The sequence below is a fragment of the Clostridium sp. AM27-28 genome (assembly GCF_003480955.1).
Taxonomy (GTDB): Bacteria; Bacillota; Clostridia; order Lachnospirales; family Lachnospiraceae; genus Otoolea; species Otoolea fessa.
In genome coordinates this window covers 115,344-173,014 of record NZ_QUJT01000002.1, presented here as the reverse complement: position 1 = coordinate 173,014, position 57,671 = coordinate 115,344, and the positions used below count along the sequence as shown (strand labels likewise).

The following is a 57,671-nucleotide window of genomic DNA, read 5'->3' as shown; positions in this document are numbered from 1 at the left end:
GCGATCTTGGTTGCCTGTTCGATATCATTCGAAGCCCCAGTCGTGATAGAATGGAAGATCAGCTCCTCCGCCGCACGGCCGCCGGTCAGTGTCACGATCTTGTTGAACGCCTCTTCCCTGCTCATCAGGAAGCGCTGATCCGCCTCCACCTGCATCGTATATCCGAGTGCCCCGGAGGTTCGCGGCACAATCGTGATCTTGTGGACCGGAGCCGAGTGCGTCTGCAGCGCCGCTACCAGCGCATGACCGATCTCATGGTAGGAGACAATCTTCTTCTCATCCCCGGAAACACCGGCATCCTTCTTCTGATATCCGGCAATAACCGTTTCGACACTCTCTTCCAGATCCTGCTGGGACACGGTCTTTCGTCCCATCCGGACTGCCCGCAGCGCCGCCTCATTGACAATGTTTGCCAGCTCCGCGCCGCTCGCACCGTTGGTGGCACGGGCGATCTCATTGTAATCCACACTCTCATCCACTTTAACCTTTTTGCCATGGACTTTCAGAATTGCCTCACGGCCTTTCAGATCCGGCAGCTCTACCGGAATCCGGCGGTCAAAACGTCCCGGACGAAGCAGCGCCGGATCGAGGGATTCCGGACGGTTGGTCGCCGCCAGAATGACAACACCCTTCTTGCCGTCAAAACCATCCATCTCAGTCAGAAGCTGGTTCAGCGTCTGCTCGCGCTCGTCATTGCCGCCCATGCCGGCGCCGTCACGCTTCTTACCAATCGTATCGATCTCGTCGATAAATACGATACACGGCGCTTTTTCATTGGCCTGTTTAAATAAATCACGCACCTTTGCCGCACCCATGCCGACAAACATCTCAACAAATTCCGAACCGGAGATCGAGAAGAACGGAACGTGTGCTTCCCCGGCAACGGCCTTCGCCAGCATCGTTTTACCGGTTCCTGGAGGTCCGACTAACAGGGCGCCCTTCGGCAGCACCGCACCGATCTCCGAGTATTTTTCCGGCTTATGCAGGAAATCGACAATCTCTTTTAACGCATCCTTCGCCTCTTCCTCGCCAGCCACATCTGCAAATGTGATACCCGTCTCGGATTCTGCATAAATCTTCGCATTCGACTTTCCAAACGTCATTGCGTTGCCGGGTCCGCCGCCCATCCGTTTCATCAGTGAACGTCCCATGAGCTGTCCGATTCCCACAAAGAGAATCAGCGGCAGGATCCAGGTCAGCAGGAAATTCAGCAGCGGTGACGCCTGTGTGTTGATCTCCGCACTGTATTTCACGTCCTTACCATCCAGCAGATCATATAGGTTGACACCCGGAATCTCGCCGGTTTTGTAGGTGACATTCCACGCTGTGTTTTTATTGTCATTTTTCAGCGTATAAACGATCTCATTGTTCGTCGTCACATACACTTCATCGACATTGTCTTCCTTCAACTGATCGCTGAACTGGTCAAACCGCACCTGCTGCGTCCGATCCATCATAGATGGAAAGAGGAAAATATTTAACAGCATGACAATCAGCATAACCAATCCATAATAATATAAAAATGATTTTCTGGGCGGCTGCTTTCCGCCGCCGTTCGTGTTCTCTACCATAGATTGTTCTCCTTATTGTGAGTCTGTGACAGATGGTTTCTGTGTTTCCGTCACATCGTTTCGTGATACATTAACATATACCGCATTCTTTGTTATTTGTCAATCCACAATAGTAAATATTTATTTACTTTTTATATTTGTTGACCTTTTTGTCTGGATGTGCTAGAGTACAAGTAAATTGATGTTTCCTTGTTTGCAATTTATGTTTGTGAAATGGACCGCATTTTATTACTTTGATATTTAAATTTGGAGGTTTTCCTATGAATCCAGGCAAAAAAAATTCAAATCTTTTAAAAAACACCGGTATCCACTTCCTGGAGTTTGCACTCGGCTTTCTCTCCCTGGCAAAATGCCACTACCAGCCAAGCCATGATATGAAAGTCAACTCGCTTCCATTTTTCGCCCTGATCGCGCTCGACAGCTGGGCGGACCAGGACTATACCATGTCTGAGCTGGCAGACAAGCTGAGTATCACAAAGCAGCAGCTCTCCCATATGATCAAGGTTCTTGAGGAACGCGGTCTGGTCGAGCGGATCCATGATACAGCCAACCGCCGCCGCGTCTACATCCGCATCTGCGATTCCGGCCGTGAGATGATGAACCAGATGAAGCAGGAAATGCTGTCTTCCACCCTGTTTGGGCTGCGCGCTTACACCCCGGAAGAACTGGCATCGATGGACGAGTGCCTGTGCCGCCTGATGGAATTAATGAAGAAATTCAACTGTGAAACCGATGAACCTGTAAAGAATGTATCCGTATGATAAAGACACCGGAGACACTTTTTTCTCCGCTTTCTTTTAAATCCTGTATAATTGACTTTTGTAACGTCCAGCAGCATTCCGGATTGATTTCTCTGCCATTTCATCCTTTCATCCGTTCCGGTGTGTTCCACGCCTCGGCAGAGTTTTCTTTCTGTGCCAATGGACGTTTCTCAATGATACAGAAAGAAGGTTCCTACATATTATGCCACAAATGATAGAAAATCATATTTTTCCACACGCTGCTCATAGCAAACACACTCTCCCCCTCTCATCCAGGCAAACTTCTGCTGCCATTCCACGCCTTTCCGGTCAAACGCGTGCTGCCGCACCTGCAAGAGCCCAAAAGGCCGCGGACGAATTTGCCCGCTACCTGCTCACGCGCAACCTTGCCGATGAGACACTCCGCGCTTACACTTATGCTGTACGGCAGTATTTTACCTATTACCGTGACATTACTTACCCCAATTTAAAGCTATACAAAATCTTTCTGCTCGAGCACTACAAGCCGCAGACCATCAACCAGCGGATCCGGGCTTTGAATGCCTACCTGGATTTTAAAAAGCTCTATCCCGGGCATCTTCCCATGGTAAAAATCCAGCAGAAAACATATCTGGATCACATGATCAGCGAGGCGGATTATGAATACCTGAAACGCTGCCTGCTTCGGGATGAACGGTACACTTACTATTTTCTCATCCGTTTCATGGCGGCAACCGGCGTCCGGGTCAGCGAGGTGATTCAGTTCCAGGCAGAAGATATTTTCTCCGGCTATAAGGACATCTATTCCAAAGGAAATAAAGTCCGGCGCATCTACATCCCACAGTCACTCCGAACCGATACCCTCAAATGGCTTTCCTTTCTCCACAAATCCCACGGTCCCATCTTCCTCAACCGCTTCGATTCCCCCATCTCTCCAGGCGGCATCCGCAGCCAGCTCAAAACCATCGCCCTCTCCTACCACATGACACCGGAAATGGTACATCCGCATGCATTCCGCCACCGGTTTGCCAAGAGTTTTATCGAAAAATGCGGCGATATTTCCCTGCTCTCCGATCTGCTTGGACACAAAAATCTCGAAACAACCCGGATTTACCTGCGTCGTTCCAGCAGCGAGCAGTATGAGATTGTCAACCGGGTAGTCACCTGGTAGAGAGGAGGAAATGAAGCACATATGAATTTTGAAACACTTATTTCCGACTTTGGCATTTACCTTGAAAAACAGGGGCACGCCGCCATCACCATCCGGGTCTACAGCTGTTCCGTCCGGCTGTTTTTTTCGCATTATAACAGCCTTTCAGTCGAGCACCTGCAGTCGTACCGGCGCTGGCTGCTGGAATGTTATAAGCCATCGACAGTGAATACGCGGATTCTGGGGATGAACCGGTTTCTGGATTTTATGCAAAACAGAGGATTGTTGGATAATGAAAAGGCGAATTTTCAATCCCCCATATCCGCCCCCACAGATTCACTCCGCATCACTCCCACGGGTCACTACCGCCTGCGCCCCATCCGGGAGCAGAAGCACACCTACCTTGATACAGTGATCTCCCAGAAAGATTATGACCGGCTCAAACGGCGGCTAAAAAAGGATGAAAATTACTTCTGGTATTTCATCGTGCGTTTTCTCGCCTCCACCGGCGCGCGCGTCAGTGAACTGCGCCAGATCAAAATGGAGGATCTGCAGCTTGGCTATCTCGATCTCTACTCCAAAGGCGGCAAGATACGGCGATTGTTCTTCCCCCGCTCCCTCTGCGGGGAAGCAATCCCCTACTTTGCCTCCCGCGGCATCGACAGCGGCTTTCTCTTCCTGACCCGCCGCCGCACCTGCATCTCCGCACGCGCCATCGAGATGCAGTTAAAAAACATCGCAAAGCGCTACCGGATTAATCCGGCTACGATGTACCCGCATTCTTTCCGGCACCGCTACGCCATCAATTTTTTGAAACGCTTCAATGACATTTCCCTGCTGGCGGATCTGTTAGGACACGACAGCATCGAAACAACCCGGATTTACCTGATGAAATCGAGTCAGGAACAGCAGACGGTGATTGACCGGGTGGTGACGTGGTAGGCACAGGTGTGTGAAAACCATAAAAGGGGAAAGAACTGCCATTTTCCACAATTCTTTCCCCTTTATTATAGATTTATTTTTTCTCTGCTTCCACAATCACGAGCTCATATGGAAGTGCTTCCTCAGCGCTATCGGTTCTAATGTTTTCACCCGACCGTTCTACCGCATTCTCTTTTTTCTTCTGCTTCCCACTGTCCAGCTTTGTCTCAACCTTCTGTTCCACCTTCTTTTCAGAATCTTCCTCCTTTTCTGCTGTTCTACTAATAAGACGATGGGAGATTTCATTTGGTTTTATATATTTGCAATTTTTTTAACAACTTTTCTTTCCAAATAAACATTTTTCAAAACGGAAGTTAGAAGAACCAGATGGATAATAGAAAACGCATAAAGATATTACAGGCATAAAAAAAGCCCGGCAGAAAGAAAATGTGCTATGACATTCTCTCCCTACCGGACTTTTCCTAATATTAAATTTCCTTACAGCACCTTACTCAAAAATGCCTTCAATCTTTCGCTCTTTGGATGCTCGAAAAACTCCTTCGGCTCGTTTTCTTCGATGAAGTTGCCGCCCTCCATGAACATGACGCGGTTTGCCACCTCGCGGGCAAAGCCCATCTCATGGGTAACCACGACCATCGTCATGTGCTCCTCGGCAAGCTGACGCATTACGTTTAATACCTCGCCTACCATCTCCGGGTCAAGCGCAGAGGTTGGCTCGTCAAAGAGCATCACATCCGGATGCATTGCCAGTGCGCGTACGATCGCCACACGCTGTTTCTGACCGCCGGAGAGCTGTCCCGGATAGGCGGATGCCTTTTCCTTTAATCCGACACGCTCCAGAAGTTTCAATGCCTCCGTCTCCGCCTCGTCCTTCGGGCGTCCGAGCAGTTTCATCGGTGCCAGCGTCATATTATCAAGAATCGTCATATGCGGGAACAGGTTGAACTGCTGGAATACCATTCCCATTTTCTGACGGAGTTTGTCAATGTTTGTCTTCGGATCCGTGATATCCGTTCCCTCAAAATAGATGTGTCCGCCGGTCGGTGTTTCCAGCAGGTTCATGCAGCGCAGAAATGTGGATTTACCGGAACCGGATGGTCCGATCACGCAGACAACATCCCCCTTGCGTATCTGGGTGGAAATATTGGTCAGGACCTTTAAATCACCGAACGCCTTGGAAAGGTCATTGATGTCAATTATCACTTCTCCATTTTGTACGTTATCGTTCATTCTTTCTCAGGCTCCTTTCCAGATTCTGTGCAAAGTGGTTGAAGATCATCGTCAGCGCCAGATAAACAGCAGCCACGATCAGAAGCGGTGTCCACGCGTCATACGTTCTGGAACGGATGATATCACCGCCCTTTGTCAGATCCTGCACCGCCACGTAACCGGCTACCGAAGTCTCTTTCAGAAGAACAACAAACTCATTGCAAAGCGCCGGAAGTACGTTTTTAAACGCCTGCGGCATAATAATATAACGCATCGTCTGGACATAGTTAAAACCAAGGCTTCGACCTGCCTCCATCTGTCCCTCGTCGATCGACATGATACCGGAACGGAAGATCTCCGCTACATATGCCGCCGAGTTAAGACCAAACGCGATCACACCGACAAAGACGCCGGCAAATACACGCGATACAAAAATACAGTAATAGAAAATCATCAACTGGATGACAACCGGCGTTCCCCGGATGACTGTCAGATATACCTGGCAGACACCATTTAAAAATTTCATTTTACCGGTTTTGTCGTGAGTCGCACGGACAATCGCAATCAGCAGACCAAGGGCAATGCCGATCAGGGTTGCAAATAACGTGATGATCAGGGTATTTTTCAGGCCCCCTGTCAAATACTGCCACCTGTCATCCTTGATCAGGTTTAAATATAAGGCCTGCTTGAGTTTCTCCAATCCGTTTTCCTCCTTGTAAGATGATATAGACCCGAAAAAGGGCTGCTGCCGAATTTCATCTTTTTCATTCTGCAGCAACCTTTTTCTTAATCAAACAGATGTAGCTTTTTCTGTCAAATTATTCAGCGGTAATGTATTTTGCAACGATCTCGTCCAGTTTTCCAGACTCTTTCAGGTTTGCGATGGATGCGTTGATAGCGTCCAGAAGCTCTGTATTGCCTTTCTTAACTGCGATTGCGTACTCTTCTTCTGCGTACGGTGTTTCCAGAAGCTTTAAGCCGTCATTCTCGTCTACAAATACCTGTGCCGGTTTGTTGTCAATGATAACTGCATCGATCTTGCCAGTGGACAGTGCCTGTACTGCATCTGCGCCCTTGGAAAATCTCTGTACACTCTCCTCGCCGAAATCATCGGTGGAGTAAAGGTCACCGGTGGTACCCTGCTGAACACCGATCTGTTTGCCCTTTAAATCATCCAGGGATTTGATGTCGCTGTCCTCGGTTACGATAACAGACTGAACGCCGGTTGCGTAAGTGTCAGAGAAATCCACCTGGGTCTGACGATCCTCGGTAACAGTCATGCCTGCTGCTGCGAAATCAGCTTTGCCAGACTGAACCTCCGGGATGATAGAATCGAATGCTACGTCGGTGATTTCCAGAGATGCTCCCATATCCTCGCAGATAGCGTTTGCAATATCTACGTCGATACCTACGATATCATTTCCATCGTGGTACTCATACGGTGCGAACTCAGCGTTGGTAGACATAACCAGAGTCTTTCCTGCAAATGCGCTGTCGCCAGCCTCTGCTGCCTCGCTGCCCTCTGCTGCCTCTGCGGTTGTCTCCTCATTCTCCTCTGCGGCTGCGGTTGTCTCTGCCGGTTTGGAAGAGCATGCTGCTAACGATGCTGCCATAGCAGTTGCCATAGCGATTGCTGCTAATTTCTTTTTCATAATAAATTCCTCCTCATTTCTATTCGCTGCTTTTGTATTTTTATGCAGTAAATACGAATATTCTTACTTTTATTACTGTATCTAGGAATACATTATACCGCATTTTTATAAATAATCAAGCCTGAATTCCTGTTTTTTACAGGGTTTTGTATGATTATGCATTCTTTTCCAATTTGTACGGTTCCAGTTTCGGACAGATCTGGTTGTTAATTCTTGGCACGGGAGTTTAATAGTTGCATAATCAGGTTAGTGAAATTTTGAAAGTAAATGAAAGCAGATGACAGCTCGAAGAATGTTTCCGGTTTCCGAACGGATTATCAATTCATAACGAACAGTAAAATGAGAACAATTCCAAAAATGGACAAGGAAGAAAAAAATACTATAGTCTGCAACAGCAACAAAAATCGCTGCACCCCAGCAAATACAAGGGTTACAGCGATTTTATTTTCACTCAACTGCCAAAGACTGGATATATATTTTTTTCAATAATCCAAATTTTTGTTTTTTCTGTGTTTCCTGTTTTCAAACTTCACGTTCTCTCCACAGGCAATATCATTTACTTAGAGAATTTCTTTGAAAAAAATTTTCTTTTTTCTACCAATAACTCAACAAGCACTTGACAACACCTTGATAGTTCAGCGCCTCAGCTAAAAAAACGCATAAAAGCAATCCATTCGTTATAATAGCGTTGACTAGAAACTATAAAACAAGCCCGGCAACCAGGTTGATACGACAGGAACAAACGATACCAGCAGCAAAATAGGTAATGCACCAAAAAGCAAAAATGGAAGAATAGGTTTAATAAGTTTATGAATCGGAACATCACAAACTCTGGAACATGCCATCAGACAAGTAGCCATTGGCGGTGTAATTGAGCCAATACCGATCGAAACAAAAACGATTACTGCTAACTGAATTGTATCAATCCCACATGCAGTAGCAATCGGTGTAAGAAGCGGCACCAGCGTCAAAATAATAACATTTCCATCCAAGAAAAAACCTATAAAAAACAGCAGAAGATCTATTAACAGGATAAGACCAATACGATTATTGGTAATTCCCAACATTAACTCTGCCACCAACTCAGGAATATGGTTAAGTGTCATCAAGCGACTGAAAATCAAAGTCATTGGAAACATTATAACCAATGCCGAAACATCCTTGACTCCCTTAGAAAAAACGCCCATCAATTGAACCAGAGAAAGCTTTTTATAAACTACCACTCCCATGATCGCTCCATATAAACAGGTAATTGCACCTGCTTCTGTCGCTGTAAAAATGCCGCCATAGATACCCCCTAACACAATTACCGGCATTAAAACTGCTACAACAAGCTCTAAAAAAAATCTATTCCGGCTTATAGTCTCACGCGCATTTTTTTCTGATTCTTCTTTAGGCTCATTATCTTCAGTACATGCAGAAACGGATGCAACTGTTTTACCCGCATATTCTGGATGATAATATTTTATATAAATAATCCGATTAATGATCAAATAGAGCCCTGCCCATATTAATCCCGGCACAATCGTAGCCATAAATAAAGCACCAACCGATGCCGAGGACACGGATGCAAAAATAATAGCATTTACATTTGGTGGAATCATAAAGCCAAAAGGACTGGAAGCTGCAATTAATGCCGCTAAATATGCTTTATCATATCCTTTCTTTTCCAATTCTGGCACCATAGCTGTTGACAGTGTATTAGCCGTTGCCAATGCTGAACCGCAAAGGGCTCCAAAAAAGCAGGAAACTACTGGAATTGTGGCCGTCAATCCTCCCTTTACATTATGTAGCATCTTATCCGCTACCCGAATCAGCACATTTGCAATTCCGCTTCGCTCAATCAAAGAACCTCCTACTATAAAAAGCGGAATCGCCAACATAGAAATAGAGTTCAAAATGTAAAACGCATTCGTTGCAAACGTTCCTGTACTTCCAAGCCCCATATATGCCACAAAAAAGGAGCCGCCCAAAAATGCTAACGGAACTGCAACGCCGGAAAAAATCATGAGTAAAATTAATACTGCAGCTATTCCAAATATCATAATGTGCGTAACCTCCTTATAGATTTACAAACATTCACCACATAATAAACCATCATCCCCAAAGCTCCTAAAAATACAGAAGCATATACCCACCACATGCTAAATCCAACAGCCGGAGACACCGTATTACGTTCAATGTGTGTCATCATTAAATTAAATGTTAATGGCATAAATAATCCACATATTATAGTAGAAATAATCAAACTAAACAAATGAAGTGCTTCTTTTGACTTTTCCGTCTTACACAGATTCAAGAAGAAATCGACTTTTAGCATATTGTCATCACGCACAACCAGTATTACTCCAAGCCATACAAATACAATAAATAGAATTGTTGGCAATTCCTCATAGCCGTGCATATTAATATTAAATACCCAACGACTGAAGATTGTCAGATTAACCATAATCATCATCACAATCAACAAAATACCCGCTAAATTTCCAACCACAAATTCAACTATATGATCTAATTTTTTTAAAAATTTCACCACGTTCCTCCTCTCTTTAACGGTAAATAAAAAAGCAGGGGATACTACAAACATAGATATCAATCCACTTGCAGCATCCCCCATACCATTAATAATTAAACAGCTCAGATACCTGATTGTATAATTCTTCTCCAATCAGTTCTCTCCACTTATCCGACAGAGAAGCCGCATACTCTTTCCATTGATTCAATTCCTCATCTGTTGGCTGATAATATGTAATTCCTTTTTCATCAAAAAATTTTTCTGCGTCTGCTTTCATATCTTTATAAGATTCATATTCAGCCTCTGAACACGCCCAGGCAGCATCTACAAATATCTTTTGATCCTCTTCGCTATACTGATTAAACTTATCTAAATTCATCATCAAACTATACGAAGTCCACTGAGCTCCAACATATGAATAAAATGGTGCTACTTCATAATAATTTTCAATAATATATGAAGGTATCTGCTGATCCGTAGCCGTAATCAAACCATTCTGCAGCGATGTATATAACTCTCCGTATGGCATAATTGCGATATTTCCCAAACCGCCATAAAATTCGTTAACAATAGCATCTTCATATGTTCGAAACGTTTCATTCGCCAGATCCTTCGGCACTTTAATCAATTTATCTGTCGAAAAGATGTGGCGCTGTAAGCCACTGTTTTGTGCCAAAAGTTTAATTCCATTTTCTTCATAAAGCTTTGTATTAATAGCAAATCCTTCTGCATTCGGATTAGCAAGCTTTTCCCTCACTGTGTCTAAATCAGGTAATAAAAATGGAATTCTTTGCCATGCAAATCTCTTATCTACATTAGACATTCCGGCACCAAAGTTAAAATCCGTCTCCCCATCCTGAATCATCTGAAAGGATTCCGCATCGCTGGCATAACTGGAATACCAATAAATATCTACTACATAACGGCCATTACTATTTTTCTCCACCTCTTCTTTAAATTTCAGTAGTCCATCAGCCCAGGGATTATAATCCGGGGCAACCTCTGGATCTAACGCTGATGTTGTCAAAACAAGATGAGTTGCATCTGAATCTGCTTTCGTAGTTTCTTCCGCTTTATCGCTCTGCAGTGCAACTGTATTATTACCTCCACATCCAACTATAGTTAATGCCATCATTGCTGCCATTGTCGTTGCAATTAATTTTTTCATTGTACTCCTCCTTTTTCAACATCCACCATATTCTTTTTCTGCTCGTTCCTGGCTGATCAAGCCATCTTTCACATCACACTTTAATGCTTTTTTATCTCTCTCAAGCGGATTACCCCAACCTCCGCCGCCACTTGTCTGAATATAGAGTCTATCTTTCTTATAAAAACGCACCCTTGCTTTCGAAGGCAAATGTTCTTCCGTTCCATCAGCTCTATTTACTGTAAAACGAGCTCCTAATGCTGCTTTTCCACCATTCAATCCCCACGGTGCCGTATTAACACGATCAGAGGCAATAAAGCAGTCCACCTCATCTGTCTGGAATTCCAGGACTCGCTCAATTCCAAATCCACCCCTGTGCTTACCAGGTCCTTCAGAATTTGGAGCTAAACCATATCGTATTACCTTAACCGGCATGATTCTTTCAAGAACTTCTACTGGTGTATTTCTGGTATTAGTCATATGCGTATTAACTCCACTGGTTCCATCTTGATCGCACATTCCACCATATCCTCCTCCAACAGTTTCACCATTAGCAAAGAACGAATGTGTTTCTGGATTATAACCACCCAGCTGAATTCCATTCATAGATCCACAAGCAGCCGCACATACTTTTTCTGGAACCACTTGAGCCAGTGCACCAAGCAGTACATCTACCAAACGCTGACACGTAATAGAATTTCCAGAACCGGTAGCTGCTGGATATACCGCATTTACCAAGGAACCTTCCGGTGTTATAACCTCAAAGCGGCGATATGTTCCAGAATTCGGTGGAATCGTGGGATCCGTCACTGCTCGAACAACATAATAAATGCAAGCCAACGCCATCGGACGAACACAATTCAAAGGTCCTCTTACCTGAGGGCATGTTCCCGTAAAATCAATTTTAATATGTGGACCTCCTGTAGTAATTGTTACCTTGATTTTTAATGGCTCTGTTGTAGTAATTCCATCTCCCTCTAAGAAATCCTCAAATTCAAATGTCCCTTTCGGAAGTTTTTCTAACTCTGCTCCCATTCGCCGGTCACAGTAGTTCTCTAACTCTGCAATTGCCTCAAGAACTACTTCTACGCCCATCTCATCACATAATTCCTCAAACCGCTTTTCTCCTACATTATTTGCTGCAATCTGAGCCATCAAATCTCCACTACTTTCGTATTTTGTTCGGATATTAGAGCGAAACATAGCAAAAATCTCAGGATCTACTTTTCCTTCTTTTTTTATCTTTACTGGTGGGAAGCAAATCCCTTCATGGAAAATTTCCGTTGCATCTGGTGTTAACGAACCCGGAACCTTTCCTCCCACATCTACATGATGCGCCAGATTTCCTACAAAAGCTACTAGCTCTCCTTTAAAAAAGATCGGAGAAAAGATAATAATATCTGGCAAATGAGTTCCACCAATGAATGGATCATTGTGCATGATAGCATCTCCAGGTTTCAGTTCTTTTTTGTTAATATGCTTTAAAGCTCCCTTTACTCCCCAAGGCAACACTCCTGAATGAACAGGTATATGCTCTGCCTGTGCAATCGTCTCTCCATTTACATCAAATAACGCACACGAACAATCTCTTCTATCTTTAATATTTGTGGAATAGGCTGTCCGAATTAATGCTGCTCCCATCTCTTCTGTAATTGCAAAAAAGCGATTTCGCATAACTTCCAATGTGATTGCATCCATCTTTTCATTCCTCCTTTTAGTTCTCTTCTAATGCTTCCATCTTCCCAGTCTCATGATTTGCAATCTTCACAACCAAATTCATTCTCTCATCTACTGTCACCTTATCGCCAGGCCCTACTACGGACGTAGCTCCTGTTTCCTCTATGATTGCCGGACCGATAAAGCTGTTACCTGCTTTTAAAGCATCTCGCTTATATACGGCTGTATCCAGCCACTCTCCCATAAAATAAGCTTTTCGAATTTCTTCTGGTTTTGGAAGTTCCTTGCTAATTTCTCCTTTTGAATACAAGTTACTTTTGTCCATTTCCCCAACTACAGAAAGACGCAAACTAACCAACTCCATGGGATCATTCTTCTTAAATCCATAAGAACGCTCATGTGCATCACTGAAATCATTCACAAGCTTATCCCAAACCAGCTGATTCACCGGGCTATTGGGTACCGAAATCGTTAATTCGTAGGCCTGACCAAAATAACGGATATCTATTTTTCTCTCAAAACTTACGCTACTCTCTGATACGCCATCTCGAGCCATTTCTTTTCTTGCTTCAGCCTCTAATTTTTCAAATTTTTCTTCCATATGGTCGAAAGAAACATCTTTTTCATGTTTATGATACGTGCATACTTCATCATATCTAATTGGTGCAACTAATAATCCAAAAGCAGAAAAGTTTCCAGGTGCGATAGGAATAACAACTGTTCCTATATCCAGAGTTCTTGCCAGTTCAACCGCATGAAGTGCTCCCGCTCCTCCATATGGCAGAAGCACAAACTTTCTCGGATCGATTCCTCTTTCTACCGTCATAACTCTAATTGCTCTGACCATGTTGGAATTCGCTACACGAAGAATTCCCTCTGCTACTTCCTCCACTGTCATATTTAATTTTACGGCCAATTTTTCTTCTATCGCTTTCCGTGCAGCCGCCACATCCAGGTGCATTTTTCCACCTAGCAATTTTTCACCCACACGACCTAACACAGCATGAGCATCTGTTACTGTTGGTTCTGTTCCTCCTTTGCTATAACAAACCGGTCCCGGTACTGCTCCTGCACTGCGAGGACCAACCCGAAGCGCTCCGCCAGCATCCAGCCATGCTATAGAGCCTCCTCCTGCTCCAATCGTAGTAATATCTATATGTGGGAATTTTACCGGAAATCCCTCAATCACTCCTTCACCTGTGATACCAATAGAACCATTCTGCACAATTCCTACATCAAATGACGTTCCTCCAAGATCTCCAGTAATAATATTATGATAATCCGTAATCTTGGAAAGAAATTCGGCAGCCAAAACACCTCCAGCCGGACCAGATAATAACGTATTCACACTCTTCTGAGCTGCAATCTGATCGGTCATCATACCTCCAGAAGATTGCATAATAGTCAATGGAGAATTAATCCCATTTTCATCTAATCGTCTACGCAACTGGGATACATATTTCTGCATTCTTGGCTGAACATATGCATTCATAACGGTTGTATTCATTCGTTCAAATTCACGAAACTCCGGCAAAATTTCACTAGATACAGACACTGGAAAATCTGGTGCGATTTCACGAATAACTTCCAACGCTTTTTTCTCATTTTCATCATTCGCATAAGAATGAAGAAAACAGATTGCAATGGATTCCGCTCCCTCTTCCATTAATTCATGAATCGTTTTCTTTAATTCCTCCATATCCAACTGCACCAATACAGTTCCCGTATAATCCATTCTTTCGTCTGCCTCCCGACGAAGATATCGGGGAATTAATGAAGCTGGTTTTCTAGCATGTAAATCATAAAGTTCTGGTCTGCTCTGGCGACCAATATCTAAAACATCTCTAAATCCTTTTGTTGTTATTAATGCTGTTACAGCGCCGTTTCGTTCCAAAAGTGTATTTGTAGCCACTGTCGTTCCATGTGCAACACCCGTCACACAATCTGGTGCTACTCCCAACTCTTCTAAAAGTGCTCTAATTCCGTTCAGAACACCTATACTTTGATCTTCAGGTGTAGAAGGCGTTTTTGCAAAATACACCTTACCATCTTCATTTATTCCGACTACATCGGTAAACGTTCCTCCTACATCTACACCTAATTTCAATTTAGCCATTTTTCATCCTCCTTTATCTCTATCCCTGGTAATAATTTACTTTCGGCATATATTTACTTCCTAGCATCTTATGAAATTCTGGGTATCTTGATTGTTCCGGGTGACGTCCTTTCTTTTCTGTTACATCATTAGCCAGCCATTGTAATGGAATAATGTAAAATAATGGAGTTAAAATTTCATCCATTCCTCCTGGAAGCGAGATAAAACGACCTTTTATTTCAATCTCTTTTTCAAAGCCCTCGTAACCAATAACTGTCACGTGATCCGAATGCTCCTGAGCAAATTGAATCATTCTCTTTATTCGCTCTACTCCAGGTCCCTCGTTTACCAAAAAAATCAAATATGACCACTTTTCAAGACAATGATACGGACCATGCATGTACTCTTCCACATCATATACCTCTACCGGGATTCGCACTCCTTCTAATACCTTAAGAGCCCCTTCTTTAGCTGCAGCTGTTAAAGTACCACCTCCGATAATTGTCACAGATGGAGCAGATTTATACTCCTCCGCAAAATCTTCAATTTCTTCAGATGTACATCTCAAACTTTGCTCCATCCATTTTGGAACTAACGAAATGTCTAATTCCTTACCAGCTAATCCCGCAGCATATAAATACAACATTGCTATAGTCGAAGTAAATCCCTTCGTTTTGGCCCCTACCAGTTCTTCTCCTGTACATGTATCCAAAATCGCCTCAGCACTTTTTCCGCCAGGATTATCAGGCTCGGCTGTTACCATAACGGTTCTAGCCCCATACTCTCTTCCTTTTTCCAAACAATGTATCGTCCCAATACTACGTGCCGTCTGTGAAATTCCTAAAATCAGCGTTTTCTCATCTAGTCGATAATGTGGATAGTAATACAAAAAATCAAATGGGGTAAACACCTGAACCTCTGCATTGAACCATTTTGTAAATGCATATTTAGCCGCAATTGCTGTATGAAGTGAGGTTCCAGAACCAATTAAATAGATTTTATCAAATGGACCTTTTCCCACTATAGAATACACACTATCACACACTTTTTCTGCATTTTGGCAAACTCTTCTAATTGTGTCTGGCTGTTCCAATATACAGCTCTTCATGGTTTGCTTCATTCTATGTATGCCTCCCAACTCTTGTATTTTTCTCTATTTTATTTTTTTACCTGTATATCCTGCTCTTCGATTTTTTTTGAAGCAAAATTAATTGCTCCTAGAGCTCCTGCTTTTCCTCCCAAGTTTGCCAAACAAATATCCGCCTGAATTGGCGTAAGCCTGCCAACCTCCTCTCGAATCCGCTGAATCACAGATCCCATAGAATCAGAAACTCCACCGCCTATTACAACCTTCTCTGGATTTAAAAGACTAATCGTATTGGCTATCGCAACTGAAAAATCACGAACAAATTTGTCTATTACCGGTATTACTGAGGTATCTCCTCGGCTATATGCTGTAAATAATGCTTCTGCCGAACCAACAATTTGATCCAGTGCCGAGCCAGAACATTTTTTTTCTAAAATTCCCTGTTGTCCTAATTTATTAATTTCCCCTTTTTCCACATCAGAACTTTCTAAATAATATCCTAATTCTCCTGCTCTTCCTTGAGCCCCCAATACCAACTGTCCACCACATACTAATGCTCCGCCAATACCTGTTCCCAATGCAATAAACAACATATCATCCGTCTGTTCACCTGAACCTATCCAACGTTCACCTAATGCTGCCAGATTCACATCATTTCCGACATACACTGGAAATGAAAAATATTCATTCATTAAACTTTGCAAAGGAAATTGATTCCACGATAATGCTTTGGCACGCACCACTGTTCCATCTGAATCCACCGTTCCCGGGACTCCAATTCCCATGCCAAATATCATTTCTCGTTTAATTCCTGCTGCTTCTAATGACTCCTCTACAATCTGGACTAATTCCTCAAACTGATTTTTGGTTGGTATTTTTTTTTCGTACACAATATTACCCACCAAATCTGTTATCAAAAACAAAAGTTTTGTTCCGCCAATATCCATGCCAATACAATACGCAGATTTTGGATTAAATCCCAACATAGTAGATGGGCGTCCAACCCCTGATGGAGACATACAGTCTCCATACTCAACTAGGAGCTTTTTCTTAATTAATTCATCTACAATCGCACTAACTGTTGTTTTACTTAAATTTAATGCCTTTGATATCTGTGCACGGCTAATCGGCTGTTTCTCCTTGACCATATTCAGAATCAATGTCCGATTAATTTTTCGTATTAATTCTAAATGCCCTAAATTTCCATTCTTCTCCATATTACACCCCTTACTCACTTAATTAGTTCAGTGCACTTACTAATTCTTTTAAAAATTACCTCTCGTATTAAGCAAGAGGATTTATATATAAAATACACTTTTATTATTCTGTTTTCAATAGGATTTTTCAACAAAATATCTTTATATTTCGTAAAAATCACCAAAACGCGTTTCACATAATTTGTTTCTTCAGAAAACTAAATGTCATTTTCAAGATACACGTCTATATATGCTGAACTCTTTTTGCAATGCAATTGATAATTCATAAAATCAATTATATCTAACAAAAATGCAATTACAAACCAAAGATGACAGTAACTGTCAACCTGTAACGAATCAACAATTTCAAGAATGTTTTTACTAACCTTCTATATGGTTCCACACATACCCATGCAGTAGAACTTTCAACATTTCCTTATCTCGCTCTTCCCAGGCGGCTTGTACATTCTCCATATCGAACATGGGCATTCTTCGTAAATCTGATATGCTGAAATCTCCCAAGAGCAGGCGTGGCAAAGGCAACTGAAAGAAACGATAGCAACAAAAAACAGGTCCGGACGCACGGAGAGTAATCAGTGTATCTGAACCTAGCTTTTCTATGGTCTTTCCGATGAATAGCTTGGCTGGCTTTTCATTGAAATTTCTTATGCTTTTTTTCGTTGACATTTAATACTGTTCAATGTATCATATAATCAAGAAATGGGTTTGTTACCGTACAGCTATTGCTTAAGCGGGATGCTCGTTTCTTTTTTGTGTTCACCATATCGTCCTGTCATTATTCAAGAATGCCTCGGTGCTCTTGTAGCAAAAAGCAGACGCACCCTTTCTTACGTCCTCGAACATTTTTCCGCATCGATCGCCAGCACAAACATTAATGCATCCAGTGCATATTCCGGCTCATTTACCTGAATCACATACGTGTCCGTCATATGGAACAGCTCTTTGCTGACACTGGCAACCGAATATCCCCTTTGATCGAGGATATTATAATCCCATTCCATAATCGAACCGTCGATATGCCAGCCATTGTAATCAATATTGTAATGCGGCATCAGGAAAGAGAATTCTTTACTCAGGCATCCGATATAGGTGCCTTTTTTATATATCTCAAATTTTGGCAGAAATGTCAGTACACGCTGAACAACCATTCCAATTTCATTGCCGTCTGCATCATATATCACCAACTTATGGCCCCAGGACAACTGGCCTTTTACCACATATACTGTATTGCCAAACTCATCATAAATATCATAACTGTCAAACCACGAAAATAACCGCTGTTTAAATAAAAGCTTCATAAAATCACCTCAAATATCATAATCCGTTCTCTTTTGTCCTCGCCCGGAAACAAATCCGATGTGTCAATCTCATCATAAAACATTAGCTGTTCCTCCGTCATCAGACAACTGATATATTCCTCCGATGGATAATAAAAAAACAGCAGTATCTCTCTCGGATTTTCGTAATAGGACTCATATATCCTGGCAAGAACAGAGTGCAATATCTCTACCGAAAATGGATTGAAAAAATAACACCGGTCCACTTCTGAAGGAAGCTCATAGTTCTCCGCACTGCTTAAGATAAAGGAAGTACGGTTTCCGGACACTGCCGTCTCCTTATTTTCTGCTGCCCCCTGATAAATACGTTCATCGTATTCGATTCCGATTGTTTTACTCCTTGTCTGATAGGACAAGTAAAAACAGACTCTTCCCTTGCCGGTTCCATAGTCCAATAAGGTATTATTCTTCCGAATTAATCCGCTGTTCGCCAACCGTTCCAGAACCACGTATGCCGTCGGTTCGTATGGGTATCGGTATTGATCCGCATGCGAATCATCTCTGCCGCTTGTTCGGATTTTCAGAAATCTATCCCATTGGGTCTCATTTTGGTTCATGGTATATCTCCCGTATCATTTACTCGATTCTTATATCTACAGAATATAGGAAATTGGCGGCGCTTGTCAACTTGCAGCTTTGGAAAGAAAAAAATTGCAAATATGTAAATCTCCCATCGTCTTATTATGGGCAGATCTTGTTGTTAATTCTTGGCAAATCTAATATTTCGTACTATAACTATTCTGTACCGTTTTCTCTGTACTGGGCATCTGCTTCCGTAAAGAGAATGTGCCTTGTCACATTCTCTCGCCGGGCGCGGTCGCTTGCAGCATGATTCACAAGATACGGAACCATTCCTTAGGTTTTATTACGAAAGAAGGCTTTTTATGATTTCCCGTCTACTTACCTTAACTGCCTGGTCCATGACACCGCCCGCAGTCTGGTCTCCCTTTCATTTAGTATTTATGCTGATCGGCATCCCGCTCGCCGCCTTTGCCGCATGGAAATTGCGGACGCGCTCCGAAGCGTTCCGTCTGCATCTGCTCTTTGCCTGCGGTGTTTTTCTGGCATTTTCCGAGGTCTACAAACAGCTTTTTCTCTATTACATAGAAAACAACCGGCACTACGACTGGTGGTATTTTCCATTCCAGCTCTGCAGCCTGCCGATGTACCTCTGCCTGCTGCTGCCCTTTGTTCCGCATAAATATCAACGTATTTTTTGCACTTTTATGTATAATTACAACCTGCTCGGTGCCGTCATGGTGTTCGTCGATCCGTCCGGTCTGATGCACCCGTACTGGACGCTGACCCTGCATGGATTTATCTGGCATATCCTTCTGATCTTCATCGGGCTACTCATCGCCTTTTCCCGCATGGTGCTGCCAACCGCCAAAGGATTCTGGCAGTCTACAGCTGTATTTGCGGTCGGATGCGTCATCGCAACCATCATCAATGTTACCTCACATCCGTATGGAAACGCGGATATGTTTTATATCACGCCGTACTACGCGACCACGCAGATTGTGTACTCCCAGATCGCTGCTAAATTTGGAATTTTTGCCGGAAACACGGTGTATGTGCTTTCAATCATTTTGGGCGCATGGCTGCTGCATCTCGTATTTCAAGTCGAACGTCCGTGAGACTTGGCGCGTGATTCTGGTCAGCAAAGCTGGCATATTCGTTGCTGCTCACTCATTCCGTGCACATCAACGGGATTTTACCGATGCTTCGCATTTCAAATCGGCAAAATCTGCTATCGATACGATATCATACGGAATTTTCAGTTCAGAAAATTCCTATCTGCAATTAAAAGAGCGCCAGCCCCGCATTCACAGCCGGGCAGACGCTCTTTTCTATAATAGCTCAATTAATTCACTGTCACGGTAAAATCCACTGAAACGACTCTGTAACAATGGATTTTACCCTTTTATTTTTATTTACTGAATCTCGCTATGGAACTCCTGCAGGGACTTAACCTCCAGATGTCCGTTCTTCTTGATACTTCTCAGAGCCTGTACGGTAGCCTTTGCTGCTGCCATGTTGGTGAAGTACGGAATCTTCGCCTTTACAGCTGCCTTACGGATGTAGCTGTCATCGCCTCTGCCCTTCTTATCGTTTGGGGTATTGATAATGATTGCCACTTCTCCGTTGGTAATCTTATCTAAAATGTTCGGACGGCCTTCGTTGATCTTGCATACCTTCTCAGCCGGAAGTCCTGCTGCTACCATCACATCACAGGTTCTGCCTGTACCCATCAGGGTAAAGCCACACTCGTAGAAGCCTCTTGCAACCTCGATAAGCTCTATCTTATCCTTGTCATTGACACTCAGGAGGACAGTTCCTGAGGAAGGAAGACGTGTCTGGGTTGCTTCCTGTGCCTTGTAGATAGCCTCACCAACGCTGGTGGACATACCAAGAACCTCACCGGTGGAACGCATCTCCGGTCCAAGTACCGGGTCAACCTCCGGGAACATCTTGAACGGGAATACCGGCATCTTAACACCGTAGTGCGGAATCTTCTTCTCTTTCAGTGCCGGAACCGGTGACGGACGGCCTGTTAAGTAAGAAGTCATGATATCCGTTGCCAGTTTTACCATCTTGATGTTGCATACTTTAGATACCAGCGGCACGGTACGGGATGCTCTCGGGTTTGCCTCCAGCACGTATACTTCGCCGTCCTCGATTGCATACTGCATGTTCATCAGACCTACAACGTGCATCTCTTTTGCAATACGGCTTGTGTAATCACGGATTGTCTCTACCTGATCCTTGGTCAGATTTCTGGACGGAAGGATACAAGCGGAGTCACCGGAGTGGATACCTGCCAGCTCGATATGCTCCATAACAGCCGGAACAAATACGTTCTCGCCATCGCTGATAGCATCTGCCTCACACTCGGTTGCATGATGCAGGAAACGGTCAATCAGGATCGGACGATCCGGAGTTACACCGACAGCTGCTCTCATATAGAAGGTCATCGCTTCATCGTCATGAACAACCTCCATGCCGCGGCCGCCAAGTACATAGGACGGACGAACCATAACCGGGTAACCGATCTTATTCGCAATCTCTAATGCGTCATCAACGGTAACTGCCATGCCTGACTCCGGCATCGGAATCTGCAGTTTATCCATCATCGCACGGAACAGGTCACGATCCTCTGCCATGTCGATGGTTTCCGGAGTTGTACCCAGAATATTGACACCATATTTCTTCAGGTCTGCTGCCAGGTTCAGCGGTGTCTGGCCACCAAACTGTGCGATAACTCCCAGCGGTTTCTCCTTATGATAGATGCTTAATACATCTTCCAGAGTCAGCGGCTCGAAATACAGTTTATCGGAGGTATCATAGTCTGTAGATACGGTCTCTGGGTTGCAGTTAACGATAATTGTCTCAAATCCAAGCTCTTTCAGAGCGATAGCTGCATGTACGCAGCAGTAGTCGAACTCAATACCCTGACCGATACGGTTCGGACCGCCGCCCAGAATCATGATCTTCTTGTTGTCGCTGCACGGACTCTGATCCTTGATGTGATAGCTGGAGAAGTAGTATGCAGAATCCGGTGTGGCACTTACGTGTACGCCCTCCCAGCCTTCTACGATACCTTCTTTGGTTCTTGCATCGCGGATCTCTTCCTCTGTAACGCCTAACAGCTCGCTTAAATATTTATCTGCAAAACCGTCCAGCTTCGCCTGGCGGAGAACCTCAACCGGCGGAACCTCGCCCTTATACTGCATCAGGCTTTCTTCCTCTTCTACCAGTTCTTTCATCTGCTGGATGAAGTAATGTTTAATCTTGGTTAATTCGAACAGCTCGTCTACGGTAGCGCCCTTACGAAGTGCCTCGTACATAATAAACTGACGTTCGCTGCTCGGAACATGCAGCATCGCAAGCAGTTCTTTTTTTGTCTTCTTATCGAAGTCTTTCGCATGACCAAGACCGTAGCGGCCTCTCTCCAGGCTTCGGATTGCCTTCTGGAATGCCTCTTTGTAGGTCTTTCCGATACTCATAACCTCGCCGACTGCCTTCATCTGGGTTCCCAGCTTGTCCTCTGCGCCTTTGAACTTCTCAAATGCCCAGCGTGCAAACTTGATAACGATATAGTCGCCGGACGGAACATACTGATCCAGAGTACCGCTCTTGCCGCATGGAATCTCATCCAGAGTCATACCGGTTGCCAGCATCGCTGATACCAGTGCAATCGGGAAACCAGTTGCCTTGGATGCCAGGGCGGACGAACGGGAGGTTCTCGGGTTGATCTCGATAACAATATCACGGTCTGTCTTCGGATCGTGTGCCCACTGTACGTTGGTACCGCCGATTACCTGGATTGCTTCTACGATCTTGTAGGATTTCTCCTGCAGACGTTTCTGTACTTCTTCCGAAATGGTTAACATCGGAGCAGAACAGAAGGAATCTCCGGTGTGTACGCCCAGCGGATCAATATTTTCAATAAAGCAGACAGTGATCATGTTGTTCTTCGCATCACGGACAACTTCCAGCTCAAGCTCTTCCCATCCAAGGATAGACTCCTCTACCAGAACCTGACCAACCATGCTGGCCTGCAGGCCTCTTGCACACACGGTCTTCAGTTCTTCTACGTTATATACAAGACCGCCGCCTTCGCCGCCCATGGTGTAAGCCGGACGAAGAACAACCGGATAACCCAGTTTATCTGCGATTGCCAGTGCATCCTCAACGCTGTAGGCAACCTCACTTCTAGCCATCTCGATACCCAGGCTTTCCATTGTATGCTTAAACTCGATACGGTCCTCACCACGCTCGATAGCATCAACCTGAACGCCGATTACTTTAACATCATATTTATCCAGAACACCTGCTGCTGCCAATTCGGAGCAGAGGTTCAGTCCGGACTGTCCACCCAGGTTCGGGAGCAGCGCATCCGGGCGCTCTTTTTCAATGATCTGAGTCAGACGGTCTACGTTCAGCGGCTCAATATAAGTCACATCTGCTGTCTCCGGATCCGTCATAATCGTAGCCGGATTGGAATTGACCAGCACAATCTCATAGCCGAGTTTTCTCAGTGCCTTGCACGCCTGTGTTCCCGAATAATCGAACTCACACGCCTGTCCGATAATGATTGGACCGGAACCGATAATCAATACTTTGTGAATGTCATTTCTCCTCATGTTTTCTCCCTCTCATTGTCTGCTGTTTTTTGGCTTTAAAAAAGCGGCCTCCCGGATCAACTAAAAATCAAGCACCCCCGCGGTGCCTTCACGCGCGTCTGTCTGATCTTCCGTCACCCTGACAGCCTCCGCCAATCGCAGCTCTGCCAGACCCCAGTTAGCCATTATCAGCATTATAATAGAAAGCGCTTTATTTGTAAACAAAAAATTTTACAAAAATCGATCTTTTTTGCTTTTCTTTTTTCAAAATGTATGATATTATAGTAAAGATATACTGGGGTGTTTATTTTGTCCAAAAGGCAGATTTAGACCCTCTTATTTTCGTTCCTGCGCGAGAATGTGCCAAGGCACATTCTTTTTTATTATCTTGTCCTACGAAAATCCTACGAAAAGGAAAGGGGTTATCCATTATGAAAAAAGTTGTCATCATCGACGGTCAGGGCGGACGCATGGGGCGCGCCCTCGTAGAAGAAATCCAGAAACTCTGTCCCGGACAGCCGCTTCTCGCGCTCGGTGCCAACACTACTGCCACTGCCGCGATGATGAAAGCCGGAGCTGCCATGGGCGCCACCGGAGAAAACCCCGTTCTCGTCGCCTGCCGAGATGCCGACCTAATCATCGGACCAATCGGCATCGTCATTGCAGACTCCCTCTTAGGAGAAATCACCCCCGCCATGGCAGCCGCCATCGGACAAAGCCGCGCCCAGAAAATCCTGATTCCTGTCAGTGGAAGCTCCTATTGCCGCCATATTTTAGTAGGAACACAGAATTTACCAATGAATGAATATATCCATTTGGCGGCAGAGGAAGCAGCTGCCTACCTGAATCATATTTAAAAAATGCACGAAGCTGAACTCTCATCGTTCCGCTCCGTGCATTTTTCTCCCGGTTTCTTTATCCTTCAAAACCTGCATCTTCAACTCATCCACCCCGGAAAATTTCATCTCCGGCCGCATAAAATCTAAAAAATGAACCTCTATCTTTTTCCCATACAGGTTTTCATCCAGATCATAGATATATGTCTCCGCACCCGCCGGTCGTTCCCCGGCAATCGTCGGTTTTTTTCCAATATTTGTGATACTTCCATAAGAAACACCATCAATCACCGTCCGGGAGAGATATACCCCGAACGCTGGAAGATGTTTCTGGATTCCCGGCAGGATATTCGCCGTCGGAAACCCTAGGGTGGAACCTAAATGCTCCCCGTGTACCACCTGTCCGCTGATCCGGTACTCGTATCCCAACAGTTCATTCGCCTTGCGGATATTTCCCTTCTCCAGCTCTTCCCGGATATAGGTGCTGCTGATCTCGCGTTCTCCATCCATCGCCTTTTCAACGATCGATACCTCATATCCATATTTCGGTGCCAGTTTCCGAAGCAGTTCAGCATCGCCCTTCCGCTGGTAGCCAAAATGGCAGTCCGGACCGGACACGATCGCCTTTGCGCCCATCTTGCCGACCAGAATCTCGGCAACAAACTGTTCCGGGTCCATATGTGCGACTTCCTGGTTGAACGGATATTCCACCAGATACTCCACCCCCGCCTCGCGCAGGTTCTCCTCGCGCTCCTCGTTGGTCGTGATCATCGTCTGCAGCTTTCCCCGGATCAAGGTTCCCGGTGCCGTCTCAAAGGTAAACACCGCTGGTTTATATCCTTTTTCCCGATACCGCATCACTTCCCGCAGCAGCTTCTGATGCCCTCTGTGAAGACCGTCAAACTTACCGATCGTGACCGCAGTCGGCTCTTTTATCTGAAATTCTCTGGTTCCGGCAAAATACTGCATCTTACTCTCCTCCCAGAAAGATCTTACGTGGTTTCCATTGTTTCTTCTCCGGCTGATAGGCATAGAGACCGATAAACTGGTTTGCGCTGTCATAGACGCGGATGATTCCAGAATCCGGAAGTACCATCTCTGAGTTTCCATCCGCAGAAACCTGGTGTTCAGCCAAACTGCTTCCGATCTGCACCAAGCAGCCGTCTCTCGGTCCCAGCCCCTTCGGGAATGGATTTCCATTCTGCAGAAGCTTATCCAGAACTTCGCTCTCCGACACATACGCCGGGCAGTCCTCAAACATTCCATCCACCGGCACAATCCTATCCTCGATCTGACCGGCTTTCGCCAGCGCTTCCACCTCGGACAGGCGCAGGCTGTCCCCGATCGCAAATCGATCGACGCGGGTGCGGATCAGTTTTTCCATACAGCCGCCGCATCCCAGCTTTTCACCGATGTCATGGCACAGGGTACGGATGTAGGTTCCCTTGGAACAGGTCACGGTCATCGTCACACGCGGCATTTCCACCGCATCTATCTGAAGATCATAGATTTCCACCGGGCGTGCTGCCCGCTCTACCTCTTTTCCGGCTCTCGCCAGCTCGTAGAGCTTCTTTCCGTTGACCTTGAGCGCCGAATACATCGGCGGTACCTGCATATACGGACCAACAAAGCTCTCCGCCGCCCCGCGGACTGCCGGTTCTGTCAGCTGTTCCGTCGGTTTCTCCGAAAGAATCGTTCCTGTCGTATCCTGCGTATCGGTTTCGGTTCCCAGCAAAAGAACTGCCTGATACGTCTTTCTCTTATCCGTCAAAAGGTCGCACAGCTTCGTGCCCTTCCCCAGACATACAGGGAGTACGCCCTCCGCTGCCGGATCGAGCGTACCCGTATGACCGATCTTTTTCTGTCTCAAAATGCCCCGGAGCTTCGCCACCACATCGTGGGACGTAAACCCCGGTTCTTTATAAATGTTTATCACACCGTGAAACATAAAATCTCCTAAAAAATCAGAACTATTACCGTCCATGCGCTGTGCACCTGAAAGCAGGCAGCGCAATCAGCAACAGAACCTCCTATTCCTCCCTACGGGCATCCATCTGTTTCTCAATATGTCCCGTCAGGTTGTTGATCACATCCCTCGGATGTCCCTGCATCGTGCAGCCCGCCGCGTGGATGTGTCCGCCGCCGCCGAAATACGCCGCCACCTTGCTCACATCGACATAGTCGTTGGAACGAAGGCTGACCTTGTACTCGTTGAACGCCTTTTCATAGATGAAAATGGCACATTCCACTCCTTCGGTAATCCGGAGCTGATCGATAATGCCATCCAGATCGTTCGTATCGACACTGTAAAACTCCATTTCTTTCTGGGAAACCACACTGAAAATACATCTTCCATCCAGAATCCGTGTACTGCCAAGCAGCGCTTTTCCGAGAATCTGGTTCTGTGCGTAGGTCTTGCGGTAAAAGCTGTCGTCGATGATCTTCGCCGCGTTCACGCCTTTTTCCATCAGCGCGCCCGCGATTTCCATCGTTTTCCGGGTCGTTGAATTGTACTTAAATACACCTGTGTCATGCACAATTCCGGTATAGAGACACTCTGCCGCCTCCCTGCTGATCTTTGCCTCATCAAGAAGCGTGTATAACACTTCGCTGCAGGAGCTTGCGTCCGGAATGATGTAATTTTGTTCTGCAAATCCTGTATTGGTTCTGTGATGATCGATACAGAGTGTCTTGGCGGCGCTGTCAAAATAGACCGCGTAGCCGCCCAGACGCTCTTTGTCGCTGGCATCCAGCGTAATGCACAGATCAAACTGTTTTTCCGGCACAATCTCGGTATGAATTTTCTCAAAATCATTCATATAAGAAAATTTAGCAGCCGGATGGTCGAGAAACAGTTCTGCCTCTATCTGCGGATAATTCTCCCGCAGATAGTTAAGCAGTCCCAGAGTCGTTCCGATACAGTCCCCGTCTGGATGGATGTGACCAAGCAGTACGATGTGCTCCGCCCCTTCCAGTGACGCCTCTAAGATATTTTTACTCATTTTCTTCCTCATCTCCCGATTCTGAGTCTCTGAGGTTTTCAGTTACTTCATCGATCAGGCGGGTCATGTGTACACCGTACTCAATCGACTGATCGAGAATAAATGTAATTTCCGGCGTATTCCGTAAATTAATGCGTTTTGCAAGCTGGGTGCGGACAAATCCGACAGCACTTTTCAGTCCCTGGATCGTATCCTTCGCCGCTTCCTCGTTGCCTAACACGCTGATATACGCCTTGCAGTACTTGAGATCCGGAGTTACCTCCACGGAGACAACCGTTGTCATCGGATGAATCCGCGGATCTTTCAGCTCACGGCTGATGATGGAACTCAGCTCTCTCTGTACTTCACTGTTAATTCTTGTATTTTTAATGCTATTTTTACGCATGAATCCCTCTGCCTTTCTAGCGCGGAACCTCTACCATCGCATATGCTTCGATCATATCGTCTTCCTGCAGATCGTTGAACTTCTCAAATACAAGACCACACTCGTATCCGGAAGCAACTTCCTTCACGTCGTCCTTGAAACGCTTTAAGGATGCCAGCGGACCATCGAAGATCTGCTCGCCGTCACGGGTAATACGTGCCTTGCAGCCTCTCTGGAATTTACCATCCAGGACGTAGGAACCAGCGATAGTACCAACGCCGGAAGCCTTGAAGGTCTGACGTACAACGGCGTGACCGATTACCTGCTCCTCGTAGATCGGGTCAAGCATACCCTTCATCGCTGCCTCGACATCCTCGATTGCCTGATAGATGACGCGGTAGAGACGAACGTCTACTTTCTCACGCTCTGCGATGGACTTCGCGGTTGCGTCCGGGCGCACATTGAAACCAATAATGATCGCGTTGGATGCGGCTGCCAGACTGACGTCGGACTCGTTGATCGCACCAACACCGCCGTGGATGACCTTGACTACAACTTCCTCGTTGGACAGCTTCATCAGGCTCTGTTTTACTGCCTCGACAGAACCCTGTACATCTGCCTTGACGATCAGTGGAAGTTCCTTTACATTTCCTGCCTTGATCTGGGAGAACAGATCGTCCAGGGAAAGCTTCATCTTTGTATCTTCAATTAACTTATTCTTGCTCTCAGAGATAAAGGTTTCTGCAAAGCTTCTTGCCTCTTTCTCGTTCTCCGGCTGTACAAATACCTCGCCGGCGTTCGGCACGTCATTAAGACCCAGAATCTCGACCGGAGTGGACGGACCAGCCTCTTTGACGCGGCGTCCCTTATCGTCCATCATCGCACGGACACGGCCGTAGCAGGCACCTGCCGCGATCGGATCACCGACATGCAGGGTACCCTTCTGTACCAGGACGGTTGCAACCGGACCTTTACCCTTATCCAGCTCCGCCTCGATGACAAGACCTCTCGCATTACGGTTCGGGTTTGCCTTTAACTCTTTGACCTCTGCGGTCAGAAGGATCATCTCAAGCAGTTCCTTGATACCTTCCTTGGTATGTGCAGATACCGGAACGAAGATGGTGCTGCCGCCCCAGTCCTCCGGAACCAGTTCGTACTCGATAAGCTCCTGTTTTACCTTCTCAATATTGGCACTCGGCTTATCGATCTTGTTGATCGCTACAATGATCTCAACCCCTGCTGCCTTCGCATGGTTGATCGCCTCGATGGTCTGCGGCATAACACCGTCATCTGCTGCAACAACGAGGATTGCAATATCAGTGGATTTTGCACCACGCATACGCATTGCGGTAAATGCCTCATGTCCCGGCGTATCGAGGAATGTGATCTTCTGTCCGTTGATCTCTACCATGTACGCACCGATGTGCTGGGTGATACCGCCTGCCTCTTTTGCAGTTACATTGGTCTGGCGGATTGCATCCAGAAGGGAGGTTTTACCATGATCGACATGGCCCATAACGCATACAACTGGCGGACGGGTTACCATGTCCTTCTCATCCTCTTCTTCCTCTTTCAGAAGTTCCTCGATGACGTCAACCTTGACCTCTTTCTCACAGAGTACGTCAAACTCCATCGCGATCTCTTCTGCCTGCTCGTAATCTACTTCCTGATTGATGGTGACAACCTTGCCCTGTAAAAAGAGCTTCTTTACAATCACAGACGGCTGAAGTTTCATCTTGTCTGCGAGATCCTTGATGGTGATTACCTCCGGGATCGTGATTGTCTTGATCTCCTCAACCTTTGCCTCCTTCTTCTGCGGCGGCTGAACAGCGCTCTTTACGTTCTTTCCGCCTCTTCCCTTGGAGTGCATCTCTTCCTCATGGTCGATCTTGCTGTATTTATCGTTCTTGTAATTATTCTTATTCTGCTTGTTGTTCTGCGGTTTCTGTACAACCGGGCTGTCGAAGGATGGCTTCGGAATATTTAAACCGCCGCGTCCATCGCGTCCGCCTCTCTGACCATCACGGCCGCCCTGATAGCCGCCGCTTCTCTGGCCGTCACGGTTTCCCTGATAGCCGCCGCTTCTCTGGCCATCGCGGTTCCCCTGATAGCCGCCGCTTCTCTGGCCGTCGCGGTTTCCCTGATAGCCGCCGCTTCTCTGGCCGTCACGGTTTCCCTGATAGCCACCGCTTCTCTGTCCATCGCGGTTTCCCTGATAGCCGCCGCTTCTCTGGCCGTCACGGTTTCCCTGATAGCCGCCGCTTCTCTGGCCGTCACGGTTTCCCTGATAGCCGCCGCTTCTCTGGCCATCGCGGTTTCCCTGATAGCCGCCGCTTCTCTGGCCGTCGCGGTTTCCCTGATAGCCGCCGCTTCTCTGGCCGTCGCGGTTTCCCTGATAGCCGCCGCTTCTCTGGCCGTCGCGGTTTCCCTGATAGCCGCCGCTTCTCTGGCCGTCGCGGTTTCCCTGATAGCCGCCGCTTCTCTGGCCGTCGCGGTTTCCCTGATAGCCGCCGCTTCTCTGGCCGTCGCGGTTTCCCTGATAGCCGCCGCTTCTCTGGCCGTCGCGGTTTCCCTGATAGCCGCCGCTTCTCTGGCCGTCGCGGTTTCCCTGATAGCCGCCGCTTCTCTGGCCGTCGCGGTTTCCCTGATAGCCGCCGCTTCTCTGGCCGTCGCGGTTTCCCTGATAGCCGCCGCTTCTCTGGCCGTCGCGGTTTCCCTGATAGCCGCCGCTTCTCTGGCCGTCGCGGTTTCCCTGATAGCCGCCGCTTCTCTGGCCGTCGCGGTTTCCCTGATAGCCGCCGCTTCTCTGGCCGTCGCGGTTTCCCTGATAGCCGCCGCTTCTCTGGCCGTCGCGGTTTCCCTGATAGCCGCCGCTTCTCTGGCCGTCGCGGTTTCCCTGATAGCCGCCGCTTCTCTGGCCGTCGCGGTTTCCCTGATAGCCGCCGCTTCTCTGGCCGTCGCGGTTTCCCTGATAGCCGCTTCTCTGTCCATCACGGTTCTCCGCTGGAGCTGCGCTCTTAGCCGGCTCTGCGGTCTGCTCTGCACTTGCTGCTGCCGGACGGCTTGCCGGTGCGCCGGTCTTGGCTGCGTTTCCTGCATTACCCTTGCCTGCCGGACGGTTTCCTCTCTGTACGCTGTTCTGCGGACGATAAACCGCTGCAATCCGCTTTTTCGGCGGCTCAGTTGTCTTCTCCGCCTCTTTCTTCTCTGCCTCTAACGGCTCTTTCTTTATATCTTCCACTCGATTTGTTTCCGCCTTTCCTGTATCTGTCTTTGACGCTGTCGTCTGTCTCTTTGCTCCTGCAAGGAAGCGTCTGACTGCTTCTGCCTGTTCCTCCGTCACCTTGGAAGAATGGCTTTTTACGTCAAAATGATTTTTCTGCAGTATCTCTAAAACTTCTTTATTTGATTTGCCAATCTGTTTTGACAACTCATTAACTCTCATGTTTTGCTACCTCCGTTCCGGCACTGCCTTCCCGTTCTGCATAAGCTCCTAAAAGAGCCTGCCCAGAAAAGCGTTAATCATCTAACTTCTCTCTTAACGCCTTTGCAAAACCGGAATCCAAAACGGCCAGAGACGCTCTCATCTCTTTTCCCATCGCGTGTCCCAGCTCTTCTTTCATGCCGAACTGGTACACGGGAACCTTGTAGTATGCACATGAATTTTCAAACATCTTTTTTGTATTATCCGACGCTTCTTCTGACACGATCACCAGATACGCTTTTCCACTCTTGATCGCTTTCTCGGTCATGAACTCGCCGCTTGCCGTCTTACCGGCGCGCGTCGCCAGTCCCAGAAGATTCAGCACCTTTTTACGATTCTCCAAACTGCTCCATCTCCTTTTCCAGCGCCTCATAGACTTCCTTCGGAATCGCCATCTTGAGCGACCGCTCCAGTCCTTTGCTCTTTACCGCCTTTTTCCAGCAGTCCATCGAAGGACAGAGGTAGGCGCCGCGTCCATTCCTACGGCCTGTCGCGTCAATCTCGATCGTATCGTCGGCTGTCTTTAAAACGCGGATCATTTCTTTTTTGCTCTTCATTTCTCCGCATCCGATGCACTGTCTGAGCGGCACTTTCTTTGCTCCCACTGTCTATCACTTCCATTTCTGTCAAATCCCGGTTCTGCTGCTTTCTTTCTGCCAAATCTGCTCGTTCCGCCCGAAATCAGCATCCCCGCACATTATCTGTCAGGATTATTCCTGCTCCGCTGCCGGCTCTTCTGTGCCCTCAGCCGCCTCATTTTCTGCTGCCTCGGCTGCGTCTTCCTCTGCCACGCTGATCAGCGGGTCATCGGTGTAGCCCTCGAAGCCTTCCTCATAACCGCTCTCAAGCTCATCTAAAAGACCGGACTCTCTTGCCTGTGTCTCGCTCTTGATATCGATCTTGAATCCGGTCAGGCGGGCTGCCAGACGTGCATTCTGACCCTCTTTACCGATTGCCAGGGAAAGCTGGTAATCCGGAACGATCACCTGTGCCTCGCGTGCTTCCTCATCTGCTGCAACCAGGATAACCTTTGCCGGGCTTAACGCGTTCTCAATCAGGAATGCAGGGTTGTCATCCCAGTTGATGATATCGATCTTCTCACCGCGCAGCTCATTGACAACCGCGCTGACACGCGCGCCGTTTAAGCCGACACATGCACCGACCGGATCGACGTTCGGGTCGTTGGAGCTGACTGCCATCTTCGTACGGGAACCTGCCTCACGTGCGATCGCCTTGATCTCTACGGTACCGTCTCGGACCTCGGCAACCTCAGACTCAAAAAGGCGTTTTACCAGATCTGGATGGCTTCTGGATACGGTGATACGCGGGTCGCGCTGTGTCTCTTTTACTTCGATGACATACAGTTTGATACGCTCGGTCGGTTTGAATACCTCGCCCTTTACCTGCTCACTCTCGTTCAGGATCGTGTCGATCTTGCCTAAGTTGATGCTGATGTTGCGTCCTACATAGCGCTGTACGATACCCGTTACGATATCTTTCTCTCTGCAGTGCCACTCCTCATACAGGGCGTTGCGCTCTGCCTCACGAAGCTTCTGTAAGATAACATTCTTCGCGTTCTGAACGGCGATACGTCCAAACTCCTTGGAATTGACAGAAAACTGAACGATGTCGCCCAGCTCATACTTGCTGTTTAAGAGTTTTGCCTCTGCCAGGCTTACCTGGGTCATCGGATCCTCTACGGTCTCCACAACCTCACGCTCTGCCACGATGGAAAAATCTCCTGTTTCACGGTTGATGTTTACCTTGACATTATCTGCCCGGCCATAATTGTTTTTGTATGCTGTCAGCAGAGAATTTTCAATTGCTTCTAAAAGAACATCTTTGCTGATATTGTTTTCTTTTTCCAGCAGATTTATTGCCTCAATCAACTCTTTATTCATTTTATTTTATCTCCTCCTACCGTCTAAAAATCAAAGGCTAAACGAATCAAAGCAATCTCTGATTTTTCAAATGTACGCTCGCTGCCGTCCTCCATCGTGAGTGTCACGGAATCCGCGTCATAGGACGTAAGCGTTCCTGTAAATTCCTTCTGTTTGTCGATCGCTTTATACAGGCGGATCTCCACATCTTTGCCGATGCTTCTTGCAAAATCTTTCTCTTTCTTCAGAGGACGTCCCAGTCCCGGAGAACTCACCTCCAGTATATAGCTGTCCTCGATGAAATCTTCCTTATCCAGCCATTCACCAAGCAGACGGCTGATTACCTCGCAGTCATCAACGGTAATACCGCCCTCTTTGTCAATGTAGCACCGCAGATACCAGACGCCGACCTCGCGGACATACTCCACATCAACCAGCTCAAACTGATGCTGCTCCAGAACCGGCGTGATCCACGCCTCTACCCGTGCTTCGTACTGCTCTCCCTTTGCCACACCCCCACCACCTTTCTATGAAATTAGAAAGAGTGGACTTTTTTGTCCACTCTTTCCAGTCAGTCTATTATGTTATCGTGCCTAGTATAACATGCTTTTTTCGGAAGTTCAAGAGGTATTTCCTATTGTTTCTCTTTATTTACCGAATACAGCCTCATAATCTGCTTTGAATTTCTCGATACCAGCATCGGTCAGCGGGTGTTTTACCATCTGCATCAGAACCTTAAACGGAACCGTTGCGATGTCAGCGCCAGCCTTCGCGCACTCGATGATGTGCATCGGATGTCTGGTGGAAGCACAGATAATCTCGGTGGAAATCTCCGGATAATTGTCAAAGATCTCTACGATATCGTAAATCAGGTCTGTACCGTTGGTGGAGATGTCATCCAGACGGCCTAAGAACGGAGAAACGTATGTAGCGCCTGCTCTTGCAGCCAGAAGTGCCTGGTTGGCAGTAAAGATCAGGGTTACATTGGTCTTGATGCCCTCAGCGGACAGAGCTTTCACAGCCTTTAAGCCCTCGGTAGTCATCGGGATTTTAACAACCATGTTCGGATGAATCTTAGCGATCTCACGACCCTCGGCGATCATATCCTCTGCCTTCACAGTCGTAGCCTTAACCTCACCGGAAATTGGTCCATCTACAATGCTGGTAATCTCTTTGATAACCTCATTAAAATCACGGCCTTCTTTTGCAATCAGAGACGGGTTTGTGGTAACGCCACAGATAATACCCATATCATTCGCTTCACGGATCTCATCAACATTCGCGGTATCAATAAAAAATTTCATTTCCCATATCCTCCTAATTTTTATAAGATAGATAGCCAGTATCTCCTATATCTACTATACATAAGTATACCATACTTGTCCCATCTATTTCCATACTTGTATCTATATTTTACAAATTGTTACTGTTCACGCATACGTGCCCAGTAACGGAATTTGCCGTGGCTTCGTATTTAAATACGGCAAATTTCTGCTGCCACCACGTTTTCTTACGGCACTTTCGGTTTCAAAAGTGCCTGCCCGGGAACAGTAACTACAAATTTCCCTGTCCGTAATACGCCCCCGGACCATGCTTCCGCAGATAATGTTTATCCTGCAGGCACTGCGGCGCTTCCTTCACATCCGGATTGATCATCTCGCAGCGCGCCGCCATCTTGGCAACCTCCTCGAGTACAACCGCGTTGTGAACCGCCTCATGCGCATCCTTGCCCCAGGTAAACGGTCCATGGTTCTTGCAGAGCACACATGGCACCGCCATCGGGTCGAGCTTCCTCTCCTCAAACAAATCTGCAATCAGCACGCCTGTGTTCCACTCATAATTCTTTAATTCTTCCTCATTTAAGTTTCTCGCGCATGGAACGGAACCATAAATATAATCTGCATGGGTCGTTCCGTAGCACGGAATGTCGCGTCCCGCCTGCGCCCAGGAAGTCGCCCACGGACTGTGCGTGTGAACCACGCCGCCGATCTTCGGAAAACGGTCATAAAGAATCAGGTGGGTTTTTGTATCAGAGGACGGATTCAGCGTTCCCTCAACGCGGTTTCCTTCCAGATCCATGACAACCATATCATCTGGCGTCAGTTTGTCATAGTCCACGCCAGACGGTTTGATGACAAACAGCCCCTTCTCACGGTCAATCCCGGAAACATTGCCCCAGGTAAAAGTAACCAGACCGTATTTCGGAAGCAGCATATTGGCTTCGTATACTTCTTTTTTTAATTCTTCCAGCATCGATTAAAACCTTCCTTCTACGGCGCCTCTCTCGGCAGCCAGACCATTGATATAGCTTGTCATAAACGCATTGAAGCCCTCGACATCCTTTGCATCCGGATCCATCGTCTCCGCCTTTGCATCTGCAAATACCTGTTCATTTAAGTAATCGGACAAGCTCTGTCCCGGCTTCTTATCCTTGCGGTACGCCGCCAGAACCGCGATACCCCAGGCACCGCCCTCACCGGCTGTCTCCATAACGGATACCGGCACGTCAGCCGCTGCCGCCATGATACGCTGTCCAACACCCTTGGTCTTGAAGAATCCGCCATGACCCATCAGTTTATCCAGTGTCACGTGCTCTTCCTTGAACAGAATGTCCAGACCATATTTCAGGGTTGCCAGGGAACTGTATAAGTGGGTACGCATGAAGTTTGCCAGTCCCAGCTTGCTGTCGGGATGGCGCATAAACAGCGGGCGTCCCTCCTCGAAGTCGGTGATCGGCTCGCCGGAGAGGTAGCAGTAGGACATCAGTCCTCCGCAGTCTTCATCGCCCTCAAGCGCCTTGCGGTACAGTGTTCCAAACAGGGTGTTGCGGTCTGTTTTCTGCCCCATCAGCTCATAGAACTCTTCAAACAGACCTACCCAGGCATTCAGATCGGAGGTACAGTTGTTGCAGTGGACCATGCCGACCAGATGACCGTCCGGCGTAGTTACCATGTCAATCTCCTGGTGAACCGTCTCCAGAGTCTTTTCCAGAACAACCATTGCAAATACGGAGGTTCCGGCAGATACGTTACCGGTGCGGACTGCCACACTATTGGTTGCCGTCATACCGGTTCCTGCATCGCCCTCCGGCGGGCACAGCGGAATGCCAGCTTCCAGATTGCCGCTCTCATCCAGCAGCTTCGCGCCTTCCTCAGTCAGCGTTCCCGCCTCATCGCCAGCGCTCAGAACCTCCGGCAGAAGGTCGCGCAGCTTCCACGGATATCCCTTCGGAACCATCATTTCTTCGAACTTATCCAGCATTTCAGCATCATACTGTCCGGTTGCCGGGTCGATCGGGAACATACCCGAAGCATCGCCGACGCCAAGTACCTGCTTACCGGTCAGTTTCCAATGTACATATCCGGCTAAGGTGGTCAGAAAATGCACGCGGGATACATGCTCCTCGCCGTTGATCACCGCCTGATACAGGTGTGCAATACTCCATCTCTGCGGGATATTGTAGTTAAACAGGTCCGTCAGGCGTCTTGCTGCCTCGGCGGTCATCGTATTTCTCCAGGTACGGAACGGAACGAGCAGCTTTCCGTCCGCATCAAATGCCATATAGCCGTGCATCATGGCGCTGACGCCCATCGCACCAACCTTTTTAAGCGTTAAACCGTATTGGTTCTTCACATCGGCAGCCAGATCCGCATAGCAGTCCTTTAAGCCTTTCCAGATATCTTCCAGGGAATAGGTCCAGATACCATTTTCCAGACGGTTTTCCCACTCATAGCTCCCCTGCGCGATCGGCGCGGTCGTGCCGTCCGTCAAGACTGCCTTGATTCGGGTCGAACCAAATTCAATTCCGAGCGCTGTATTTCCGCTCTCTATGTCTTTCTTGATCTCTTCCGCACTGCGGCCCATATCCATCCTCCTCATTGTAGCAAAAAGCGCACCGCCGCCGGAATTTTCATCCCCTTGGCTGCGGCACGCCCCGTCATTCATAACTATTCTATTTTCACAGTTGTGGCAAAAACTTATGCAGTTACGTCTTTTTCAAAAATTTTTATCTTTCAAACGCCCTATTATTTCATAAAGAATTTCTGTAAATCAGCCTCTGTCGTATCTTCGCCGATTGTAATTAACTCGGTACCGGTCAGACGCGCGAACATAGCGATGTCATCTCTCGTCAGAGCGGTAGATACAACGGAGTGATGAGCGCCGCCTGCGTAGCACCATGCAGCCGTACCGATCTGGAAGTTCGGTTTATGACGGTACATAATTCTCGCTACCGGAAGTTTTGGCATCGGTTTCGGCTGTTTTACAAGCTCGATATCTGCACAGATGATGCGGAAATGATCGCCCATATCTACCATCGTTACCTGGATACCATCGCCGGTCACGCCGTCGAAGATCAGTCTTGCCGGATCCTCCTTGCCGCCGATACCCAGCGGAATTACATCAATCTCCGGTTTGGTTGCTGCAAATGCCGGCGGAACCTCCAGCATATGGGAAGCTAACTCTAACTCCTGTCCCGGAGTCAGATCGTAGGTATAATCCTCGATAAAGCCGGTTGCTCCCTCTTTGCCCTCGGACATCTTCATCAGGACTGCAGACAGAGCGGAAATCTTGTAATCGCCCTCCGGACCAAAGCCGATGCCTTTGCCCATCAGGTTCTGTGCTGCGATACCCGGAAGCTGCTTTAAGCCGTGCAGATCCTGGAATGTATCAGCGAATGCGCCGATTCCGTTCGCGGAGAGAAATTTTTCCAGACCTACTTCATATTTAGCCTGCTCGCGGACAGAATCAATTCGGTCGGTCTTCATTGTATACTTATCGGTATACTCTTTCATCTTCGCGTCGATCTCTTCCTCGGTTACCTGGTTGATGATGCCAACCAGATCGCCCAGTGCGTAATAGTTGCACTCCCAGCCGTATTTGATCTGACTCTCTACGCGGTCGCCGTCGGTAACCGCCACCTCGCGCATATTGTTGCCGAAGGAAGCCACCTTTAAGGACTTGGAGTAGGAGATAGCCTTTGCAACGGATGCAAACTGGCGGATCTTTGCTACCACATCATCATGTTTGTAATATCCAGCTACAACCTCATGCGGAATACCCATTCTGGCAACGATGAAGCCGTACTCACGGTCGCCATGTGCGGACTGATTCAGGTTCATGAAATCCATGTCGATCTCATCATACGGAAGCTTTTCATTTGCCTGTGTATGTAAATGAAGCAGCGGTTTTCTTAATTCCTGCAGACCCTTGATCCACATTTTTGCAGGGGAGAAGGTGTGCATCCATGTGATAACGCCGACACAGTCATCATCATTGGAAGCTTTCCGCATATCCTGAATACAGATTTCAGAAGTCTCTACGGTTGGAAGAAGTTCGATCTCTGCCAGATCGCCCACTTTTTCGTTTAAGAATGCAACCATCTGACGGCTGTCTTCTGCAACCTGTTTCAGGCATTCCTCTCCGTATAAGTCCTGGGAACCCACAATAAAGTATAACTTTTTCATTTTAATCTGCCTCCTTGTCATTTTCAATGTATATCCCGAACCGAATTTCCGTTGTTAAACATCACCGGAAACCGGTACGAATACTTCTTTTCCTGCCAGTCCGAATCCTCTATCATCCGCAGAAGATTGCGCGCTGTCAGCCGCCCAAGATTGTACTTGGGATGAATCACGGACAAGATCGTGAGATCCCCCTCCTGCACCGGTCCGGCATCATCAAACGATACCAGGGAAATATCTTCCGGCACGCGCAGTCCGCGGTCCTTTAAAAAATCCATATAGCTGCCCGCTACCTCGTCGTTGTAGAGGATCATCGCGGTACAGTCCTTCGTCCGGCGGTACATCCGCTGAAGACCTTTTTTGCTTAATTTTTCTTCCATATCCCGGGTCGAATACCAGCGGATCCAGTCCTCCTGGAAATCGATCCCGAAATCCGACAGGCACTCGATAAAGCCGCGGTAACGCTCGATCCCCTGCCAGTCATCGTATTTGAAAATACCGCCGATCCGGGTATGTCCGTTCTGTATCAAAATCCGCGTCAACTCATAGCCCGCGCGCGCATCCGACATCTCCACGCTGTCAAACGTCTCATTCTGGTAATGATTGTGAATAAACAGCGTCGGAATATTTCTCCGCCGTATCTCCTTGTAAAGCCGCAGATTCGGATTCGGGAAACTGGAACGCGTCCCCTCGATGATGAGTCCGGACACATTGCGCCCCAGCATCCCCTTGAGATACAGGGCCTCATCATTTAAGCGGTTACGCGTGACCGAAACGCTGATCTCATAACCTTCCTCCCGCAGGACGGACTCGATTCCCTCGTACACCTGCGGAAACAGGTAATCTGAAAAATAACTGAGAATCAGTCCGATGCGGGGACGTTCTTCCTTATCCTTCTCCGGCGCATAGGAAACGTATGTGCCGCTTCCCTTGACCCGGGCAATCAGCCCGTCCTGCTCCAGGCGGTCGAGCGCGTTGCGGACCGTCTGGCGGGAGTATCCAAATTTATTCTGGAGCATATGCTCGGATGGAAACTTGTCCATATTCCGGAGCACCCCGCTCATAATCAGCGTCCGACCCCAGTTGTAGAGCTTCTGATATTTAAGTCCACCCTGATTCCGGCTGCTGTTCTCCCTCATACTGTAACCTCCAGATGTCGCTTTTGTCTGTCCTATTTGATAACCTGCAGAGACTGACGGTCTGCGAATACAGCTACGAATATCAGGAATACAACACCCTGGATGAGCTGCATCATCTGTGTGGTAAAGCCCATCATCGTCAGACCACTGTTCAGGACGATGTACAGAAGAGAACCAACGATGATATTCTCAAAACGTACCTTCGCACCACCGGAAATCGGCATACCGCCCAGTACCAGTGCAATCAGGATCTGGGTCTCAAGCTGGTTACCACCGGAAGAAGTAACCGAACCAACCTTGATAACATTGATAAATGCGGCAAATCCTGTGATCGCACCTGCCAGTGTGTAGATAAGGAACTTCATGCGGTCGGTACGGATGCCGGAGAACATCGCTGCTTTCTCACCTGCTCCGATCGCCTTTAAATAAGTACCAAACTTGGTAAAGCGGAATAAAATAAATCCGATAATCAGGACCACCAACGTACAAGCCAGCTTTAATTCAGTGCTGTCGAAGTTGATTAACATCGCAGAGCCGGCTACCGGCGCGTTGGTCGTCAGATATTTGATAAATCCACGGAATAAGAACATCGTACAAATCGTAACGATGAAGGATTTAATCTTGCGGTATACATAGAAGTAACCGTTGATGGCACCGATCGCTGCACCAACCGCGATACCTGCCACAATCGCCAGTGGAATGCTGGTCTTGGAAACCATGCAGACAACAATCGATGCAATACCAAGGATGGAACCCTGGGAGAAATCCAGACCGCCCATCGTCATGATAAAGAATACGCCGGTTGCCGAAATCATAGTGACATACACCTGGGAAAGTACCAGAGGAAGGTTATTCATCATCCGGAAATTCGTCAGGGCATTGAACATAAGAAAGATAATAATCAGTCCCGCAATCGGCAGAAGCGAACGGATCATCGTCATTTTTGATAACTTTTTGAGCTGCTGCTCTTTATTTTCCGTACTTGTCTTAACTTGATTCTCCATTGCATCCTCCTTATACCATCATCGTGATCAGGCTGTTCTCATCCATCGCCTCATCACGTTCCAGCTCACCGCTGATCTTGCCGTCCTTCATGATAATGATGCGGTCGCACATACCAATCAGCTCCATCAGCTCCTCGGAAATCATGATAATCGATTTTCCATTCTTTCTCATCTGGTTCATTAACTGGTAAATGTCCTGTTTAACCTTAATATCAATACCACGGGTCGGACTGTCGAGAACGACAATATCGGAATCTTTTCCAATCCATCTTGCCAGAACGACCTTCTGCTTATTACCACCAGAAAGCTCCGAAACAAACTGGTTTACGTTTACCATCTTGACGGACATCTGTTTTGCAAACTGGTTGGAAAATTCTCTTAATTTCTTATCGCTCAACAGGTGAATCTTGTTTGCCAGCGAATCCAGGGACGGCAGGCAGATGTTGTCGCCAATGCTCTGGTTTAAAACGACCGACTCATTATCACGATCCTTCGATGTATACGCGATGCTGTGCTTGATCGCGCTCGGGATATCGTTAATCTGCGTTCCGTCTGCCAGCTCTACCGTACCGGTTCTGTCATAGGATGCGCCGAAGATTGCTTTGCCGATCTCATGCATACCGGACTCAGACAGACCGCCAAAGCCAAGGATCTCGCCCTTGTGAAGGTCAAAAGACACATCCTCAATCAGTCCCGGAACCGTCACATTTTTCACTGAAAGAACCACTTCATCCGATACCTTCTCGCCGTAGTCTGCACGGTAATAATCACCGGTTACCTCACGACCTACCATCAGACGTTTCAGATCGTCCTCGGTCACATCCTTGCTCTTTACAGTGTCGATATAAACACCATCCCGCAGGATTGTGATGGTATCGGATTTATCCAGAATCTCCGGAAGGTCATGGGAGATAAAGATGACTGTGTTGCCGCTCTCACGGATGCGGTTCATGTGTTTGTAAAGTTCTTCACGACCTTCCTGGGAAAGTGCCGTGGTCGTCTCATCAATGACAACAATCTTCGGATTGAAGTAGGTCGCCTTTACGATCTCGACCAGTTTCCGGTCCTCGAAATTGTAGTTGTCGATAATGTCTGCCGCCTTGATACGCTCGAAGCCGTACTGTTTCAGAAGCTCCGTCGCCTTTTTATTCATGGCATTTGTATTTTTAATTCCCATATGTACGAACTGATCTTCGTGTCCCAGGAATATATTTTCCGCTACTGTAAGTCCTGACAAGGTTCCTAACTCCTGTACGATGATAGAAACACCCTCGTTGTTGGCTTCTACCTGATTCTTCGGATGAATCTCTTTCCCATCCAGAATGAAGGTACCGCTTCCGATACTGTAGATGCCGGTCAGCATGTTGGTCAGCGTCGATTTACCGGAACCATTCTCTCCGATCAGCGCGTGAACCTCGCCTTTATTGACATTAAAAGACACATTCTGAACTGCCTTCGTGATACCGAAGGACTTGCAAAGATTTTTTACCTGTAATCTTACCTCGCTCATTGCATTTCCTCCCTCGATTTACTTGACAATCTCGCCTTTTTCTGCTTTTGTGGTCAGCGTGATGATAATTAACAGTGCCAGACCCGTGATAACGTCCTGAATTGCTGTCGGTGCGCCCATCGCGATGAAACCAAAGAAAATAATGTTGATAACGAACTCTCCGATGACAATCGCCTGCAGCGGCATACCATATTTCTTAAATGCCAGACCGAAGAAGCATCCCATCGTCGGAACGAAGTTACGGCTCATCGACGCCATACCGGTTACCGCTACCATGGAGGAACCGTAGCTGATCGTTAAAATCGCCATAACGCCTAAAAATGCGCCGCTCAAGATAAATGCAAGTACTTTGTACTTATTAACATTGATACCCATGTTTTTCGCTACGAACTCGTTGCTGCCGATCGCATATGTATACGTACCAATCTTTGTATAATTTAAGAAAATGTAAGCTGCCACACATGCCAGAAGTGCCAGAATAATGTTCCACGGCATCTGTCCGAATGCACGGAGGTTGGACGGAAGCGTCTGCTCCACGCCGCCTGCGATGTAGTTGGCAACCGACTCATAGATAAGAGCCAGACCCGTCGTTACAATCATGGACGGGATACGGAGTTTTACATAAAAAACACCGTTTAAAAGTCCGACAATCGTACCAGTCAGCACGCTGCCGATGATAAGACCGGCATATCCCATGCCGAAACGAGAGGCAAATACACAGCCTACAATCGCTGAAAGCATGATGTTCGCGCCGATGGAGAAATCGAACATACCCATAACCATAACAAAGTAAAAACCAACAGCGCCAACCGTCGCGATCAGGCTGGCCTGAAAATAACTCAGCATATTGGCCGGAGAACCAAAATTGCCCGGCGTCAAAGCTTTAAAAATCGCCCAGGAAAGCACTACCAAACCCACCAGGATGATATAACCCTTGGCAGTTCCCGAAAGTTTTTTCTTTCCGGTTGTTTCAACAACAGAAGAACCCATATTTTATACCTCATTCATAACTGCTCAGTTTCTTTTTTCTTTTAAAGAAAAGACCGGCATCGCGCCGTGCGATACCGGCCTTTTCTATTACATTCAGCCTCTTAAAATTCTATAATTTGAATCAGTTTCTGAACTAATTAGTTGCCTGCTCTCTGTGCAGCATCCTCGATGGAGATACCAGCTGCAGTTGCTTTCAGGTCATCCAGGCTAAGCTCGGACATAGCTACCAGTTCCTCATCGGTGTATGGAAGCTGATCTACGAAGTACTGCTCATATGCTTTGTAGTCGTCCGGAGAAGATACATACAGATACGGGAACGGAACATCCTCGAAGTTGCCCTCGATACCTGTGTAGTTGCCCTTGATTGCGTTGTAAACCATCATGAAAGCGATAAGCGGATCGCAGTAATGTCCACCGGACTCACCGGCCATAGAACCATTTTCAAGTCTCTCGCCCAGATCCGGAAGGAAGTCTGTGGAAACGATGTCGATATCCTGAGTCTTGCCTGCACGCTCAACTGCTGCGATAGCGCCCTGAAGCGGGTCACCGCCGCCGCCTGCCGGAATCAGTGCATCCAGAGTCGGATCTGCGGACATCAGAGCCTCTGCTGCCTTGGAACCACCCTCAGAAGAAGTACCTGCGTACTGCGGCTCAGACAGTTTTGCCTGATCATCCGGATGCTCTGCGTTCCACTTCTCAACACCAGCTTTGTAGCCTTCCCATCTGCCAAGCCAGGTAGCGTCGCCCTGCTCCCAGCCGATCAGACCGATGTTTCTGTCGCCCTTGTCCAGAAGAATCTGAACTAATTTTTCACCGTTCTCCGGCTCGTTCTCATGAACAGCGCCGATGTAGTACGGTGATGCGGTTGCTAAATCATAGATATCCTTGCTGTTCTCCTGGCTGATAACACGGAAGAACTGTGCCAGATATACTTTATTGTCATTACATGTCTTAATAGCGGATGTCATCTCTGTATCAGAAGAGTTGCAGATGATGATACCCTGGCATCCTGCTGCTGCTAACTGCTCTACGGATGCGGTAACTTTCTCCGACACATGACCCTGGTCAACATACTGAACCTGAACGCCCAGAGCCTTTGCTGCCTCGTCGATGATCAGCTTGCACTGGGAACCAAGTACATCGGTGGAGGACCAGATGGAAACACCGATCTTAATGTCTTTGTTGTCGATCGTCGAAGCTGCTGCCCCGCTTCCTTCTGCTGCAGAAGCATCTGCTGCCTGTGTCGCATTTGCTGCTCCAGAGCCGCCGCATGCGGTCATGCCCACTGCCATCGCTGCTGCTGTCACGGATGCAGCGGCACGTTTGAACATTTTTTTCATTCTAACTACCTCCCATAAAATTTTCTTTGCAAGCGGCACCCCAGCCGCACTGCTTTGTTGCTTTTCACAACTTTTAGTAACTTTATTATAACAATCCAGGACAAATTGTGCAAGTAAATACAAGAGCATTTTTTCATAAAGTTGTATTTTATTTTGTATATTGTTATAAATTTAACGCCTGATTTTGACATCATTTTAGCAGAAATACAAATGATGCATAAATCAAAGCGGCTGTTTTCGCTAAATATTTATGCATCATGTATAGGTTTGCTGATTTCCTCTCGAATTATGTCGAATCAAGAGAATACAGCTTTATATTGTTTCTAATATGTACTGTACTTTTTTCAGATGTCTTCTCTCTCTTTGCATGGATATTTCCCGTCATTTTGACTGTTCTATCTTGATGCTGTCATACCAGACATTCATGCCGGTTTGTCTGTCTCCGGAAGAGAATTTCTACTTTTTCTTCTTTACCATCGCAAGGATCGACTGAAGCACGATGAAGAAGCATAAAAGCGCCGCGATCGTGATACGGGTCCACCAGGAAGAAAGGGTTCCCTGGAAAGTGATAAATGCCTCGATCGTCGCCTTGATAAGGACGCCAAACAGGGTTCCGAATACATTACCGACGCCGCCGGTCAAGAGCGTGCCGCCGATAACAGAGGAAGCTATCGCATCCATCTCGAAGCCCTTTGCCTGCTCAACGAAGCCGCCCAGCGTATTCAGACAGAAAAGGACACTGCCGACGCCGCAAAGGAAACCGTCCAGGATATAGGCTTTCAGTTTTACCCGGCGCACATTCAAGCCCATCATCAGCGCTGACTGCTCGTTGCCGCCGATCGCATAAATGCTGCGTCCAAATTTCGTATATTTCAGCATGATAAATGCCAGAACCAGAAGAACCAGCGCAATCACAACCGTCGGATAGATATATGGATAAATCATCATGCCTTTTTTGTTGAGATAGCCGCCGAACGGAATATAAAGTTTCATCTTCGCCCATGCCATGAAAGTTTCATTCGTAATACTGATCATGTCCTTGGAAATGATCGCAGTCATGCCGCGGGCAAAGAACATACCCGCCAGGGTAACAATGAATGGCTGAATATCCATGTAGGCAACCAGGAATCCCTGTACCAGACCAAAGACAATCCCGGTCACCAGCACGATGAGAACCGCCGGAACCGCACCGATACCGCCTTTTTCCATCATCCATGCCAACATCATACAGCCCATCGCCACGAAGGAACCGACGCTGATATCGATACCGCCGGTGATCATGACGATCGTCATGCCGATACCGATGACAATCAGACCCGCATTGGAAATAAAGAGGTTTAAGAAGTTCTGTGTCTTGGCAAAGCCCTGTGCATTAAAGAGCACGCAGCCGATCGCGTACATCACGAAGAACAGCAGGATCGTGACAAGAAGCAGGAACGTGTTCTGATTTAATCTCTTCTTTTCTTTCATGATTTATGCCGCCTCCTTTCCTGCCGCGCCCAGTTCTTTTTTCTGTGCCAGAGATTTTCTCCATCTGGCGAATCCCGGTGACTGGAGTGCTACGATGATGACAACCACGATCGCCTTGTAAACCGGAACCTGATCCGAGGATACGTGCATCGCATACAGGGTGGTCGTCAGCGCCTGAATTGTATACGCGCCGATGACAGAACCTGCCAGCGAGAATTTACCGCCGCCGAGGGAGTTTCCGCCGATGGCAACTGCCAGGATCGCATCCAGTTCCATATTAAGACCGATGTTATTCGCATCCGCCGAGTAGATACGGCTGGAAGCAATCAGACCGGAAAGACCGGAACAGAGTCCACAGTACGCGTAGGTGAGGAAAATAATCATAACCGACTTGATGCCGACAAGCTGGGACGCCCGTTTATTGATACCGACCGACTGGATGTACATACCCAGTGCCGTTTTCTTCAAAAGTAATGAAGTCAGCGCCACAACGACGACCGCCACGATAAACGGGGTCGGAACCGGGAATCCCGGAAGGGAAGCGCCCAGGGTACGGTAGCTGTCCACGCGCACGTATGTGATCTGTCCATCCGTGATCAGCTGGGCGATACCGCGCCCGGCGGTAAACATGATAAGAGTCGCTACCATCGGCTGGATGTTTAACTTTGCAACCAGAAAACCGTTGAAGCAGCCAATCGCCGCGCCGACGATGAGCGCTGCCAGGAAGCCGAGAATCAGCGGATTGGCATATGCAGTTGCTGCGCGCTCGCCGCCGGTTAAGAGGTTGCAGCAGACTGCCGCACTGACCGCCATGATCGCGCCGACGGAAATATCCGTTCCAGCGGAGGATGATACGACAAGCGTCATGCCGACTGCCAGAATCACCAGCTCTGACGCACGGTTGATGATATCGATTAAGTATCCGTAGAGAACGCCGTTCCGCACCTCGATCGCGAAGAAGTTCGGCGTCGTGACGATATTTACCAGCAATACCAGCGCAAGGCAGAAAATCGGGAGAAACAGCCTCTGCGAGGTAATTTTTTTGAACGTCATATTTTTCATAGCTACTGTCCTCCTGCAATGGTTGACATAATGTTGGACTGGTTCATCTCATCCTCGGAAAGTTCTCCTACCTTTGCGCCATCGCGCATAACGACCATGCGGTCGCAGGTACGGAGCATCTCCTCGATCTCGGAAGAAATAAACACGACTGCCATGCCCTGTTCTGCCAGTTTTACGACCAGTTTCTGAATCTCTGTCTTGGTTCCGACGTCGATACCACGGGTCGGCTCGTCCAGAATCAGGAAATCCGGGTTGGTCAGAAGCCAGCGTCCGATGATTACCTTCTGCTGGTTGCCGCCGGAGAGTGATTTGATCGGTGTCTCACGGCTGGCGGTCTTAATCTGCAGCATATCAATATACTTATCGGTAAATTCTTCCTGCTGCTTGCGGCTGAGCAGGTGGAACATACCACGTTTTGCCTGAAGGGCCATGATCAGGTTCTCACGCACGGACAGATCCGCGATGATACCCTCGTTTTTCCGATCCTCCGGCAGATATGCCATGCCGGCATTCATCGAAGTCAGCGGGTGGCGCGCCGCGATCGGTCTGCCCTTGACGCTCAGCTCGCCCTCATCCGGTTTTTCCGCTCCATAGAGGACACGAACCGTCTCAGAACGTCCCGAACCCAGAAGCCCGGTAAATCCGATAACTTCACCCTTGTGAATCACCAGATCAAACGGTTTTATGTATCCTTTCTTTCCGAGTCCCACCGCCTTGATGACGATGTCCTCTTCGCCGTGTTTCTCCTCACTCTTGGAATTCTTGATCGCTGCCAGATCATCGAAATCCTTTCCCATCATCTTGGCAACCAGCTGGACTCTCGGAAGCTCCGCCGTCGTAAATTGTCCTACCAGCTGCCCATTCCGAAGAACGGTGATCTTATCGCAGACTGCATACACCTGCTCCAGGAAATGGGTAACGAATATGATGCCGACGCCTTCGGATTTCAGGCGGCGCATCAGATTAAAGAGCTTTTCTACCTCCCCATCATCGAGAGATGAAGTCGGCTCATCAAGAATCAATACCTTTGCCGACATATCGACTGCACGGGCGATCGCTACCATCTGCTGAATTGCAATCGAATAATTGTCGATCGTCTGTGTTACATCTGCATGTATGTCAAGGTCCTGCAGCAGTTTGCTGGCCTTTTTATTCATTGTTTTCCAGTCAATCAATCCGCCTTTTCGCGGTTCGCGTCCGATAAACAGATTCTCTGCAACCGTCAGGTTCGGACAGAGATTGACTTCCTGATACACGGTGCTGATGCCCCGGTTCTGTGCCTCCTGCGGGCTGCGGTTGATGATCGCATGATCGCAGCCGTCTATCATGATTTCCCCTGTTTCAAACTCCTCTACACCCGTCAGGACTTTGATCAGCGTGGATTTTCCTGCGCCATTTTCCCCCATCAGGGCATGAATTTCGCCTTTTTTTAAGGTAAAATCCACATTCTGCAGAGCTTTTACACCCGGGAATGTCTTATAAATATGCCTCATCTCAAGAACGGAATCCTTTTCCATAAAAGCTTTGCCTCCTTATTTTTTGAAAAAGAAAGCGCAGGGACGGAAACCTAAGCCTCCAGCCCCGCGCCTCCTGATTGCCAAGTGCCTGCCGTCCGCCGAAACCTCCGGTCTGACACTCATTCACTTACGGTCAAAAGCGATTGCCTGTCCGATTATTTACATTTAAAAATACCATTCAAAATCGAATTAGTAAGCTCTTGTCTTTAAGATTTCTTCCAGATCCATGCTTGTATCGAAGTATGCTTCGTCTACGTACTGAATCTTCTCAACCTCTTCGCCTTTTTCCAGCTTCTGGATGATTTCAGCTACACGCGGACCATGAAGCGGGTTGCACTCGAAGGTTGCGTTTAAGTCACCAGCGATCATGGACTCGAAAGCTGCCTTTACGGAGTCAAAACTTACAACGATGATGTCGCCGTCCGGACCACAGGTCTTGCCAGCTGCCTTGATAGCATCGATGGCACCAAATGCCTCGTTATCATTCTCACAGATAACAACGTCGATGTCGTCATAGCTCTTTAAGAAGGACTCCATAACTTCCTGTCCTTTTGCCTGGGTGAACTCACCAGACTGTCTGTCAAGCATCTTCCAGTTGGAGTGCTCTTTCAGCTTGTTATCCATACCTTCCGTACGACCAACCTGTGCGGATGCACCGATGGTACCCTGAATGGTAACCATGTTGATCTCTTCGTCGCCGCGTCCCTGATCCTCTAAGTATTTAGCCAGCCAGTCGCCGCAGGTCTCGCCTTCTTTTACGAAGTTTCCGCCTACCCATGCCTCATACAGGCTGTCATCAGAAAGCTGCATCTGACGGTCAGAAAGGATAACCGGGATACCAGCCTCTTTTGCTTCTTCCAGAACGGTCTCCCATCCAGTCTCAACAACCGGAGCAACTACAATGTAGTCAACACCCTGCTGGATGAAAGAACGGATTGCCTTAATCTGATTTTCCTGTTTCTGCTGTGCATCGTCGAAAATCAGTTTGTAACCATTTTCCTCAGTAAATGTAGATTTGAAAGATTCGGTGTTGGCTGTTCTCCAGTCAGACTCAGCACCAACCTGTGCATAACCTACGGTAATCAGATCGCCGTCTGCTGCCGCTTCTTTCTCTTCACCCTCTTCTGCTGCCTCTGTATCAGCCGGAGCTGCTGCCTCCGTCTCTTTCTCAGCCGGATTGCTTGTACAAGCGGTCATGGATAACGCCATTGCTGCTGCTAAAGCTGCGGACACTAATCTTTTTCTCATACTGTTTCCTCCTTATAAGACCCAATATATTTGTTTTTGCGTATTTATTATAACAAAGTACCCCGCATCATGGATACGGGGCATCTTTGGAAAAAGGTATATTATTTTTTTGCGATGTTTGTCGTTTTCTGTGTTTTTCCGGGTATGTCTTTAAAAAATTACAATTTTTTTCGAAAAAGTTATGATTTTTTTTGATTTCCCAAATAAACCTTAAAGCAGGTGCCGATATTCTTTTCAGATTCAACCAGGATCTCAGCCTGATCGCCATAATACATCTGAATCCGCTGCACCACATTATGTAACCCAAATCCGCCGCTGCCGATCGGGGCAAGTTCCTCTTCCGGCTCCAGTGTCAGCTTGGCGCGCACGGCGGCAAGCTCCGCCTCATCCATGCCAATCCCATCGTCCTCCACCTCAAAGACAAGCCCATTCCGATCCTCATAGCCGCGGAGCACAATGCATCCGCCGCCGCGCTTATTTTTGATGCCGTGGTAGAGGGCATTTTCCACCAGCGGCTGCAGCAGCATTTTCAGCACAATCCGGTGCCGGATGGACGGCTCGATCTCGATCGAATAGTCGAGAATGTCCTCGTACCGGATCTTCTGAATCTTTAAATAGCTCCGGATGTGTGATTCTTCCTCCTCGATCGTGATGAAATCGCGCCCGCCCGATAAAACCGTGCGAAAAAAGTCGCTTAAATCCGTCGTCATCTCCACGACCTGGCGGTTGTTGCCGCCCTCTGCCATCCATACGATCGAATCAAGTGTATTATAGAGGAAATGGGGACTGATCTGCTCCTGGTGGAGGCGCAGCTCCAGCTCCCGCAGGTTCTTCTGCTCCTGCCTCGTCTTATCAAGCAGCCGCCGGATGCGGTCGCTCATCTGGTTAAACGCCCGTGCCAGCACGTTGATCTCTTCCAGTCCGCCCGTTCTCGCCCTCGCATTCAGGTTCCCGCGGCCGAGCTGTTCTGCCGTCCTCTGTAACTGCTGCAGCGGTTCCGTGATGGATTTCGTGATCGTGACTGCCAGAAACATACCGACCACCAGCACCACCAGAAGAAGCGCCAGATAGCTCTGCATCTGATCCGCCATCTGCACCTTCAGCTCTTTCTGAAGCTGCTCCATGTTGATCATCTCATAATAGGTATACTGCGTGATGTAATCCTGAATCATCGAGCACAGACCCTGGATGTCATTCTCCCAGATATTGACATTTTCATCGTAATATCCACCGGCGGCGGCATTTCCAATCATTTTATCCACTGCCCGCTCCAGGGAATCCAGACAGGAGAGGATACCTCTTATCTTGATATCACAGTCCGACCCCGGTTCCCGCTCGATCGTCGTTCCGAACGCCTGTCTCGCCGACGCAATCAGGCTGTGGGGATTCTTGACCACCGTCGCATACTTCGTCTCGCCCTCGACAATATCTCCATTTTCGAACTGTTCCGCGTCAATCAGCCCGATCATAACACGGTACATCGAATACTCCATATCCGATTTGAACTTTATGTTGTACTCATTCGCCGTCTTTAGATTCGCCAGAATCGCGTCATAGGAAGCAGAATAGGAGGCGATCATCTTCTGGAACCCGAGCGCCATGCCTGTTAATGGAATGGCAATCACGAAGAGGAGAAGGATCAGACGGGCGCGGAGAGAAAGAGGGCGATATGGACGGGCAGCGGATAACGAATCAACGCCCGGATCCTGATTTTTATTCAAATCTGCCATCTCTTCTGTTTTTCCAATCTGCCCCTGCTCCACTCCCATATCTTTCCTCCCTTTTTGAACACCTATGTACTTTCGGAATCTTTCTGTGCTTGATTTTGTGAGATGATTTTTTGTCAGTTGTGCCCAAATTTCTGAGGCGTACGCGGTACGTACGTTGATGAAATTCGGGTGCAGCTGGCGGAAAATCAGCCACAAAAGCAAGTGCAGAAAGACTCCGAGAGTACATACCTTCCTTACTCCTGCCGCGTCTGGCTCGCCTTATACTCTTTTGGCGACTGCCCCATCGCTTTTTTGAACGCCGCGCTGAAATAGTGTGAATCGTTGTATCCCACCTGCTCCCCGATCTCAGACGTCCGGTAGGAGGTGCATTTCAAAAGTTCACATGCCCGTTCCATCCGCACCTGCGTCAGATACTCCACAAAAGACTGCCCCGTCTCCTGCTTGAAAATCGAACTGAAATAGCTCGGACTGACGCCAATATGCGCGGCAATCCGGTTCAGCGACAGGTCGCTCTGGCTGAAATTTGCCCGGATATATTCCTTTGCATCCCGGATCACGCTGCCATAACGGTCGTTCGATGCCCGGTCACGCGCCTGCAGGGCAACCGTAAACTCATCGACCAGATAGGCTTTCGTCATCTCCACGCTCTCGATCACCTTCGGAACCCGTTTTATGTCAACCGCACTTTCCGGAACCTCCGGCGGCTCCGCTTTCAATTTCTTCAAAAACTCCTGCACACAGTAAAAAATATCCATCGTCATATACTGACGCAGCAAGAGCGATTTGTAATTATGTTCACCGATCGCTGCAAAATACTCCTCGACAAACGGACTGCACTCTTCGACTGAGCCGAGCTTTAAAAAATCGTTGATGAGCTTCCGGTCAACGCCGCTATAATCCGTTTTGTCCAGAAATTCCGTATATTTTTCGTAGCTGACAAAATACCTCTCCAGAAGCTTTGATTTTTCCCTCTCTTCCCGGATCTCGTCCGCCGCCTTTTTCAACGCATCGATGAGTCCCGCCGAGGATACCGGCTTCAGCAGATAATCGCTGATTCCTATCTTGATCGCCTCTTTTGCATATTCAAATTCATTATAGCCGCTGAGCACGATGATCCGCGTGCGCGGAAGCGCCTTTTTCACCAGACGGCTCAGCTCCAGCCCGTCCATAAACGGCATCTTGATATCCGTTACCAGAATATCCGGCTGTGCCTTCAATATCAGCGGATACGCGTACTCGCCGTCGCCCGCCTCCCCCGCAAATTCAAATCCGTGGCTCGCCCAGTCAATATTATCCCGTATACCGTGCCGGATGATCACCTCATCCTCTACCAGAAACACCTTTACCATGGTTTTCCCCCCTGGACTCCATTTTTCTCTGTCCTTTTTATCCATTTGCCCGAATACACCCGTTTTTCATTTCCGTCCAGACGCCATTTTGCCGGCTGAAAATATTCACACCTTACTTCTTCTCACTCACTTCATACAAATCACTCCGCCGGTTTTCCAGCGACGGAATCTGCTTCCGTATCTTATCCAGATAATCTAAATCAATCTCCGCATAGGTGATCCCCGGTGCATCCTTTGACCGTGCAATCACCGTTCCCCACGGATCTGCCACCAGGCTGTTGCCGTATGCTGCATACGCCGGTTTCTGTCCAATCTGTCCCGGTGCCACGATGTAACAGCCGTTCTCGATCGCCCGCGCCCGCAGAAGAACCTCCCAGTGATCCTTTCCCGTCGGCATCGTAAAGCTCGCTGGAACAAAGATAACCTGCGCCCCGCGAAGCGCCATGAGCCGGTAAATCTCCGGAAAACGCACATCATAGCAGATCGACATTCCAAAAACGCCCAGCTCCGTCTCCACCGTCACAATCGAATCGCCCGGTTTGACCCGGTCCGACTCCCGGTACGGCGTGCCGTCCGCCAGCGTGATGTCAAACATATGCAGTTTGCTGTATGTCGCCAGAATCTTCCCCTCCGGCGAAATCAGCACACTCGTATTTGCCGATCGTTTTTCCCCCGGAAGTGCCTGCGTGATACTGCCCCCGTGAATATAGACGCCGTGTTCCTTCGCTTTCGCGCAGAGGCGCTCGGTCGTGTACCCCGGAATTTCCTCGCGTCCGCCGCCTTCACCGATATTTTTGCCGATCAGATTCATCACCTCCGGGAAACAGATAAGCTTCGCCCCTTTTGCCGCCGCCTCGTCAATCCAGGCGCATGCCGTCTCCAGATTCTTTCCTTTATCATTCTGTGTATCCATCTGCATCAATGCCACTGTATATCTGCGTATCATAAATACCCCCTGTATCCTGTCTATAAGCGCTTTTCTCTCCACAATTACCTATATTTTATTATAGCATCTCTTTTCCACACGGGTCAACCAATGCAAGGCGCTTCTCACACAACCTGTAACCCGGCTGTTACTGGGCACGTATGCGTGTCCAGTAACGGAATTTGCCGTGGCTTCGCATTTCAATACGGCAAATTCCTGCTGCCACCACGTTTTCTTACGGCACTTTCGGTTCCAAAAGTGCCTACCCGTGTACAGTAACCCGGCTTTTCATTTCCGCATATTATTAAAGTAAGAATATTTCAAGGAGCGTAACTGTCCCACTGATACACAGTTACCCAGGTATTTGCTTATGCCGCCCATTCTGGAAGTTTCCGGGCTTTCCTACTCCTACCACACGATATCCGGGGAGACGAAAGCCCTTTCTGATATATCATTTCAGGTAGAAACCGGCGAATTTATCGCCATTGTCGGACCGTCCGGCTGTGGAAAATCCACGCTACTCTCCTTAATCAGCGGGCTCCTGCCGCCGGAAGAAGGTTCCATTCTTATAAATGGGGTTCCGCTCTCGAAAAGCCAGTGCCGCATCGGTTATATGCTGCAAAGCGACCAGCTTTTCGAGTGGAGGACGATCATCCAGAATGCTGCCCTCGGGCTGGAAATTCAGAAAAAAATGGATCATGCCGCGGAAGACCGCCTCCACCGGCTCTTAAAAATCTACGGACTGGAACAATTTGAGCATTCCCGCCCCTCCGAACTATCCGGTGGAATGCGCCAGCGCGCCGCCCTGATCCGGACACTGGCGCTAGAACCGGAGCTTCTGCTTCTCGACGAACCATTTTCGGCGCTCGATTATCAGACACGCTTAACCGTCTGCGACGATATCAGCACCATCATCCGGGAGCGCCGCAAAACAGCGATTCTGATCACCCACGACCTCTCCGAAGCCGTGAGTGCCGCCGACCGCATCCTGGTTCTGACTAAACGCCCCGGAACCATCTGCCGCATCCTGCCGGTTACCTTCCCTCTGTCCGCTAACCGACCGCTGGAACGCCGGAATGATCCGGCTTTTTCTCTTTATTTCAATGAACTATGGAAGACACTGCAAGGGGAGGGCAAAAAGTATGAAATGTAAGAAAGAGTCCACCGCCCAGAAAGCCTACCTCCGCCGCCAGCTCCATCGGCGCCGTCTGGTTCTCTTCTGCCGGATTTTCTTATTCGTTTTCTTTTTAATATGCTGGGAAATGAGCGCCCGACTGGGGCTCATCGACGCGTTTATTTTCAGTTCCCCGTCACGCACCGTGCGCTGTTTCCTGCGGATGATGCAGGACAAAAGCATCCTCATCCACACCGGCGTGACGCTCTATGAAACGCTGATCAGCTTTACACTGGTCATCCTCTGCGGGCTGATCGGCGCGGTTCTCCTCTGGTCGAGCCGGAATCTTTCAGAGATTCTGGAGCCGTATCTCGTCATGCTCAACAGTCTGCCGAAATCCGCCCTCGCCCCGATTCTCATCGTCTGGCTTGGGAGCAACATCCGCACGATCATCGTTGCCTCCATCTCGGTCGCTGTCTTCGGCTCGATCCTGACACTCCACAACGGATTTTCCTCGATAGATCCCGACCAGATCAAATTAATCCGGTCCCTCGGAGGAAACCGGATTCATATTTTAACCAAAGTCCTGCTGCCAGGCTCAATCCCGCTGATTCTCGCCAACATGAAGGTCAACATCGGTCTCTGCCTGGTCGGCGTCATCATCGGTGAATTTCTCGCTGCCAAACAGGGACTCGGATATCTGATCATCTACGGCTCACAGGTATTCCAGATGGATATGGTTGTGATGAGTATTATTCTTTTATGTATTATGTCTGCGGCGCTATATCAAGGAGTAGGAATACTGGGAAAATTCCTACAGCAGCAATATCACCAGCATTAAAGCAATCTGTCCACTGCTTCACGTTTGCTGTTCTTAAGCGCCTGCATTTTTCCGCATCCTGTTCCCGCCAAAGCCTGTTTCCTGCCGCTTTTCTTTCCTGCATCTTGTAGAAAACTTGCAGGGAACAGACTTTACAGCTTCTGCTCCTTCTCCAGCTTCTCTGCTTCTTCCATCTCCTCTGCCGCCTCGACTGCCGTCTCCTCCGGAGTCTCGCTTTCAAGCGGAGCCGTACCGACCGCGATAAAGGTTCTCGCAGCCGCCAATGGCAAAAAGCCTACATAGGCGCTGTAGATGCCGAACTGACCGACCGCCCACGCTCCGAGTACCACGCCCAGGAAAAAGCTGATGACCGTATAGGTATAAAGAATTGCTTTTCTCTTAAATTCCTTATCCTTTGTCAGACCGTACTGCAGCCAGCCAAGCACCGACTGTTTGAAGTTGTTCGTCATAAAGATCGTCGCGCTGTTAAATCCGTCGGCACCGGAATAGACGCCCCACTGAAATGCGGATGCAAAGAAAATCGGATAAATTCCGACCAGCGCCGGTTCAAGCGGCAGCATCGACGCCAGTGCCAGCGCAGCCGCATCCACCCAGAGGGCAAGTTTCCGCATGTTTATCTTCGTAAAGTTCGTGAGCAGATATGCGGATGCCACGCCCAGTCCAAACAGCACCAGCGCAGCCAGACGCAGAAGGACGTTAAACCATTCCATCGATACCAGTTCCGCTCCCATCTCCATCAGGTTGCCTGTCTGAGCAGAGCCAAAGTTTCCGGCATGAAGCAAAATCGCATAGGCTCCGAGAAATCCTCCGACCAGGGATATATTCCAATGAAGGATCGCATCCAGGCGATCCCGAATCACTTTCTGTACCATACCATTACCGCCTTTCGCGGTTGATTGTATCGCGCGGCGGCTGGATCGTCAATGACAATTTACAAAAAATTACCATTTCTATCATAGACATTATCTATATAATGGCAAAAAAGCAGCCCCTGCCACACGACAGGGACTGCCTTTTATATTAGACTCTAAGAGTTAAGCTCTATATCTAATAATATGTAACGATTCACATTCGATTATTTATCTTCTGCGATACGTTTTTTGTTGATGTCTTTCCACATCTCAACGTCTACGCCCTTCCAGCAAAGCTTATCCGGGTTGTAGTACGGGTCTTTCTTTGCTTTCATCTGCTCTTCGTAGTCTTTGTACAGTGCAAATACCTTCGGAGACAGAAGCAGTACAACTAACATGTTGATCCATGTAGATCCACCAAGTGCAAGGTCAGAAAGGTTCCAAGCCAGACCGGAATCGATATTGCCCCAGATGAAGATAAGGATAGGCATAACAATCTGCATAATTCTGATAACTACTTTACGGGTAGCTGCTTTATCATCGCCCTGGAACAGGTAAAGAACCGAAGTCTCGCCCTCGTAATAGTAGCTGATTAAGCATGTAAAGGAGAACAGAGCCAGCATGATAGCAACGAACAGCGGAGCAATACTTCCCATAACGGTGCTGCAGGCATTCTGAACGAAGATAACGCCATATGTTCCATCTGCTGCTAACTGAGCCATCTGATCGTGCATTGCACCGGTACCACCGATGTAACCAAACTGTGTATTGTAGCATCCGCTTAAGAGCATCATCAGACCAGAAGCGGTACATACGATAACGGTATCCAGCCAAACACCAGCTGCGTTTGCCATACCCTGTTTAATCGGGTGGCTGGTCTCTGCTGCTGCTGCGGTCGGCATGGACTCACCCATACCAGATGCAGATGAGAATGTGCCTCGTTTAACACCCTGCTGGATAGCGATACCAACGCCGCCGCCCAGAAGAGCTTCTTTGGAACCAAATGCACAGGATACAACCTGAGCGATAACGCTCGGAATCTGACCTGCGTTTGCGATTAAGATAACAACGGTTGCAATCAGGTAAAT

At 47.9% G+C, this 57,671-nt stretch carries 49 protein-coding genes (2 of these 49 cut by a window edge); 7 read left to right on the top strand and 42 right to left on the bottom strand.

All coding sequences use genetic code 11. From position 1 onward, the window contains the following. Positions 1-1,571, bottom strand: partial view of an ATP-dependent zinc metalloprotease FtsH gene (gene ftsH / locus DW720_RS03455; RefSeq protein ID WP_118749257.1) — the 5' portion only. 307 nt of this gene lie to the left of the window's left edge; the window shows 1,571 of its 1,878 coding nt (coding positions 1-1,571); the start codon lies at positions 1,569-1,571; its stop codon lies off the left edge, out of view. Between the two features lie 260 nt (positions 1,572-1,831). Between ftsH and DW720_RS03450 the strand changes: the two genes are divergently transcribed. From DW720_RS03450 to DW720_RS03440, 3 genes are all read left to right on the top strand, one after another. After that, positions 1,832-2,332, top strand: a complete 501-nt coding sequence (locus tag DW720_RS03450) for a MarR family transcriptional regulator (RefSeq protein ID WP_118481915.1) — start codon at positions 1,832-1,834, stop codon at positions 2,330-2,332. A gap of 202 nt (positions 2,333-2,534) precedes the next feature. After that, positions 2,535-3,482 carry a tyrosine-type recombinase/integrase gene (locus DW720_RS03445; RefSeq protein WP_243017785.1) on the top strand — a complete coding sequence of 316 codons (948 nt, stop codon included), beginning with the start codon at positions 2,535-2,537 and terminating at the stop codon, positions 3,480-3,482. Positions 3,483-3,503: 21 nt separating this feature from the next. Beyond that, positions 3,504-4,403, top strand: a complete 900-nt coding sequence (locus DW720_RS03440; protein ID WP_118468267.1) for a tyrosine-type recombinase/integrase — start codon at positions 3,504-3,506, stop codon at positions 4,401-4,403. A gap of 73 nt (positions 4,404-4,476) precedes the next feature. Here DW720_RS03440 and DW720_RS15685 read toward each other — a convergent pair whose 3' ends face one another. The 13 genes from DW720_RS15685 to DW720_RS03375 all read right to left on the bottom strand — a co-directional run bounded on the left by DW720_RS15685 (position 4,477) and on the right by DW720_RS03375 (position 18,896). Continuing rightward, positions 4,477-4,626, bottom strand: coding sequence for a hypothetical protein (locus DW720_RS15685; protein WP_182436511.1), 150 nt, complete (start codon positions 4,624-4,626; stop codon positions 4,477-4,479). 254 nt (positions 4,627-4,880) lie between these two features. Continuing rightward, the gene (locus tag DW720_RS03435; protein ID WP_118629043.1) at positions 4,881-5,633 is read right to left on the bottom strand and encodes an amino acid ABC transporter ATP-binding protein; all 753 of its coding nucleotides are present in this window, start codon (positions 5,631-5,633) and stop codon (positions 4,881-4,883) included. After that, entirely contained in the window at positions 5,623-6,312 is a 690-nt protein-coding gene (locus DW720_RS03430; RefSeq protein WP_022360148.1) for an amino acid ABC transporter permease, read from the bottom strand. Before DW720_RS03430 ends, DW720_RS03435 begins: the two co-directional genes overlap by 11 nt. Before the next feature lie 118 nt (positions 6,313-6,430). Continuing rightward, positions 6,431-7,264 carry a basic amino acid ABC transporter substrate-binding protein gene (locus DW720_RS03425; RefSeq protein ID WP_118524506.1) on the bottom strand — a complete coding sequence of 278 codons (834 nt, stop codon included), beginning with the start codon at positions 7,262-7,264 and terminating at the stop codon, positions 6,431-6,433. 692 nt (positions 7,265-7,956) lie between these two features. Beyond that, positions 7,957-9,309, bottom strand: coding sequence for a TRAP transporter large permease (locus DW720_RS03420; RefSeq protein ID WP_117796216.1), 1,353 nt, complete (start codon positions 9,307-9,309; stop codon positions 7,957-7,959). After that, positions 9,306-9,797: a TRAP transporter small permease gene (locus tag DW720_RS03415; RefSeq protein WP_182430795.1), complete on the bottom strand. Its 492-nt coding sequence runs from the start codon at positions 9,795-9,797 to the stop codon at positions 9,306-9,308. The genes DW720_RS03420 and DW720_RS03415 overlap by 4 nt, the downstream gene beginning before the upstream one ends. A gap of 88 nt (positions 9,798-9,885) precedes the next feature. Beyond that, positions 9,886-10,947 carry a TRAP transporter substrate-binding protein gene (locus tag DW720_RS03410; protein ID WP_117796218.1) on the bottom strand — a complete coding sequence of 354 codons (1,062 nt, stop codon included), beginning with the start codon at positions 10,945-10,947 and terminating at the stop codon, positions 9,886-9,888. A gap of 15 nt (positions 10,948-10,962) precedes the next feature. Beyond that, positions 10,963-12,624, bottom strand: coding sequence for a hydantoinase B/oxoprolinase family protein (locus DW720_RS03405; RefSeq protein WP_118468271.1), 1,662 nt, complete (start codon positions 12,622-12,624; stop codon positions 10,963-10,965). Positions 12,625-12,640: 16 nt separating this feature from the next. Further along, positions 12,641-14,719 (bottom strand): hydantoinase/oxoprolinase family protein, encoded by a 2,079-nt coding sequence (locus DW720_RS03400; protein ID WP_118468272.1) that lies wholly within the window; start codon positions 14,717-14,719, stop codon positions 12,641-12,643. 19 nt (positions 14,720-14,738) lie between these two features. Beyond that, positions 14,739-15,818, bottom strand: a complete 1,080-nt coding sequence (locus tag DW720_RS03395; protein WP_118468274.1) for an SIS domain-containing protein — start codon at positions 15,816-15,818, stop codon at positions 14,739-14,741. 38 nt (positions 15,819-15,856) lie between these two features. After that, positions 15,857-17,002 (bottom strand): ROK family transcriptional regulator, encoded by a 1,146-nt coding sequence (locus DW720_RS03390; protein ID WP_118629047.1) that lies wholly within the window; start codon positions 17,000-17,002, stop codon positions 15,857-15,859. Positions 17,003-17,829: 827 nt separating this feature from the next. Continuing rightward, positions 17,830-18,300, bottom strand: a complete 471-nt coding sequence (locus DW720_RS03380) for an LURP-one-related family protein (protein WP_117796222.1) — start codon at positions 18,298-18,300, stop codon at positions 17,830-17,832. Continuing rightward, a complete protein-coding gene (locus DW720_RS03375) occupies positions 18,297-18,896 on the bottom strand; it encodes a methyltransferase domain-containing protein (RefSeq protein ID WP_118472213.1) in 600 nt (199 codons plus the stop codon). Before DW720_RS03375 ends, DW720_RS03380 begins: the two co-directional genes overlap by 4 nt. Positions 18,897-19,223: 327 nt before the next feature. Between DW720_RS03375 and DW720_RS03370 the strand changes: the two genes are divergently transcribed. Then, complete coding sequence (locus tag DW720_RS03370; protein ID WP_118570832.1) at positions 19,224-19,976, top strand: YwaF family protein; 753 nt, start codon at positions 19,224-19,226, stop codon at positions 19,974-19,976. Positions 19,977-20,273: 297 nt separating this feature from the next. Here the strand turns inward: DW720_RS03370 and carB are convergent, their stop codons facing one another. Continuing rightward, entirely contained in the window at positions 20,274-23,486 is a 3,213-nt protein-coding gene (gene carB, locus DW720_RS03365) for a carbamoyl-phosphate synthase large subunit (RefSeq protein ID WP_107000573.1), read from the bottom strand. A gap of 410 nt (positions 23,487-23,896) precedes the next feature. On the opposite strand from carB, the gene DW720_RS03360 reads away from it, so the two are divergent. Further along, the gene (locus DW720_RS03360) at positions 23,897-24,322 is read left to right on the top strand and encodes a DUF3842 family protein (RefSeq protein ID WP_107000574.1); all 426 of its coding nucleotides are present in this window, start codon (positions 23,897-23,899) and stop codon (positions 24,320-24,322) included. Between the two features lie 21 nt (positions 24,323-24,343). Here the strand turns inward: DW720_RS03360 and DW720_RS03355 are convergent, their stop codons facing one another. The 25 genes from DW720_RS03355 to DW720_RS03235 form a co-directional block, all read right to left on the bottom strand. Then, a complete protein-coding gene (locus tag DW720_RS03355; RefSeq protein WP_118523039.1) occupies positions 24,344-25,270 on the bottom strand; it encodes a bifunctional riboflavin kinase/FAD synthetase in 927 nt (308 codons plus the stop codon). 1 nt (position 25,271) lies between these two features. Beyond that, on the bottom strand, positions 25,272-26,249 hold the full coding sequence (gene truB / locus DW720_RS03350; protein ID WP_118742942.1) for a tRNA pseudouridine(55) synthase TruB: 978 nt from the start codon (positions 26,247-26,249) through the stop codon (positions 25,272-25,274). Positions 26,250-26,331: 82 nt separating this feature from the next. Continuing rightward, positions 26,332-27,303: a bifunctional oligoribonuclease/PAP phosphatase NrnA gene (locus DW720_RS03345; protein ID WP_118742923.1), complete on the bottom strand. Its 972-nt coding sequence runs from the start codon at positions 27,301-27,303 to the stop codon at positions 26,332-26,334. Further along, positions 27,296-27,688 (bottom strand): 30S ribosome-binding factor RbfA, encoded by a 393-nt coding sequence (rbfA, locus tag DW720_RS03340; protein WP_022360140.1) that lies wholly within the window; start codon positions 27,686-27,688, stop codon positions 27,296-27,298. The genes DW720_RS03345 and rbfA overlap by 8 nt, the downstream gene beginning before the upstream one ends. Positions 27,689-27,704: 16 nt before the next feature. Then, on the bottom strand, positions 27,705-31,112 hold the full coding sequence (gene infB / locus DW720_RS03335) for a translation initiation factor IF-2 (RefSeq protein WP_118749256.1): 3,408 nt from the start codon (positions 31,110-31,112) through the stop codon (positions 27,705-27,707). A 73-nt stretch (positions 31,113-31,185) separates the two neighbouring features. Continuing rightward, positions 31,186-31,494, bottom strand: coding sequence for a ribosomal L7Ae/L30e/S12e/Gadd45 family protein (locus DW720_RS03330; protein WP_107000578.1), 309 nt, complete (start codon positions 31,492-31,494; stop codon positions 31,186-31,188). Further along, complete coding sequence (locus tag DW720_RS03325) at positions 31,481-31,756, bottom strand: YlxR family protein (RefSeq protein ID WP_117796229.1); 276 nt, start codon at positions 31,754-31,756, stop codon at positions 31,481-31,483. The genes DW720_RS03330 and DW720_RS03325 overlap by 14 nt, the downstream gene beginning before the upstream one ends. A gap of 105 nt (positions 31,757-31,861) precedes the next feature. After that, positions 31,862-33,052 (bottom strand): transcription termination factor NusA, encoded by a 1,191-nt coding sequence (gene nusA / locus DW720_RS03320; RefSeq protein WP_118468288.1) that lies wholly within the window; start codon positions 33,050-33,052, stop codon positions 31,862-31,864. Positions 33,053-33,075: 23 nt separating this feature from the next. Then, positions 33,076-33,543 carry a ribosome maturation factor RimP gene (rimP, locus tag DW720_RS03315; protein WP_118524082.1) on the bottom strand — a complete coding sequence of 156 codons (468 nt, stop codon included), beginning with the start codon at positions 33,541-33,543 and terminating at the stop codon, positions 33,076-33,078. A 135-nt stretch (positions 33,544-33,678) separates the two neighbouring features. Beyond that, on the bottom strand, positions 33,679-34,335 hold the full coding sequence (gene fsa / locus DW720_RS03310; RefSeq protein WP_022358583.1) for a fructose-6-phosphate aldolase: 657 nt from the start codon (positions 34,333-34,335) through the stop codon (positions 33,679-33,681). A 250-nt stretch (positions 34,336-34,585) separates the two neighbouring features. After that, on the bottom strand, positions 34,586-35,284 hold the full coding sequence (locus tag DW720_RS03305) for an L-ribulose-5-phosphate 4-epimerase (protein WP_118749255.1): 699 nt from the start codon (positions 35,282-35,284) through the stop codon (positions 34,586-34,588). A 3-nt stretch (positions 35,285-35,287) separates the two neighbouring features. Beyond that, positions 35,288-36,895, bottom strand: a complete 1,608-nt coding sequence (locus DW720_RS03300) for an FGGY-family carbohydrate kinase (RefSeq protein ID WP_118749254.1) — start codon at positions 36,893-36,895, stop codon at positions 35,288-35,290. 161 nt (positions 36,896-37,056) lie between these two features. Continuing rightward, complete coding sequence (gene araA / locus DW720_RS03295) at positions 37,057-38,496, bottom strand: L-arabinose isomerase (protein WP_118522974.1); 1,440 nt, start codon at positions 38,494-38,496, stop codon at positions 37,057-37,059. A 23-nt stretch (positions 38,497-38,519) separates the two neighbouring features. Beyond that, the gene (locus tag DW720_RS03290) at positions 38,520-39,632 is read right to left on the bottom strand and encodes a GntR family transcriptional regulator (protein WP_107000585.1); all 1,113 of its coding nucleotides are present in this window, start codon (positions 39,630-39,632) and stop codon (positions 38,520-38,522) included. Between the two features lie 32 nt (positions 39,633-39,664). After that, complete coding sequence (locus DW720_RS03285; RefSeq protein WP_107000586.1) at positions 39,665-40,636, bottom strand: ABC transporter permease; 972 nt, start codon at positions 40,634-40,636, stop codon at positions 39,665-39,667. 10 nt (positions 40,637-40,646) lie between these two features. Further along, positions 40,647-42,146, bottom strand: a complete 1,500-nt coding sequence (locus tag DW720_RS03280; protein WP_117796233.1) for a sugar ABC transporter ATP-binding protein — start codon at positions 42,144-42,146, stop codon at positions 40,647-40,649. A gap of 18 nt (positions 42,147-42,164) precedes the next feature. Next, positions 42,165-43,136: an ABC transporter permease gene (locus tag DW720_RS03275; RefSeq protein WP_107000588.1), complete on the bottom strand. Its 972-nt coding sequence runs from the start codon at positions 43,134-43,136 to the stop codon at positions 42,165-42,167. A 137-nt stretch (positions 43,137-43,273) separates the two neighbouring features. Next, the gene (locus tag DW720_RS03270; protein WP_118749253.1) at positions 43,274-44,476 is read right to left on the bottom strand and encodes a sugar ABC transporter substrate-binding protein; all 1,203 of its coding nucleotides are present in this window, start codon (positions 44,474-44,476) and stop codon (positions 43,274-43,276) included. A 456-nt stretch (positions 44,477-44,932) separates the two neighbouring features. Continuing rightward, positions 44,933-45,946, bottom strand: coding sequence for a sugar ABC transporter permease YjfF (locus tag DW720_RS03265; RefSeq protein WP_107000590.1), 1,014 nt, complete (start codon positions 45,944-45,946; stop codon positions 44,933-44,935). 3 nt (positions 45,947-45,949) lie between these two features. Beyond that, positions 45,950-47,008 carry an ABC transporter permease gene (locus tag DW720_RS03260; RefSeq protein WP_118472223.1) on the bottom strand — a complete coding sequence of 353 codons (1,059 nt, stop codon included), beginning with the start codon at positions 47,006-47,008 and terminating at the stop codon, positions 45,950-45,952. A gap of 2 nt (positions 47,009-47,010) precedes the next feature. Next, on the bottom strand, positions 47,011-48,525 hold the full coding sequence (locus DW720_RS03255) for a sugar ABC transporter ATP-binding protein (RefSeq protein WP_118749252.1): 1,515 nt from the start codon (positions 48,523-48,525) through the stop codon (positions 47,011-47,013). 189 nt (positions 48,526-48,714) lie between these two features. Then, the gene (locus tag DW720_RS03250) at positions 48,715-49,773 is read right to left on the bottom strand and encodes an ABC transporter substrate-binding protein (RefSeq protein ID WP_117796237.1); all 1,059 of its coding nucleotides are present in this window, start codon (positions 49,771-49,773) and stop codon (positions 48,715-48,717) included. Positions 49,774-49,952: 179 nt separating this feature from the next. Next, positions 49,953-51,542 carry a sensor histidine kinase gene (locus DW720_RS03245; protein ID WP_118749251.1) on the bottom strand — a complete coding sequence of 530 codons (1,590 nt, stop codon included), beginning with the start codon at positions 51,540-51,542 and terminating at the stop codon, positions 49,953-49,955. 194 nt (positions 51,543-51,736) lie between these two features. Further along, positions 51,737-52,852, bottom strand: coding sequence for a helix-turn-helix domain-containing protein (locus DW720_RS03240; protein ID WP_118652444.1), 1,116 nt, complete (start codon positions 52,850-52,852; stop codon positions 51,737-51,739). Between the two features lie 112 nt (positions 52,853-52,964). Next, on the bottom strand, positions 52,965-53,798 hold the full coding sequence (locus DW720_RS03235; protein WP_022358927.1) for a carbon-nitrogen hydrolase family protein: 834 nt from the start codon (positions 53,796-53,798) through the stop codon (positions 52,965-52,967). A gap of 349 nt (positions 53,799-54,147) precedes the next feature. Here DW720_RS03235 and DW720_RS03230 point away from each other — a divergent pair, with 349 nt between their 5' ends. Together DW720_RS03230 and DW720_RS03225 are read left to right on the top strand one after the other, a co-directional pair. After that, complete coding sequence (locus DW720_RS03230) at positions 54,148-54,930, top strand: ABC transporter ATP-binding protein (protein WP_118491667.1); 783 nt, start codon at positions 54,148-54,150, stop codon at positions 54,928-54,930. Beyond that, positions 54,920-55,732 (top strand): ABC transporter permease, encoded by an 813-nt coding sequence (locus DW720_RS03225; protein WP_118491669.1) that lies wholly within the window; start codon positions 54,920-54,922, stop codon positions 55,730-55,732. Before DW720_RS03230 ends, DW720_RS03225 begins: the two co-directional genes overlap by 11 nt. Before the next feature lie 131 nt (positions 55,733-55,863). Here DW720_RS03225 and DW720_RS03220 read toward each other — a convergent pair whose 3' ends face one another. Both DW720_RS03220 and DW720_RS03215 read right to left on the bottom strand, forming a co-directional pair. Further along, positions 55,864-56,604, bottom strand: a complete 741-nt coding sequence (locus DW720_RS03220) for a YoaK family protein (protein ID WP_118468308.1) — start codon at positions 56,602-56,604, stop codon at positions 55,864-55,866. 203 nt (positions 56,605-56,807) lie between these two features. Further along, positions 56,808-57,671 carry the 3' portion of an alanine/glycine:cation symporter family protein gene (locus DW720_RS03215; protein WP_118742925.1) on the bottom strand. 642 nt of this gene lie beyond the right edge of the window, so only the last 864 of its 1,506 coding nucleotides appear in the window; its start codon lies off the right edge, out of view — the gene reads right to left on this strand; it ends in the stop codon at positions 56,808-56,810.

Excerpts from the sequence above, each read along its gene's own strand:
- DW720_RS03450 (WP_118481915.1), top strand. The coding sequence starts at position 1,832 with ATGAATCCAGGCAAAAAAAATTCAAATCTTTTAAAAAACACCGGTATC.
- DW720_RS03445 (WP_243017785.1), top strand. The coding sequence starts at position 2,535 with ATGCCACAAATGATAGAAAATCATATTTTTCCACACGCTGCTCATAGC.
- DW720_RS03440 (WP_118468267.1), top strand. The coding sequence starts at position 3,504 with ATGAATTTTGAAACACTTATTTCCGACTTTGGCATTTACCTTGAAAAA.
- DW720_RS03435 (WP_118629043.1), bottom strand. The coding sequence starts at position 5,633 with ATGAACGATAACGTACAAAATGGAGAAGTGATAATTGACATCAATGAC.
- DW720_RS03425 (WP_118524506.1), bottom strand. The coding sequence starts at position 7,264 with ATGAAAAAGAAATTAGCAGCAATCGCTATGGCAACTGCTATGGCAGCA.
- DW720_RS03420 (WP_117796216.1), bottom strand. The coding sequence starts at position 9,309 with ATGATATTTGGAATAGCTGCAGTATTAATTTTACTCATGATTTTTTCC.
- DW720_RS03410 (WP_117796218.1), bottom strand. The coding sequence starts at position 10,947 with ATGAAAAAATTAATTGCAACGACAATGGCAGCAATGATGGCATTAACT.
- DW720_RS03405 (WP_118468271.1), bottom strand. The coding sequence starts at position 12,624 with ATGGATGCAATCACATTGGAAGTTATGCGAAATCGCTTTTTTGCAATT.
- DW720_RS03400 (WP_118468272.1), bottom strand. The coding sequence starts at position 14,719 with ATGGCTAAATTGAAATTAGGTGTAGATGTAGGAGGAACGTTTACCGAT.
- DW720_RS03395 (WP_118468274.1), bottom strand. The coding sequence starts at position 15,818 with ATGAAGCAAACCATGAAGAGCTGTATATTGGAACAGCCAGACACAATT.
- DW720_RS03390 (WP_118629047.1), bottom strand. The coding sequence starts at position 17,002 with ATGGAGAAGAATGGAAATTTAGGGCATTTAGAATTAATACGAAAAATT.
- DW720_RS03380 (WP_117796222.1), bottom strand. The coding sequence starts at position 18,300 with ATGAAGCTTTTATTTAAACAGCGGTTATTTTCGTGGTTTGACAGTTAT.
- DW720_RS03375 (WP_118472213.1), bottom strand. The coding sequence starts at position 18,896 with ATGAACCAAAATGAGACCCAATGGGATAGATTTCTGAAAATCCGAACA.
- DW720_RS03370 (WP_118570832.1), top strand. The coding sequence starts at position 19,224 with ATGATTTCCCGTCTACTTACCTTAACTGCCTGGTCCATGACACCGCCC.
- carB (WP_107000573.1), bottom strand. The coding sequence starts at position 23,486 with ATGAGGAGAAATGACATTCACAAAGTATTGATTATCGGTTCCGGTCCA.
- DW720_RS03360 (WP_107000574.1), top strand. The coding sequence starts at position 23,897 with ATGAAAAAAGTTGTCATCATCGACGGTCAGGGCGGACGCATGGGGCGC.
- DW720_RS03355 (WP_118523039.1), bottom strand. The coding sequence starts at position 25,270 with ATGCAGTATTTTGCCGGAACCAGAGAATTTCAGATAAAAGAGCCGACT.
- truB (WP_118742942.1), bottom strand. The coding sequence starts at position 26,249 with ATGTTTCACGGTGTGATAAACATTTATAAAGAACCGGGGTTTACGTCC.
- DW720_RS03345 (WP_118742923.1), bottom strand. The coding sequence starts at position 27,303 with ATGAGTAAAAATATCTTAGAGGCGTCACTGGAAGGGGCGGAGCACATC.
- rbfA (WP_022360140.1), bottom strand. The coding sequence starts at position 27,688 with ATGCGTAAAAATAGCATTAAAAATACAAGAATTAACAGTGAAGTACAG.
- infB (WP_118749256.1), bottom strand. The coding sequence starts at position 31,112 with ATGAGAGTTAATGAGTTGTCAAAACAGATTGGCAAATCAAATAAAGAA.
- nusA (WP_118468288.1), bottom strand. The coding sequence starts at position 33,052 with ATGAATAAAGAGTTGATTGAGGCAATAAATCTGCTGGAAAAAGAAAAC.
- fsa (WP_022358583.1), bottom strand. The coding sequence starts at position 34,335 with ATGAAATTTTTTATTGATACCGCGAATGTTGATGAGATCCGTGAAGCG.
- DW720_RS03305 (WP_118749255.1), bottom strand. The coding sequence starts at position 35,284 with ATGCTGGAAGAATTAAAAAAAGAAGTATACGAAGCCAATATGCTGCTT.
- DW720_RS03300 (WP_118749254.1), bottom strand. The coding sequence starts at position 36,895 with ATGGGCCGCAGTGCGGAAGAGATCAAGAAAGACATAGAGAGCGGAAAT.
- araA (WP_118522974.1), bottom strand. The coding sequence starts at position 38,496 with ATGAAAAAGTTATACTTTATTGTGGGTTCCCAGGACTTATACGGAGAG.
- DW720_RS03290 (WP_107000585.1), bottom strand. The coding sequence starts at position 39,632 with ATGAGGGAGAACAGCAGCCGGAATCAGGGTGGACTTAAATATCAGAAG.
- DW720_RS03285 (WP_107000586.1), bottom strand. The coding sequence starts at position 40,636 with ATGGAGAATCAAGTTAAGACAAGTACGGAAAATAAAGAGCAGCAGCTC.
- DW720_RS03280 (WP_117796233.1), bottom strand. The coding sequence starts at position 42,146 with ATGAGCGAGGTAAGATTACAGGTAAAAAATCTTTGCAAGTCCTTCGGT.
- DW720_RS03275 (WP_107000588.1), bottom strand. The coding sequence starts at position 43,136 with ATGGGTTCTTCTGTTGTTGAAACAACCGGAAAGAAAAAACTTTCGGGA.
- DW720_RS03270 (WP_118749253.1), bottom strand. The coding sequence starts at position 44,476 with ATGAAAAAAATGTTCAAACGTGCCGCTGCATCCGTGACAGCAGCAGCG.
- DW720_RS03265 (WP_107000590.1), bottom strand. The coding sequence starts at position 45,946 with ATGAAAGAAAAGAAGAGATTAAATCAGAACACGTTCCTGCTTCTTGTC.
- DW720_RS03260 (WP_118472223.1), bottom strand. The coding sequence starts at position 47,008 with ATGAAAAATATGACGTTCAAAAAAATTACCTCGCAGAGGCTGTTTCTC.
- DW720_RS03255 (WP_118749252.1), bottom strand. The coding sequence starts at position 48,525 with ATGGAAAAGGATTCCGTTCTTGAGATGAGGCATATTTATAAGACATTC.
- DW720_RS03250 (WP_117796237.1), bottom strand. The coding sequence starts at position 49,773 with ATGAGAAAAAGATTAGTGTCCGCAGCTTTAGCAGCAGCAATGGCGTTA.
- DW720_RS03245 (WP_118749251.1), bottom strand. The coding sequence starts at position 51,542 with ATGGGAGTGGAGCAGGGGCAGATTGGAAAAACAGAAGAGATGGCAGAT.
- DW720_RS03240 (WP_118652444.1), bottom strand. The coding sequence starts at position 52,852 with ATGGTAAAGGTGTTTCTGGTAGAGGATGAGGTGATCATCCGGCACGGT.
- DW720_RS03235 (WP_022358927.1), bottom strand. The coding sequence starts at position 53,798 with ATGATACGCAGATATACAGTGGCATTGATGCAGATGGATACACAGAAT.
- DW720_RS03230 (WP_118491667.1), top strand. The coding sequence starts at position 54,148 with ATGCCGCCCATTCTGGAAGTTTCCGGGCTTTCCTACTCCTACCACACG.
- DW720_RS03225 (WP_118491669.1), top strand. The coding sequence starts at position 54,920 with ATGAAATGTAAGAAAGAGTCCACCGCCCAGAAAGCCTACCTCCGCCGC.
- DW720_RS03220 (WP_118468308.1), bottom strand. The coding sequence starts at position 56,604 with ATGGTACAGAAAGTGATTCGGGATCGCCTGGATGCGATCCTTCATTGG.